The sequence below is a fragment of the Breznakibacter xylanolyticus genome (assembly GCF_003254275.1).
Taxonomy (GTDB): Bacteria; Bacteroidota; Bacteroidia; order Bacteroidales; family Marinilabiliaceae; genus Breznakibacter; species Breznakibacter xylanolyticus.
The window spans coordinates 132,686-190,356 of record NZ_QKZK01000005.1 but is presented as its reverse complement, the minus strand read 5'-3'; the positions used below and the strand labels follow the sequence as shown (position 1 = coordinate 190,356).

The following is a 57,671-nucleotide window of genomic DNA, read 5'->3' as shown; positions in this document are numbered from 1 at the left end:
ATGATGTCGTTTTTGCGGCGAATAGATGCCAGGTTGACACCAAAGGTTTGTCGGAACGACATTTCGGCCAGCGTTTTACCGGCCAGCGGCGAATGGTTGGGAACCTTGATGGCCACCACGTCGATGTTGGGCACATCGCGAATGAGCGACACCGTTTTGTAGTGGTTCTTATCCATGAAGATGCCGTAGTGGTGGTCGCGAATTTTGGCGATGGTGCTCACAATTTTGGAGTTGGGCACCAGGTATTTTTTCATAATGCGCTCAAACAAGTCGATGGAGGTCTCAAATTCCTCGGGGATGACCTGGTCGGCCCCCAGGGCGTAAAGGTTTTCGATGTCGTCGACCTTTTTGGCGCGGACAATGATGAATGCTTTCTTGTTCATGTGCCGCACTTTGTCGACCACAGCCATGGCAGTAATCAAGTCGCCGATGGAAACCACCACCACTTCGGCCGTATCGATGTGAGCTTTTTCGAGGATGGGCTCGTTTTGGGCATCGCCATAAATCACCATTTCGCCCTTGAGCTGGCGTTTGCGCACAATCTCGGGGTCGAAGATGATAGAGAGGTAAGGCAGTTTCATGTGCTTGGCCATCACCGACAGGTTGAGGGCGCGTGAATCTTTGCCGATGAGCACCAGGTGGCGCGACAGTTCGGGCACTTCCATCTCTTTGAGCGGGAACAAGCCGTTGACCAACGTGGGTGGCAGGTTGAGGCGAAGCAGACGGTTGGCCAGCGGCTTGGCTATTTTAATGGTAAAAGGCGACATGGCCATGGTGATAACCGCTACGGCCAAAAACAGTTGATAATGGTAGGTGTCAATCACCTTGTAGTCGATGCCCAGCTTGGCCAGGATGAATGAGAACTCGCCCACCTGCCCCAGGGCGATGCCCACCATCACTGTTCCCCGAAAAGTGTGCCCCAGCACAAATGCCGTGAATCCGGCCCACATGACTTTAATGACCCACACCAACACCACCGTGATGAGCACAATGCCTATGTGGTTGAGCACAAATGGCACATCGAGCAACATGCCAATGGAGACAAAGAAAAAGCTGGTGAAGGTGTCTTTAAACGGGATGATATTCCCAAAGGCGTTGTGACTGTAGGTGGAACCCGAAATCATCAGCCCCCCCAGAAAGGCGCCAAAGGCCAGCGACATGCCCATTTCGTGGGTGAGCATGGCCACCGCCAGACATATGAGTAGCACGCTCATAAAAAAGAGTTCCTGATTGCGCGTGAGGGCAATGACGTGCAGCAGCCACGGAACCAGCCATTTGTTGGCCGAGTAAACAAAGGCAATGATCACCACCGCTTTGATCAACAGCCAAATGAACTGTCCCGACACATCGGCCGGAGCATCGCCCAGCAACGGGGTAAAGAGCATGAGCGGAATGATGATGATGTCCTGAAAAATGAGGATGCCTACTACCGTGCGGCCATAGTTGGATGAGAGTTCCGACCGTTCCTGCAATATTTTGAGCACCACAGCCGTGCTGCTAAGTGCTGTCATGAAGCCGATAAAGAGCGAAGCTGTCCAGTTGAGTTCGTACCAATGAGCTACCAGCATGATAAATGCCGTGGTGAGCGCCAACTGCAAGAAACCGCCCAGAATGACCGTTCGCCTGATTTTGAGCAGGTGATTGAGCGAATATTCCATGCCGATGGAGAACATCAACAGCACCACGCCAATTTCGGCAATCAGCTCAATGTCGTGTGCCGAACCTAGCCATCCCAGCAGTTTGGGACCCACAATCACCCCGGTAAAGAGGTAACCGATGATGGTGGGAATCTTTAAACGGGTAAATATGAAGTTCACGAACGTGCTGAGCCCGAAGATGATGACAATGTCCCTGAGAATACCAACTTCCATATATATTTGTCGTTTTTAACACCGTGAACGCTTGATGCTGTTGAACATTCGCGTCTTTTGATTGTCAACCGTTACAAAGATGCAGTTTTTGGACGGTTGATGAGGAAATTTTTTTCAAATTTGAAGCCTATTGCCGAGACCATCATTGATTTTGGTTTTTGTTTGAGACCGTGAAAACGCAAACGCGCAAAGGCGCGGAGTTGATCATGATTTTCACTCATCTTTAAATAAATGAATGATGTTGATGATAAAATGAGAATATGTGAAGTCTGTAAGCATTGGATCATGATATCAATCTCTGTGTCTTTGCGTCTCAGTGTTAAAAAAGATTGAATTTAATAATATCATGACACACAAACATCTTACCCAATGGCTCACCGTCATGTTGCTGTTGGTGGCTACCCTGGGTGCTTATGCCCAAAATGACATTTTGAAGTGGGAACCCGACATCCGAGCCTTCGAGCAATTGGATGCCACGCGCACTTACGACCCCAATGCCATCCTTTTCGTGGGCAGCTCGAGCATCCGGCTTTGGAAGAGCATCGATGCCGACATGCAACCCTACCCCGTGATACAACGGGGGTACGGCGGTGCCAAATTCACCGACCTCAACCATTATTTGCATCGCATCATCACCCCCGAACATCGGTTCCGTGCCGTGGTGGTGTTTGTGGCCAACGACATCAACGGCGGCAACTCGGATCGTAAACCCAAAGAGGTGCATAAATCGTTTCAAAAGCTGGTGAAGCAGGTGCGTAAGCATCATAAAAGCGAACCCATTTTTTTTGTCGAGATCACCCCTACCCCATCGCGGTGGAAGGTGTGGTCGCAGACCAAGGATGCCAACCTGCGTGTGGCCAAGTTCTGCAATCGCAAGAAGGGTGTGGAGTTCATTGCCACCTCGCACCGCTATCTCGACAACTTTAAGCAGCCCCGCAAGGAACTGTTCATGGCCGATCAGTTGCACTTCAATGCCGAAGGATATGCCATCTGGACGGAGCTCATCAAAGCCGAACTGGATAAAAAACTGAAATAGTTGAATCAATGTTGTTTAGTTAGCATTGCTCGAATGAGTGATAAGAAGATGATTAGACTTAAGAGATGAAGAAGGGAGATCTAAATATCATCGCTCATCAACTGTCTCTTCGTCTCACGTCTTCTTTTCTTCAATACGCAACATTGATTTGTGAGTCAAAGTTATTATGAATGCTTCTTTCTCCTCCCCATGGGGAGGTCGGGAGGGGCTCAAAACCACCCCCATGCCATACTGCCAAAACCTCTTTGCTTATCATCGCCGCCCCACCACCGAGGTGCGGGTGGGCAACCTCGTCATCGGGGGTGAATACCCCATTCGCCTGCAATCGATGACCACCACCAACACCATGGACACCGAAGCCACCATTCATCAAGCCCTCAAAATTGTGAATGAAGGGGGCGAGCTGGTGCGCATCACCACGCCCAACCAGCGTGAAGCCGCCAACCTGGAGGAGATACGCGACGGATTGCGCCGCATGAGCTGCGACACGCCGCTGGTGGCCGACATCCACTTTAATCCCGCGGCCGCCCTCATCGCCGCTTCGCTCATCGAAAAGGTGCGCATCAACCCCGGCAACTTTGCCGATGGCGCCAAATTGCAGGAGACCATCGACACCTCCGACGAGGCCTGGCAGGAGGGCATCCGCGCCATTCGCGATAAGTTTATTCCCTTTCTCAACATCTGCAAGCAGCACGACACGGCCATTCGCATTGGCACCAACCACGGGTCGCTCTCCGACCGCATCATGAGCCGCTATGGCGACACGCCCGAGGGCATGGTGGAATCGTGCATGGAGTACCTGCGCATTTGCCGCGAACAGGATTTTCACCGCGTGGTGCTCAGCATCAAGTCGAGCAACACCCGCGTGATGGTGCACACCGTGCGGCTGCTGGTTCACACCATGGCACGCGAGCAGATGCATTACCCGCTGCACCTGGGTGTGACCGAGGCAGGCAACGGCGAGGACGGTCGCATCAAATCGGCCGTGGGCATTGGCGCGCTGCTGGCCGATGGCATTGGCGACACCATTCGCGTGAGCCTTACCGAAGACCCCGAGTTGGAGATTCCCGTGGCCCGTCAGTTGGTGGGCTACATCGAGCAGCGTGCTGCATCGCCTGCCATTCCCTTCGAGGGCGAGGTCGCGTTTACCCCCTATGCTTACCACCGTCGGCAGTCACACCCCGTGGCCGGCATGGGTGGCAACCATTTGCCGGTGGTGATGTTCAGGGGCAGTGGTGCCGATGTGGATGCGGCGCTGATGCCCGACGTGGTCATCTGCGACCACGCGGCCGACATCGACACCTGGCTCAGCAAGGGCGTGAAGGTGATGGCGCCCGCGCCGGTTGCCGCTCAGCATCCCGATGCGATGCCCATGTACGAGCCCGATGTTTTTGACCAAGCCGACCTGTCGCGTCCTCACGTGCTGCGCATCAGCTACCCGCAGCTCACCCCGGCCATCATAGAACGTCTCAAGGCATCGACCCAAACCATTGTGCTGGTACACACCTCGCACCCCAACGGCATGGCCGAGCAACGGGCGCTCATCCTGAAGTTGGTGCAACAGGGCATTGCCTTGCCCGTGATTGTGGAACGAAGCTACCCCGTTGCCACCGCCGAAGCCCTGCAACTGATGGCGGGTGCCGACACCGGCATCCTCTTTCTCGACGGCCTGGCCGACGGCATCGTGCTGCAAGCCCCTGCCCTGCCCCATCACACGGTGCTCTCAACGGCCTTTGGCATTTTGCAGGCTTCGCGCGTGCGCTTCTCTAAAACCGAATACATCTCGTGCCCCGGATGCGGTCGCACCCTCTTTGACCTGCAAACGGTGACGGCCAAAATAAAGGCGCGCACCTCCCACCTCAAGGAACTCAAAATTGGCATCATGGGCTGCATTGTCAATGGCATTGGCGAGATGGCTGATGCCGACTACGGCTACGTGGGTGCCGGCCCGGGCAAGGTGTCGCTGTTTAAGCAACAGCAACTCATCAAACGCAACGTGCCCGCCGAAAACGCCCTCGAGGAACTCATCGACCTCATCAAAGAAAACGGCGATTGGCACGAGGCGTGAGGAATGATGGTTTTTTATTAGACCTGATGCTTCTCTCAAGCATGGACATAAAAAAGACGCAAAGCCTTTGAATCATTGGCTTTGCGTCTTTGTAATGCCTAGAGCGTTTTTGTCCAATTCTCAATTTTAATCTCATTGATGCGTCCAAAATGTGACTCATTATTCGTCACAAGTATCAGGTCATTTGAAATGGCTGAGACTCCTATCAGCAAATCAAAATCGTCAATAATTTGGCCGCTTTTTCGCAATCTCGCCTTCTCTGTGGCATATAAATCTAAGGAGTTAAATATAGGGAGTATTTGAACTCCAGAAAGAAAATCCTCTAATGCAATTTGATTTTTATCAGGATTCTGGCTGTTTTTTACCCCATACTTCAATTCAGCTAAGGTAATTTCCGAAATAAATCTATTCGATTTTGGAATGGAGTTGAACTTCTCCTTTAAGTTGAATTTTCCTTTGATATAATAGATACAGATATTTGTATCTATAAGATAGCTTTTCAAAATGATTCAATTTCTCGGTTAAAATTCCTAGCGTTTCTAATTTCACTGATTATTTCTTCCGCGTCTTTCGAATCTTTCCATGCTCCAAATGACTTTTCAAATTTGTTCCTTCTTGCGGTTAAATCCTGATGTATTGACTTTGAAAGTCTTTCTATCAGTTTTAATTTCAAATCAGGATTTAGATTGCTTAATAATCCCCAATAACCGTCTATTATTTGTGTTTGCGCTTTCATATTCAATTGTTTTGCTCAAAGATACAAAAAGCATTTCTACACATTAAGTATTTCGTATGTTGTCAGCAATGGTTTTTTGTTGGGGTGGGAAGTTATTGTTTTTTATTGATAATCATCTGGATTTTAAAGCGCAAAAAAAGACGCAAAGCCTTTGTATCATTGGCTTTGCGTCTTTTTTATTGGTAGTCCCGGCGCGGGTTAATTCATTTTGGTATAGATAACTGTTTCAGTATAAACCGTGTCTTTGTTGCTGTCGTCTCTATTAAAAGTAATGGAGTTACCGCTGATTTGAAAGCTCTTTTTAATCGTTTCTCCTTCGTAAACGATGGTCACTGAAATGGTGCTTCCCGCTTGAGACCAGGTACCTAATTTTTCATTGTCGATGTAGAAATCCTTATTCGATTTAAATTCAATGATTTCGTATTCTCCTTCATTTTTTAATTCTGTAGGGGTTTTGTACTCATCAGTATCTTCATATTCTCCTTCTTTAGTATAGCTGTAAAAATAGGTGGTTTCCCATTTCGTTCCCGCTACATCAGCTGCATCATCATCATCATCCTTACTGCAAGAAGCAAATACAAGGGTTGCCATCAGCAACAAACCAAACATTTTAATTGTCTTCATCATTTGTTTTTTTTGAGGTTGTTATTAAACAGATGCAAAAATAGCTTTTCAGTCGTAACTCTTATCACCTTGTATGGGATTTATGTTACTCTGATGATGTCAAAAAATTAACAGATGGGACCTGACTTGGTTGGTTTGTGATATAACCTTATGTTTTATTGATGTTTATTGATGCGGGCGTTCGGTTTTAGCAACATCCATACAGGATGAATCAAAAAGCCCGCCGCCTTTTGGGTAAAAGGCGGCGGGCTTTTGTACAAAAGCTGCCCGGCTTTTGGTAAAAAGGCGGGCAGCTTTTAAAATTTGTAGTATCAGCTTTTTTAAAAAGGCGGCGGGCTTTTAAAATTTACAGTATCGCCTTTTACCATCGGGCCGAAAAGGGTTCATTCAGCTTACTTTATCTTCTCGTATTTAAGGTTGGCAAGCATCTCTTTTAAATCGACGCCCGGACGAAAGGTCACCTTGCCACCTTTAATGAGCGAGGCATTGAATTTCTCCTCGGTGTCGGCGCCTTCGCTGTTGAGCGTAATTTGAAAGGATCCAAAGTCACCAAAGCGAACAATTTCGCCGTTACTCAAATGACGTCTCAGCACCTTGGTCAGGTCGTTGAGCACGGCCATCACGTCGGTGTCACTCACCGTGGTGGAGCCTTCGGCAATTTCTTTGCTCAACTTGCGAAATGTGAGCTCATCGCGGCTCTTGGCCTGCGCATAAAATTTTTTGGGTGCCTCAGGTTTGAGGGGATTGCCTCTTTGGGCAATGACATAAGTAATAGCCATAATTCTTAAAATTTAGTTGTTAATAGTATGGGTTTATAAAAACGTGTTATTATGAATGTGATTGCCTCCCCGGGTTAAAGTGGGTGTAACCTGTTTATGAATCGTTTGCTTTTCATATAACCCTCGGTTGGCGTTTCGGAGGATGAAGTTATAAATATTTATTTTACAACAAAGGGTTTGTTTAAAAAAATTCCATAAACACTACCTCACTTTAATTAATAGAAGTACGATAGAGATATTGCGTGCGTGATTTAATGATGCTTGTATATTGGACAGAATCAAAAAAAGCTGCCTGAGTTCATCTCAGGCAGCTTTTTGGGGATGGATTTGTTTTCTTAAATCTTTGTGAATTTCACGGTACTCGCAATTATTGTTCCTTCAACAGTTGTAGAAACAGAATAAGTAAGCGTATTACCACTTAAAGAATATTCATACTCATCCTTATCCTCATCAATAAAAGTCACTTTACTTCCTGATTGTGTCCATTTGCCAATTTCTTCATTTGTATCAGAAACGACAGTTCCATCAGCCTTCAAAGTAAATTTTTGATATTCGTCTTCTTCTTTTATTTCAGCAACGTTTTTATATTCAGTTATCGCATTGCCATACTGAAATTTCACATAAGAACTTTCCCAGGTAGTACCAGCGATGCTAGCCGCATCATCATCATCATCTTTACTACAAGAAGCAAATACCAAAGTTGCCATCAGCAACAAACCAAACATTTTAATTGTCTTCATAAATCAATTTTTTTAGAGGTTTTTTTAATACCGCCACAAAAAAACGGAATTAACATTAATTAAGCAAATTGAAACAATCTAAATAGCAAAGCTCCCTCCTTCTTTTGCCACAAGGGAGGTGACCATAATTGAATACTAAAAATTTTCTGATGAAACCCTCTTCCCATTTATTTCACAACTTTGCCCTACACAATCCCTTTGTTCCTCTCTCCTCCCCTTTGGGGAGGCCGGGAGGGGCTCTTCAAACCCCAGATGCATGAACCGTTTTGACCGTGTTGCTTCTATCCTGATCGTATTGCAGTCGCGCCGGGTGACCACGGCGGGCGAGCTGGCGCAACGTTTTGGCGTAAGCCTGCGCACCATTTACCGCGACCTGGGCACGCTCGAGCAGGCCGGCATTCCCCTGTGCGCCGAACCGGGCAAAGGCTACTCTCTGGTCGAAGGGTATCACCTGCCCCCGGTGATGTTCACTCCCGACGAGGCTGCCACGCTGTTGCTGGCCGAGAAGATGGTGACACGTCTCTCCGATGTGTCGTCGGTGGCGGGCTTCGCCTCGGTGTTCGATAAAATCAGGGCTGTGCTCCCCGCTCCCACCCGCGACATGGTGGCGCATCTCGATGCCACCGTCGAGGTGTACCCTCGCCCGACCAATGGCCTGGAGACGCCGCCCTGTCACCTCACGCCCATCCGGCAAGCCCTGGCCCGGCACGAAACACTGATGCTTTCGTACGATGCTTTTTACAACCATCAGCCCCCGCAGCAGCGCGAGGTCGAGCCCATTGGCCTTTGTTATTACAGCATGCACTGGCATCTGATTGCCTGGTGCCAACTGCGCAACGACTATCGCGATTTTCGCCTCGACCGCATCGTCAGCCTTAACAATACCAATCGTCCCGCATTGTTGCAACGACAAATGTCGCTCAAGGACTACTTCCTTTCGCTCACTCAAAAGGGCGAACTGCGCCCCGTGCGTCTCACCGTCACCTCGCGCACAGCCATCGCCATGGAGAGTGCCGCCCAGTATTACGGTTTCATAGAGTCAGTGCCCGAGGGCGACCAGGTGTCGATGCTGTTCGTCACTGCCGATGAGGGTTGGATGGCTCGCTGGCTGATGATGTTCCTCGATGGCATCACCCACATCGACTCACAAACGGTGAAAGATGAGATGGATCGGTTGATGGCTTGCCGATGTTTTTGAATTTTTTTCAACCCCTGTTGACATACTGTTGTCACCATCGCCCCCTAGCTTTGCATCGAACTTAAATAATTAAACGATGCAAATCATTCACAACCATCCGTTTTCGGCGTTGGTGTTCGAAACCGACACCACGCTATCCGACCTTAATCAACACGTGGGTCATGTGGCGCGCGATTTGGCCGCCGATGCGCTGGCCTCGGGGCTCGATCTGGCCGGCCCTGTTTACTGGGTGTACGAGGGTGCCGACGGTCGCCCCGACACGCGCTTTCACCTCACCATTGCCCAACCGGTGCTTGGCACTGCCGATGCCCCCACCCGTTACACGCGCCGTGAGATGCCGCCCTTTGCATCTCTTCAGCAGTTGCATTACGGCCCCTGGCCCGATTTGTGCGCGGCTTACCAGTCGCTCATTGGCGCTGCCATGCAACAAAACCTAAAACTATCAGGCATCTCGCGCGAACTTTACATACAAATGGATTGGGAGCATCCCCAAAGGAATGTGACCCTGGTGCAGGTGGGTGTTGATGGAATGATTTAACTTTATGTCCGCCGGCAAAAGCTGGCGGCTATGCATTTTCCTTTTTATGATATCAACCATTTCCGCCAAACAAATAGTGGCCACGGTGAAGCAGGACGAGCGAAACCTGTTATCGCTCAACTACAACATGAATCTGTACCGGGGTTGCAGCCACAACTGCATTTACTGCGACACGCGCAGCGAATGCTATGGCATAGGCGATTTGTTGCACATTCGGGCTAAGGAAAATGCCATTGTCATGCTTGAGAAGGAGTTGAAATCGAAACGCAAAAAAGGATCCATCGGTTTTGGGAGCATGCACGATCCTTACATGCCCGTCGAGGCGCGCGAGCAGCTGACCCGTCGGGCACTCGAGGTCATTGTCCGGCAACGGTTTGGCGTACACATCATCACCAAAAGCGACCTGGTGGTGCGCGACATCGACCTGTTGGCCACCATTTCGAAGGTATATGCCACCGTGTCGGTCACCATCACCTGTGCCGACGATGCTTTGTCGCGCCTCGTTGAACCCGGCGCACCGCCGTCGTCAGCCCGCTTTGAGGCAGTGCAACAACTCTCACAGGCCGGCATCCGTGCCGGCATCACCCTCATGCCTATCCTGCCCTTTATCAACGACACCGAGCAGAACGTCACGGCCATCATCGACCGGGCGGCGCAGTGCGGAGCGGCGTACATCCTGCCTTACATGGGCGTCACCCTTCGCGATGTGCAGCGCGATTATTTTTTTCAGAAATTGGATACGCATTTCCCCGGCATTAGGGAACGGTACATACAGCTATTTGGAAACAGTTACCAGGCACTTTCACCCTCTCACGCTTCGTTAATGAAGGTGGCGAAGGAGCGATGCCGACATCATGGCTTAGGCATGCAGGTGCCGCCTTTTGAACAGCCCATGAATCCTCAACTGACACTTTTTTGAGGCAGATATGATGCCTGTCGCTCAACCCCAGCCTCAAGGCTGGGGCTCTACCAAACCCTTCCAAGCCTCCACGATTTCAGGTGTGAGATGGTCTCCCCCAAGTTGGTACGCCCCAAACTCGCGGCGTACGGGATAACTGCCCCGCAACTCCTCAAAACGGCTCGTGTCACCACGCAGGTCGGCATCGTCGCGGCGGAGGGGATAGGTTTTCAACACCAGTTCGGCCAATGCCTGTTGGGTGGTAGCATGTGCCCGACTCAGGGTTAGCAGGGGCGTTTCGGGCTGTGGCAATGATGACGGGTACCAGTCGGTGAGCGGTATGCCAAAGTATTTCGCCAAGGCTCTGATGGTCATGGCCGACCCCATGGCTTTGCCGTCTACCGAATAGCCGGCGATGTGCGGGGTGGCAATGAAACATCTGTTGAGCAACGGCAGGCTGATGTTGGGTTCGTTTTCCCACACATCAAGCACAGCCTCAGAGAGAATACCACGGTTCAGACCTTCGAGTACGGCATCGGTGGCTGTGACTTCGCCACGAGAGGTGTTGATAAGAATGGCGCCTGGTTTGATGACGTCGAGCGTTTGCGTGTTGAAGAGGTGAAAGGTTTGGTCGATACCCGTTTTGATGTATGGCACGTGAAAGGTGACGATGTCACTCTGCTTTAACAAATCGTTGAACGACACAAAACCGGACTCCCCGGCGCGTTCCCTTGGTGGGTCATTTTGAAGCACCTTCATGCCAAAGGCCGCCGCTACCCGCGCTACTTTGCGGCCTACATTGCCCACGCCAACAATGCCCAGCGTTTTCCCTTTCAGGTCAATGCCTTTCTCGGTGGTGAGTAGCGCCAGCAGAGCGGCTATATATTGTTTTACAGACCCGGAGTTGCAGCCCGGGGCATTGGTCCAGGTGATGCCCTGTTGTTGCACCCACTCGGTGTCGATGTGGTCGAACCCGATGGTGGCCGTGCCAATGAATTTCACCGACGAGCCTTGCAGCAATTGCGCGTTGCAGTTGGTGCGGGTGCGCACCAGCAAGGCGTGGGCATCTTTCACGTCTTGGGCGCTGATGCGACTACCGGGCAGGTAAGTCACCTCGGCAAAAGGTTCCAGTACGCCTTTGAGGTATTTCACTTTATCGTCGCACACAATTTTGAGACGGCCTGAGGGAGAAGTATGGAGCATGTGTTGATGTTTATTGTAATGAACACTTCGTCAAACCCGAAAGTTCAGGGTTTGGGTGTTTTCATAAGCAATTCGGCAATTTTCAGATCCAGAGGGGTGGTGATTTTGATGTTTTCGTGGTTACCTACCACCAGGTTGATGGCAAAGCCGGCATGTTCCACCACGCTGGCATCGTCGGTAAACAGGGCACTAAAGGGGACATCGTAAGCCGTGGTCAGTTGCTCGGAGCGGAATACCTGTGGCGTCTGCACCGACACAAAGGCGTTACGATCCTCGGCACTGTTTGTTTGCCCGTTGACGCGTCTAATGGATTCGGTGAGCGGCAGCGCCGGGATGGCATTGCCGTTTTCAAGAGCACCGCTGTAACAACGATCCAGGGTTTCGTGCGACACTAAGGGGCGCACCCCATCGTGAATGCCCACCACTGCATCGCCTTTTACCATTGCCAGACCATTCTTTACACTGTGAAATCGGGTTTCACCTCCGGCAGTCACCTGGTGTGGGATGGTAAACTTGTAGCTGTCGCACAATCCTTTCCAAAGCTCCATTTGCGAGGCCGGCAGCACCACAATTTGCAGCATCTCGGAGTTGTATTGATAAAAAGTCTCGATGGTGGCCATCAAAATGGGACGCCCACCCACATTGAGAAACTGTTTGGGAATTTGGCTGCCCATTCGGGAACCGCTTCCACCGGCCACGATGATGACAACTTGTTGCATAATGATTTATTTTGATACAATTGACCCTCAGAAGACGCTGTTGGTTCCACGTGTTGGGCATAAAGACGGTGAAAAATCAAGGCTAATATAAAGAGTTTGAAACAAAGATGCACCCCCATCAAAGGTTACCGATGGTAAAATGCTTGTATTAAACCGTTTCAATCAGATGCATTCGCCCATGAATTGGTGCTGCCTGTCAAATAATTGCTACCCCGGGTCAATGTGGGTGGAACAATCTGTAATCTTTTTCTATTTTTGCAAAATTATTAAAATCAAAAGACCACGGCATGCGATCGATACAGCTGGGCGATAAGACGTTTGAACTTTCTATTACTTCTACTGAGATTCAAAAAGCCATTTACCGCATGGCCGATGAAATGGATCGGGACTTGAAAGATAAAAATCCATTGATGATTTGCATTCTCAACGGTTCTTTTATGTTTGCTGCCGATGTGATGAAAAAGTTCACCACCCCTTGTCAGGTCAGCTTTGTGAAACTGGCTTCATACCAAGGGACTCAAACCACCGGACAGGTAAAGGAACTCATTGGTCTTACCGAAGACATCGTGGGACGCACCGTGGTTCTGCTCGAGGACATTGTGGATACCGGCGTCACCATCGATAACCTGGTGAAGCAACTCAATGGCATGGGGCCACGCGAGGTAAAAGTGGCCACACTGCTCTTTAAGCCTGATGCCTGCAAACGCGATGTCACCCTCGATTACGTCGGTTTGAGTATCCCCAACGAATTCATTGTCGGTTATGGCCTCGATTACAACGGTTATGGCCGTAATTTGCCCGACATTTATTCGCTGGTTAAATAAGTGCGGATTTTAGATAACTCCAAATATTAATCCGTCAATCGAAAACGGTTGACTCAATGAAATCAGAATATGTTCAACATTGTAATTTTTGGCCCTCCGGGTTCGGGAAAAGGTACTCAAAGTGAAAAAATGATTGCCCAATATGGTTTTGCCCATATCTCCACCGGCGATTTGTTGCGCTACGAAATCAGTCATCACACCCACCTGGGAGCCATTGCCAAAAGTTATATCGACAAGGGAGAACTGGTACCCGACGATTTGATCATCGACATGATTGACATGAAACTGGAGAAGATGCGCAACATTCCGGGTGTGATTTTCGACGGCTTTCCCCGCACGGCCGATCAGGCTGCTGCGCTTAAGGAGATGCTCAAAGGGCATGGCGAAAAGGTTGATTTGGTGATTAACCTCAACGTTGACCGTCAGGAGCTCATCACTCGTTTGCTCAAGCGTGGCGAAACATCGGGTCGTTCGGACGACAACCTCGAAACCATCGAGAAACGTCTGAAAGTGTACGAAGACCAAACGTCGCCCGTGTTGGCATTCTACCAAAAGGAAAAAAACCTGCTCGACATCAAAGGGATGGGCGAAATCGACGAGATTTTCAACACCATTTGCAACGCCATCGACAGCGCTCGCCAGTAATCGGTTGCACTGCCCCGACGGGCTCATCTGAAATAAAAGCATTGAAAACCACGGCATTTTATTATTTTTGCCGTGGTTTTTATTTATCAATACAGAGACAGAGGAAACAGAGCAATGGCCGGATCGAATTTTGTTGATTATGTGAAGATTTATTGCCGTTCGGGCAAAGGGGGCGCGGGATCGGCCCATTTCCGTCGTGAAAAGTTTGCACCCATGGGGGGCCCCGACGGAGGTGACGGTGGCCGGGGTGGCCACGTGATTGTGAAGGGGAATCGAAACTTGTGGACGTTAATTCACCTCAAATATCAGCGTCACGTGTTTGCTACCGATGGCAAATCGGGTAGCCGCTCGCGAAGCACCGGTGCCGATGGCATCGATAACATTATTGAAGTGCCGCTTGGAACTGTGGTGCGTGATGCCAATACGGGTGAGTTTCTTTTTGAAATTACCGCCGATGGTGAACAAGTGATTTTAGCCCCCGGTGGTCGCGGGGGATTGGGAAACTGGAATTTTAAGACGGCCACCATGCAGGCGCCCCGTTTTGCACAGCCCGGCGAACCTTGCACAGAGCTCGAAATCATTATGGAGCTGAAAATATTGGCCGATGTGGGTTTGGTGGGTTTCCCCAATGCCGGCAAATCGACCTTATTGTCAGTGGTGTCGGCCGCCAAGCCCGAAATTGCCGATTATGCTTTTACCACGCTGGTGCCAAATTTGGGCATTGTGCGATATCACGATAACCAGTCGTTTGTGATGGCCGATATCCCGGGAATCATTGAAGGTGCTCATCTGGGCAAAGGATTGGGGATTCGCTTTTTGCGCCACATCGAACGAAACTCTATTCTTCTGTTTATGATTCCGGCCGAAAGCAAGGACATTAAAAAAGATTATCAGATATTGCTTAACGAACTCAAAGAGTTTAATCCCGAGATGCTCGACAAACGCCGCATTTTGGCCATTACCAAGAGCGACATGCTCGATGAGGAGCTGATGCTAGAAATTGAGCCCACACTGCCCGATGTGCCGTGCGTGTTTATTTCGTCCATCAACGGTTATGGTATTTCCACGCTGAAGGACATGCTTTGGCGAGAGTTGCAGGCATCGAACCCTGTGGAACCACAGCAGGACATCGAATTATAAGAACAGAAGAGCCGGATCAATGAAATCCGGCTCTTTTGTATACCAATCACAAAGAATTACTGTGCAACAGGAGCATTGATGCATTGCGCAGAACGACCATTGCCGTCGCGCATTCCTTTGCCTTTCCCTTCGCCACGGTGCATGCCCATGCCTTTGTGCCCGCCTTTTTTACCGGCATGGGTGTCGAACCAAATCTTTTGCTCATCATTCAGCAAAGCCCTCACATCCTGACGGTGTTGCGCCTGTTTCTTCATCATTTGGTTCTTAAACTTGGTGATCTCGTCGATGTTGGCGTTGATGGCTTTTATGTCGGCCTTGTCAGTTGTCGTTAATGTGCGTTGTTTTGCTTTGAGTTCTCCCATTTGGTTTTTAAACACCAGCATTTCTTTTTGATGGGTCAACTTCAGTGCGTCGATTTTGGTTTGTTGGTCGGCGCTCAGGTTGGGAATACCCATGCATGTTGTTTCACCTTGTCTCCATCCTTTTTCTTGACCCATTTTTCCTTGGCCTTGTTGTGCAAAGGCAGATGTTCCGAGCATCAGCATTCCCGATACGAGAATGGCAGATAAATTTCGTGCTTTCATAATCAAATGTTTATATGTGTTATTGGTTTTGAGGTTGACGGTTGTGCTGACGACGGTTTTTACCATGTCTGCCACCTTCCCCTTCGTGTTTCATAAATCGGTGAAATTCGTTTTCGAGTGCCGGTAACTGGTCAGATGGACAACTGCTGCGCAGGTTGCTGAAATATTTCCAGGTCATTTGTTTAAGTCTGGCGTGATTGCGTCCGATCTGCTCCGACAGCTTGTTGAGCTGCACGGTATCGGGCGTTGGTGCCACCATTTCCTGCATCATTTGCTGTCGCAGGGTGTTCATTTCTTCGGCCAGTTGGCGGGCATTTTCCCTAAATTGGCGGCTGTGGTGTTGGAAAGAGGCTTGTTGTTCGTCGTTCAACTCCAGGGCGTTCATGAACCATCCACCACGTGGGGTGTTCTGATTGTACATGGGGCGTTCGTCGCGGGGTAAATCGGGTCGATAACGCATCCACACCAGCGTGCCGATGGTGGTAAGATTGGTGACAGCCAGCACAATGACTGCCCACAACAGAATTCTATATTTTCGTTCAGTAATCATGTTATTTGATGTTTTAAGGTTCAATAAGCCAACTATCAAGGCCCTCAAGGGTCACGTCGTCGAGATAGGCCATCTCGTTCATGGTTGTGGTCGTTTCAGAGCTATTGTTGTTGAGCAAAATCGGCAGAGAAGTCCCGATGGCGATGGCCACAGCAACCGAAGCTGCCACCATCAATTTGTAGCTCAGGTTACCCCAAGTTATGTTGCGGGGCGAGGGTTCGGCGTAGATGGCATTCATGATGCGTTGCGACATCATGGCGTCTGTGTTGATGTTTTTTTCTGAATCGATGAGTTGTTGCACTGCTTCTACCTGATGGGAAATAGCTTTACATTCGGCACAATGATTCAGGTGTTCGGTCAACGCTTTTTTTTCCGCGAAGCCGAGCTGCGAGGCATCGTTCCATATTTGTTGTTGAAAAGTTGAGCAGTTCATGGCAGCGTTGTTTATGAGTTTAGATACATCTGGATTAGAATTCCTTCGCCAGGGATGATAATTTTTTTTGAAGGTTTTTTTTGGCGCGTTGCAGCAACGATTCCACGGCTCCTTCGGTCATCATCATCACCCGGGCAATTTCGGCCTGAGGCAACTCGTCATATTTGCTCAGCACAAAGGCAATGCGTTGGTTTTCGGGCAATGAGTCGATGGCACTTTGCAATTGTTGTTGCAGTTCGTTCTGTTCAGCCTCATGTTGTGGTGTTTGCGTGTGTGACGGCTCCATGCGGTCGTTTCCCTGATCGAAGAGCCACAGGGTTTGCTTTTTCTTTTTTTTGCGAAGATGTTCCAGGCAGGTATTCACCGCGATGCGGTAAATCCAGGTTGCGAAGGAGGCTTTTCCCTGAAAGGTCGCCAGGGCACGATAGGCTTTCACAAACACCTCCTGGGTCAGATCCATGGCATCGTCGCGATGGTGCACAAACCCCATGCAAGTGGCCATGACCTGACGCTGGTAAGCATCTACCAAAAGCTCGTACTTCCGGTTGTTGCCCTTCAGGATATCGTTGATGATGTCGATGTCGTTCACCTTGCCAATGTTTGGTTTATGCGTTTAGACAGAAATGGGTGGTGATTCCTTCGCTTGTGGCTTTGTTTTTCAATCATTGGCGACATTTTACATTCCAACAAACAGATTCTCAGTACGAATGTTTTATGTCGGGGGTGCTTGTTTTATTGGAATCTTAGCGGTTAATGGCTTATTTTTGCCCCAAACAATAATTTACCAATCGAATGACACAATCATTATTAACGCGTGTGGTTCTTGCAGCTTTGTTAGGTTCGACACTGCCTGTATTTGCCCAAAACGACGATAAACCCAAGGTAACGTTTGGTGGCTTTATCAATCACGAAGTCATTTACGACAGTCGTCAATCGACCACTGCCCGCGAAGGCGAAGTAATGCTTTTTCCCAAACCGGAAGCTAAAGATACTGAAGGTAACGACGTGAACGACCGTTCGGAGTTGACCATGCTTAACTTTCATACCCGATTGTTGGCTTCGGTGGCCGGCCCCCAAATTGGTTCGTACAAGTCTTCGGCTTATGTTGAAGTCGATTTTTTAGGAACCAGTGATGCCGCTCCGAACATGATTCGCATGCGCCATGCATTTCTGAAACTGGCTAACGATAAAACCGAGTGGTTGGTTGGACAATATTGGCACCCCATGTTTGTGCCCGAATGTTTTCCTGATATCGTGGGGTGGAATGTGGCCTTGCCGGTGCACGTGCTGAGCCGGAATCCTCAGGTACGATTCACTTATAAGCCGAGCGATAAAATGAAGCTAACCTTGGCAGCCCTCGGTCAGCGCGACTTTGCTTCGCATGGCCCCGATGGCGGTTCGTCGGTTTACCTTCGCCGAAGTGGCATGCCCGATGTACAGGCTCAGTTGATGCTTCGCGCCACTGAAGGTTGGACTCTGGGTGGTACGGCCGGCTACAAAACCATTGTTCCACGTTTGCAAACAGCGGCCGGCTTGCAGGACAATGCTTCCTTGGGCAGTTACAACCTCAACCTTTTTTCAAGTTTCAAAAATGACAAACTGGCCTGGCTGGTTGAAGGGATATATGGTCAGAATCTCAGTCATTTCCTCATGCTGGGTGGTTATGCCGTGAAAAGTGAGGATGCATCAGGACGCCGAAAATATACCAACCTCAACACCCTGTCGGTGTGGACCGATTTTGGCTACAACCTCGATGCCAAATGGCGGGTGGGTGTTTTTGGCGGATACGTTAAAAACCTAGGTGCCGATAAAAAATCAACCCTTTCAGCCGCGACTGCTTATGGTGTTGGAACTAACATCGACCATCTCATCAGCATCTCGCCCCGTGTCAGTTACACCATCAAAAACCTGAAACTGGCTGTGGAGGTCAATCGTTTGACTGCGGCATACGGCAGCATCAACGCCGAAACCCTGAAGGTCGAGAACACAAAGGAGGTGACCAACAATCGCTTCGTGTTTAGCACCACGTACAAGTTTTAATTTTCCATCGTTTACTCATAAAAAGCGGGACGCGAGTTTTGACGTCCCGCTTTTTTTATCTTGGAATGAGAATGACATTTTTCAATATCTTAGTGATTTTATCATTGAAAATCTGATGACTATGAATAAATTGAATGCATTAGTGTTTTTTGGGATTTTGTTATTCGTGTCAGCTTGTCGCGTGTCACAACCCATCGACAACACTGTTCGTTTTTACATTGGTACCTATACCAGCTCAGGTTCCGAGGGCATTTACATGGCGCGTTTCGATACCCTCACCGGGATGGTTTCGGCTGACACCCTGTTGGCTCGTTTGCCCAACCCCAGTTATCTCAATCTGTCGGCCGATGGCCAATGGTTGATGGCGGTGAGCGAAAGCGGTGGTGTGGCGCCCAATGTTTTTAGTTATCGTGTTCAACCTAACGGGGAACTTGTTTTGGCCGACACATTGCGCTACAATGGGCAGGGCGCCTGTTATGTGAGTGAATATGCTGCCGGCGCATGGGTGGTGTCGAACTACGGGAGCGGAAGCGTCACCTTTATCAAGACGGACAGCTTGGGCAAATTCCGACCCGATGGGCAACAGGTGCAACACGTGGGCAGCGGGCCTAATGCCGATCGGCAGCAGCAACCTCACGCCCATTCGGCAATGGTTGATCCGGCCGGACGGTATGTGTATGTGGCCGATTTGGGCACTGACCGCATGATGGTTTACAATCCTCATGGCGATACGGTGCGATGTGTGGCGCAAATAGCCACAGCTTCCGGTTCCGGGCCTCGTCATTTTGCCTTTCATCCATCAAGCAAGGTAATGGCCACGCTCAACGAGCTGCATCAAACCGTCGATGTGTGGATGCCCGACAGCACTGGTGTGTATGCCGACTTGTGCCATACAGTGTTACTGTTGCCCGATACGCTTCGCGATGGCGGCACGGCTGCCGACATTCATTTTTCACCCGATGGCCGTTTTCTGTATGCCTCTAACCGGGGAAACCACGCTGTGGTCGCTTTCGCGGTCGATGCCAACAGTTTTGAGTTAACACCAGTGCAACACTATTTGGAAGGAATTTCCCGTCCTCGCAATTTCGTCATCGATCCATCAGGTCGTTTCCTGTTGGTGGCCAATCAGGATGGTGATAACATTGTTGTGTTGCAACGCGACCTTCACACCGGATTATTGTCTCCCACAGGTCATCAGCTTGAGGTAAAGAGCCCTGTTTGCTTGAAGTTTGACTAACAGTGTTCATTATAACATCAAAGGCTGACCCTCACAGGTCAGCCTTTGATGTTTAATTGAAGATGTGATTATGAAATGGCAATCATGCGAGCCGGTTGGGGTTTGGCTTCTTCGCGTTTGGCTATCATTAGTGTAAGGACGCCGTTTTCGTATGAGGCATCAATTTTGCTTTCATCCACGGTTTTTTCAGAAAGCGTGAAGGTTTTTGAAAAGCTTTGTGCCTGAAACTCCCGGCGATGCACTTTGCGAGTGTCGCCTTCGGGTTGGGCAGCTTCGGCCGAAATGGTCAGGCGGTGGTTGTCCACTTCAATCTTAAAGTTTTCTTTTTTGAATCCGGGAACGGCCATTTCAATGGTAAACCCGTTTTCGTCTTCGTAAATGTTTGATGCCGGAATGCTGTGGCAGTTTAGCAAAGGCGAACGGTCAAAAGCATTGTTCATGATGTTGAACAAATCGGGCATCGCGGGGGTGAATTTTACAAATGTCATGGTTATGTCCTCCAATTAATGTTGTGAATTTTTGATTGTTTGGACATTCTTTATCAAGCCATGTGCCAGTCGAATTTTTGTGACAAAATTGCCGATTTGGGAGATTTCTCATTGACAAAATGACATTATTGCCCGGTTTTTAGTGCCAATCAGAAGCTATTTTTGGTATCGCCGTCGGTTTGTATCGCGGTTGAGCTTCTTGTTTTTATGGGTTTTATATTTTGTCATTTTAAAGTTTTGATCATAAAGCCCCATGTCACGTGCTTTTTTGGTGCCCAGGTACCAGCAGATGTCCAGCATGGGGGCAATGCCAATGGGGTTGGGGGTGTTGTAAGCTGCTTCTGAAAATTGAATTCCAAAAGTAAACGAGAGGTTGTCGGACACAAATCCCTCGGCGGCCAGGTGTTGTTCAAAGGCATTGTGTCCGGTGAAGTTGCCCCTGAAGTATTTGAGGCTCCCGCTGAAAACCCAGGCCGGTGAATATTGGTAATCGGCTCGCACAAACAGGTGAGCCAGGTAGTCGTTACCGGTCAGGGCGATGCTACGGTTGGCCAAAAAGTGTTTGTTGGTTTCTTGCAAATCGTTATCACCCAATGGTACGCCAAAGTCAACTCCGATGCCACCCGAGATGATGAGGTAAGGTTGGCGCCCCCTGCATCCCAGGTAATCGCGATACACCCGGCTTACGATGAGCTGGTTTTTGGTAGAAAGTATCATGGGAATGGCGTCATCGGGTTGGGCATACACGGTGTTGCCTTCTGATTGATAATACCGATATCCCGGCGTGGCCGAGTAAATGCCATGCCGACTGGCCACGTACCATCGCCCCTGCCGCCATCGTTTTTTCACAAACAGGTTGGGTACCCATCTGGCTAAGCCCAAATACGACTCGGCTTCCAAACCATCGAGGATGCCATATCGGGCAGGCGCCATCACGCTGAGGTTGCCCGCGTGTTGATACACTGTGTTGCCCGATTCGGCTGGCCACCGCAAGTCGTCGCGCACCTGAGCCGTTTCACGCCCGCTTTGCTCCGATGGTGCAAAAGGGGTCTGTTCGGCTTCTTTTTGATCTGCTTCCTGCTGGCGTTTTTGAATCTCCCGCTTGCTGCTGCGTTTGCCCTTCAGCCCTGAGCCCGACTGGGCAAAGGCCGTGCCGGTAAGCATCAGGCAAACAACAACAAATGTGTGTAAACGCAGAAGTTTCATGAGGATCGGAGAATAGTTAAGTTCCTAAATTACACAAAAATAGTTGTGGATGGGCACGATGGTTTCATAAATGTGGATTTTGTCAGAATGTGCGGCCGTTTTTGCCCATTTGTGAATTGTTGTGAAATCGGGCAGATATGTTTTTAAACCATCTTTTTTAATCGGTCAGACTGATTAAAAAGTTATACTTTTGCGACGCAAAACAAACAAATTGCGTACAATCAAAATATTAAAACTATGCGGTATAAGTTGATGACAGCCCAGGAGGCCGCCACGTTTATTAATCACGGAGACATTGTTGGATTTAGTGGATTCACCCCTGCCGGTGCGCCCAAAGTGGTACCGGGTGCCATCGCGGCCAAAGCACGCGAGGAGCATGCAAAAGGGCATGCCTTTAAAATTGGGGTGGTAACCGGTGCTTCAACCGGCGACTCACTCGATGGTGAGTTGGCTCGTGCCAATGCCATTTCGTTCCGGACTCCTTATCAGTCAAACAACGATTTGAAAGAATCTCTCAACTGTGGTGAGACGCAATATTTTGATATGCACTTGTCGCAAATTGCTCAGGAATTGCGTTATGGCTTTTTGGGTAAAGTGAAAATTGCGGTCATCGAAGCGGCCGATGTGACCGACGAAGGCGAAATTCTGCTGACATCGGGCGTGGGCATTACCCCCACCATTGCCAAGCTGGCCGATCAAATTATCATCGAGCTTAACAGCCGTCACCCTAAAGCACTCAAGGGACTTCACGATATTTACGAGCCGTTGGATCCTCCTTACCGTCGCGAAATTCCCGTTTATACCGTGCGTGACCGTGCAGGAAGCCCATTGTTGAAGGTCGATCCTAAGAAAATTGTGGGTATTGTTGAAACCAACGCTCCTGACCAGGTGGGTGGCTTCGCTCCCGTTGACGAAACCACAGCCAAAATTGGCGACAACGTGGCCAACTTCCTCGTGGAACAAATTAAAAACGGCACCCTTCCTAAAGAATTCCTGCCCATTCAGTCGGGCGTGGGCAACATTGCCAATGCCGTGTTGGGTTCATTGGGCGCCAACAAAGACATTCCTGCCTTTACCATGTACACCGAGGTGATTCAGGATGCCGTGATCAAGTTGATGAAAGAAAACCGCGTGAGCTTTGTGAGCGGTTGCTCGTTGACCGTATCAACCCCTGTGTTGGACGACATTTATGCCAACATGGATTTCTTTAAAGATAAAATTGTGTTGCGTCCACAGGAGCTCTCAAATAACCCCGAGTTGGTGCGCCGTTTGGGATTGATTACCATCAACACAGCTCTCGAAGCTGACATCTTTGGTAACATCAACAGCACACACGTGTTGGGAACCAAAATGATGAACGGATTGGGCGGATCGGGCGATTTCACCCGCAACGCTTTCTTCTCCATCTTTACTTGTCCTTCGACAGCCAAAGGCGGCAAAATCTCCACCATCGTGCCGTTGGTGAGCCACCACGACCACAGCGAACACTCAGTAAAGGTGATCATCACCGAGCAGGGTGTGGCCGACTTGCGTGGCAAATCACCCCGCCAACGTGCCGAGGCCATCATCGAAAACTGTGTGCATCCCGACTACAAACAGCTCATGTACGATTACGTGAAGTTGGCCGGTAAATGCCACACGCCGCACACCCTGGCGTCGTCGTTCAACATGCACACCGAGTTTGCCAATTCGGGCGACATGCGCAATACCAAGTGGTAATTCAAATGAACTGATACCATATAAAACGCTGCTCTCACGGGGCAGCGTTTTTCATTTCAGCCGCCGTGTGGGGTGGGCGGGTTTGAACATTTTTTATAATTTCACGTTTCAATCATTCCCTATCAATTTCTATGAACCAACAACACACCGATGAACGCTTTATGGCGCGATGCCTGCAGCTGGCCGCAATGGGTCAGGGGCATACCTATCCCAATCCCATGGTGGGTGCCGTGGTGGTGCACCGGGGTAAAATTATTGGCGAAGGTTATCACTGCAAGGCCGGTGAGGCACATGCCGAAGTCAATGCCATCAACAGTGTTAAAGATGCTGCCCTGCTGCGTGAATCGACCATTTATGTGAGCCTTGAACCCTGTGCCCATTTTGGCAAAACGCCGCCCTGCTCGCTCCTCATCATCGAAAAAAAAATACCCCGCGTGGTGGTGGGTTGCATCGACAGCTTTTCGGAGGTGGCCGGGCGTGGTGTGGCCATGTTGCAACAGGCCGGCGTGAGCGTTACCGTGGGGGTGCTCGAAGATGAATGCCGCTACATCAATCGCCGCTTTTTCACCTTTTTTGAGAAGAAGCGTCCCTTTGTGATGCTCAAGTGGGCGCAAACACTCGACGGGTTGATGGACATCGAGCGAACCTCCACCCACTGGGGCGAACCCACCTGGATCACCAATTCGCAAGCCCTGCGCGAGGTGCATCGCATGCGTGCCCGCGAACAGGCCATTCTGGTGGGCTACCGAACGGCACTCAAAGACAATCCCTCACTCACCGTGCGCCATTGGGTCGGGAATCAGCCCCTGCGTGTGGTCATCGACCGTGAAGCCTCCCTGCCGCCATCGCTCAACCTGTTCGACCATCGGCATCCCACCCTGCTGGTGACTGCCAAAAAAGTCGCCTCTTCCGAAAACATCAGAGTCCTGACCATCGATTTCAACCAGCATTTTCTCACCACACTGCTGCGCCAGCTGGCCGCCATGGGTATTCAGTCGCTCATTGTGGAGGGTGGGGCAGCCACCCTGCAACGCTTTATTGATGCCGGCTTGTGGGACGAAGCCCATGTGTATGTTGGCGATAAGTGGTTTGGACGCGGCGTGAAAGCTCCCGTGCTCAATGCCATTCAGCTTTCGTCGCAAACATGGGGCGACAGTCGTTTGTTTATCTTCAAACCCCAAGGATAATTCTCACCCTTCAGCCTCTAAAACATCTCATGATCGATTTTTTAAACCAACTGCACAGCTACGTCACCCCATTTATGTTAACGGTATATGCCATCATCATTTTGGTGGTGGTGATTGTGATTGTGCTCGAAAACCGCAGCCCGCTCAAAACCTTGTCGTGGATCATGGTGTTGCTGCTGTTGCCGGGATTGGGGTTTGTGTTTTATGTTTTTTTTGGACAAAATTTCCGCAAAGAAAAAATCATTGCCCGCAAAGGACTCAAAAACCACGAGCGCCTGTTGTCACTGGCCAATGCCCAAATCAATAAAATGAGCGAGGGCAACCTGCTCGACAACACGGCTGCCAACCACAAGCGCAACATTGTGCAACTGTTGCTCAACAACAGCTACTCGCTCATCACCATTGGCAACAAGGTCACCGTGTTTCATAATGGTGCCGATAAGTTTGAGGCATTGCTCAATGCCATGGGCAACGCCAAAAAGTTCATCCACCTGGAGTATTATATTTTTGAAGAAGATGAGGTGGGCAATCGCATCAAACGCCTGCTCATTCAAAAAGTGGCTCAAGGGGTCGAAGTGCGCTTGATTGTTGACGATGTGGGCAGCTGGGAGCTGAAGGACAAGTTTTTTAAAGAGATGGAAGATGCGGGCATCGAAGCCGGCAGCTTCCTCAAGGTGCGCTTCCCCTGGCTCACCAGCAAGGTCAACTACCGTAATCACCGCAAAATTGTGGTCATCGATGGCGAAGTGGGTTTCATGGGCGGCATCAATGTGGCCGACCGTTACCTCGACGGGCACGAGAGCTACGGCATTTGGCGCGACACCCACATGATGATTGAGGGCGATGCCGTCAATTCACTTCAAACCACCTTTCTCATCGACTGGTATTTTGTGAAGCAGGTGGAGCTGGCGCATCCTCATTATTTCCCATCTAAAACTCCCGTGGGCGACAAAATTGTGCAAATCGTTTCCAGCGGCCCCGATTCCGATTGGCCGGCCATCATGATGGGCATCTTTCAGGCCATCGCCACCGCCCGCGATTACGTGTACATCTCCACGCCCTATTTCATGCCCAACGACCACGTGCTCATGGCCATCAAAACAGCCGCACTGGGCGGGGTCGATGTGCATTTGCTCATCCCCTCAAAGAGCGATGCCTACGTGACGCTGCTGTCGTCGCGATCCTATTTGCGCGACTTGATGGAGTCGGGCGTCAAAGTCTCCTTTTACGACAAAGGCTTTTTGCACTGCAAAACCATTGTGGTCGATGATGTGCTGTCGCTCATCGGGTCGGCCAACATGGACTTCCGCAGCTTCGAGCAAAACTTTGAGGTGACCTCGTTTATTTACGATGAGGAGGTGGCCATCGAAATGCGCAACGTATTCCTCAACGACCTTAACGACAGCACCCGCATCTATCCCGAAGTGTGGGTGCGTCGTCCCTTGAACGAGAAAGCCAAAGAATCGTTCGCCCGCTTGCTCAGCCCTCTGTTGTGATTTTTTTGATGATGTTTTATTGCATTACAACACATTCCTTAATCCTGAGTTCTTGAATCTTTTCTGTGGTGCGACTGAATAATCGGTAGCGATGAAAAAGATTCATTTACACTGAGTCACACGGAGGAGACTCACAGAGCCACAGAGAAAGAGGTCAGTTTTCTCTGTGAAACTCTGTGCAATCATTTTTGATGATGGGTTTCACCGGGCGAAATTGAGCGCCACGCGTCGGGGAGACTTTCGCCCCGGGGCGAAAGTTCAAACCAGCCTTCGGGCAAGGTTTCGCCCTGGGGCGACCATCCCAACCACGCATCCGGCAAAGTTTCGCCCCGGGGCGAAAGTCCCAACCATGCGTGGTTCATACTTTCGCCCCGGGGCGACGATTTTTAGTGCCATCGTCAAAAACTTTCGCTCCGGAGCGAATATCCCAACCACGCGTGTCGCTCAATTTCGCTTCAATGTGACCGTTTTTGGGCCACAAAAAAAGCGCACCCGTCAATGGATGCGCTTTTGCAGATGATTGATGAAACTGCTTAACTGGCTTTGAGCATGGCAATGTTGGCCTTGTCAATTTTTTCGGTGGCATAAGCCAGGTCGATGCGCAGTTCTTTCTCTTTTTTCGATGGCATTTCAAACATGGCATCGATGATGATGGTTTCGCAAATGGAACGCAACCCGCGTGCCCCTAGCTTAAACTCAACGGCCTTGTCGACAATGTATTCGAACACCGCTTCGTCGAACACCAGTTTGATGCCATCCATCTCAAACAGTTTTTCGTACTGACGGATGATGGAGTTTTTGGGCTCGGTGAGAATGAGGCGCAAGGTGCTGCGATTGAGCGGCTCCAGGTAGGTGAGAATGGGCAAACGGCCAATGATTTCGGGAATGAGGCCAAACGACTTCAAATCCTGTGGTGTGATGTATTGCAGCAGGTTACTTTGGTCGATGTTGTCCTTGTTGCGGCTGGCGGTGTAACCCACCATTTTGGTGTTGAGACGCTGCCCGATTTTGCGATCGATGCCGTCAAAGGCACCCCCGCAAATGAAGAGGATATTTTTGGTGTTGACGGGAATCATCTTTTGGTCGGGGTGCTTACGGCCTCCCTGGGGCGGTACATTCACGATCGATCCTTCGAGCAGCTTCAGCAGCCCTTGTTGTACCCCTTCACCCGACACGTCGCGGGTGATGGAGGGATTGTCGCCTTTGCGGGCGATTTTGTCGATTTCGTCAATGAAAACGATGCCTTTTTCGGCGGCCTCCACGTTGTAATCGGCCGCTTGCAGCAATCGAGTGAGGATGCTTTCGATGTCCTCGCCCACGTAGCCGGCCTCGGTGAGCACCGTGGCATCGACAATGGTAAAGGGCACGTGCAGCATGCGGGCAATGGTGCGAGCCAGAAGGGTTTTGCCTGTGCCGGTTTCGCCCACCAGAATGATGTTCGATTTTTCAATTTCCACATCGTCGCCCTTGTCGGACTGCATCAGGCGCTTGTAATGGTTGTAAACAGCCACCGACAGGTATTTTTTGGCGCTGTCCTGCCCAATAACGTATTGATCAAGGAAAGTCTTGATTTCAGAAGGTTTCAGCAGCTTCACCCCCTTCATATCGAAGGAGCCTTTCTTTTTAAATTCCTCTTCGAGGATGCTGTTTGCTTGTTCAATACAGTTGTCGCAGATGTGGCCCGAGATGCCGGCTATCAGCAGGTTGGTGTCCTTTCGGGGACGTCCGCAAAATGAACATTTATCCATGGGTTGATTTGATACGTGATGAAACAGCAATGCAGAATTACCATGACTGATAATTCTGCACCGCAAAATGTTATCGAATTATTCTCTTGTCTGTCATTACTTCTGACGAACCAAAACCTCGTCAATCATGCCATATTCTTTGGCTTCTTCGGCGGTCATCCAGTAATCGCGATCCGAATCTTTTTCAACCCGCTTAAAGGGTTGTCCGGAGTGATCAGCGATGATGTTGTAAAGTTCCTTTTTCAATTTAAGGATCTCACGGGTGGTGATTTCGATGTCCGAAGCCTGCCCCTGAGCGCCGCCCATGGGCTGGTGAATCATGATGCGTGAGTGACGCAGGGCTGTTCGCTTGCCCTTGGCACCGGCTGTGAGCAACACGGCTCCCATGGATGCGGCCATTCCGGTACAAATGGTGGCCACGTCGGAAGAGATGTATTGCATGGTGTCGTAAATGCCCAAACCGGCATGCACCGACCCACCGGGGGTATTAAAATAGATGGAGATGTCTTTGTTGGGCGCCGTTGACTCAAGATACAGCAGCTGTGCCTGAATCACGTTGGCCACATAATCGTCGATGGGCATGCCCAAAAAGATGATGCGATCCATCATCAGGCGGGAAAAAACGTCCATGCTGGCCACGTTTAACTGGCGCTCTTCGATGATCGTGGGTGAAATCCAGTTGTTGGTGATGGATGTGTACTGATCGAACACCAAACTGTTGATACCCATGTGACGGGTAGCGAATTTGCGGAAATCGCGGGGATCTATCATAGTGAACCTGTTTTTAAAAGTGAGCCTCTAAATTAACACTTTTTCCCAGCCTGTGGGTGTAAATTTATATTAATTGTTCTCAAACAATTTGTTGAACTCATCGCGGCTCAGCTCTTTCTCATCCAGTTTCACTGCTTCTTTAATGAAGTTGAGCACTTTGGTGTTGATGGCGCCTTGGGCGAACTGACGACGTTGCTCTTCTTTGTTGAGCATGTCCATGGCATAGTTCTCGAGGTAATCTTCGGGAATGTTGCTCAGGCCATATTGCATAAACTGGATGCGAGCAGCTTGTTTGGCGGCAGCCAACACATCCTGGTGGTCTATTTCGAGCTTGTTGGCTTCAATCACTTTGTTTTTGATCAATTGCCATTTCAGGTCTTCGATGAATTTAGGCATCTCAGCGTTGATTTGCTCGTCGGTGAGTTTATCGTTGCCATGGTTGGTGGCTTTGATCCAACGAATCAGGAATGCCTCGGGCAATTTAATGTCGAACTTGGCAACCAGTTTCTCACGGGCATCCAATTGGAAACGATAATCCGATTCAAAGGCCAGATTGTTGGCCAGTTCTTCTTTCACTTTGTTTTTGAACTCTTCTTCGTTGTTCACCACGCCTTCGCCATACAGCTGTGTAAACAGATCCTGGTTGAGTTCGGCATATTTAAATTCGGTGATTTCGTTTACCGTTACTTTAAAGTCGCTTGTTAATCCTTCAGCTTGTTCTTTGCTGATTTTAAGCATGTACGACAGTTCGTTGGCGTTGGGATAAGCCTTGGCAAGGTTCATTACCACTGCATCACCCACTTTCGAACCTACCAGTTTATTACGCTCGGCATCGTCTTTAGCCACCATCATCGAAATCACGGTTTCGTCAACCTGAATGCCGTCCTGTTTGGCATTGCCATTGGCATCCAGTTCTACCAATGAAGCTTTAATCATCGATTGGTCGCTGATCACGTCTACCACTTCGTTTTTACCAAAGCGGCCGGTCACCGATTTAATTTGCTGATCAATCATCTCGTCGGTGATGGCGATGGTGTAGTAGGGGAGTTTATCTTTTTTCGACAGGTCGGCCTCAAATTCGGGTGCCGTGGCAATGTCAAAAATAAATTCAAATGATTCGTTGGCATCAAAATCAACCAATTGCTGTTTTTCGCTTGGAAGGGGTTCGCCCAACAGGTTGAGTTTGTTATCGGTGATATAGTTCGACAGGTTTTCTGATACTAATTTGTTAATCTCATCAGCCAAAATCGATTTTCCGTACATTTTTTTCACCATTCCGGCGGGTACTTTACCGGGACGGAAACCGGGCATTTGAACTTTTTTGCGGTAATTGTTCAAGGCATCGTTTACTCTCGTTTCATAGTCGGCTTTTTCAACGGTCAACGTCAAAACGGCATTCAAATCATCAATGGTTTGCTTTGAGATGTTCATCTGCGTAAAAATATTAGTATAAATTATCCGAACCAGTACTCTCCGGCTGACGGAGTGAAAAATTATTAGACAAGTGTGATTTGCCACATGCAAAAAACGCCTCCTTACCGGTTTTTAACAGGGTAAAAAGGCGATTTAGGTGCGATGGTGCGGATGAAGGGACTCGAACCCCCACGCCTCTCGGCACCAGATCCTAAGTCTGGCGCGGCTACCAATTACGCCACATCCGCAATTTGTTTTTTCAGCGGTGCAAAGATAGAATCTTTTTTTGGGATTCTGCAACTATTGACTGAAAATAATGTGGCTAGTTGATGTTATTGATTGATAGAACTAAAGTCGCGTCGCTTGAGCTCAAAATCGGCACCGAGATATAAGCGTCGCACTTCCGGATCCTCGGCCAGTTCTTCGGCCGTGCCGGCTTTGAGAATGTCACCCGAGAACAGCAGGTAGGCCCGGTCGGTGATCGAAAGCGTTTCGTCCACATTGTGGTCGGTGATGAGGATGCCGATGTTTTTGTCCTTTAGCTTGTATACAATTTCCTGAATGTCGCGCACCGCAATGGGATCGACCCCGGCAAAGGGCTCGTCGAGCAGGATAAACTTGGGGTTGATGGCCAAAGCTCGGGCTATTTCGGTACGACGGCGTTCTCCCCCCGAGAGCTGAATACCCAAACTTTTGCGAATGTGTTGCAGGCTAAATTCGTTGAGCAGCTCCTCTAAGCGATGTTTTTGATAATCTTTGTCGTAATCGGTCATCTCCAACACTGCGCGTATGTTGTCTTCAACACTCAGTTTGCGGAACACACTGGCTTCTTGTGCCAAATAACCGATGCCTTTTTGAGCCCGCTTGTACACGGGGGCGTCGGTGATATCATCGTCGTTGAGGTAGATGTGACCCTCGTTGGGTTTAATCAATCCCACAATCATGTAAAAGGTCGTGGTTTTGCCGGCACCGTTGGGACCCAAAAGTCCTACTATTTCGCCCTGACGTACTTCTACCGAAACACCTTTAACAACCGTGCGTTTCTTGTATCGTTTCACCAATTGTTTGGTGTGCAGTAACAATGATTCGTTTTCCATGCCACAAAAATAGTGAAACCCTCCATGAATCAATCCGCTTGGCGTGTCAATTTTTTGGGGTTGATCCCTTTTTTTATTGATTGCTAATAATCACACTGTCAGTGGTTATAAGCTATGATCTCTTGCGTTCGACACCAGAGGCGATGTGAATCCCGGCTTCAAATAACAGGATCATGGGTACGCTCACCAATATTTGGCTCACCACATCGGGGGGTGTGATGATGGCTGCAAAAACAACGATGACCACCATGGCATGTCGACGGTATTTCTTGAGTCCCTTGACATCAACCACCCCCAGCCGTGCCAGGAGCCAGATAACCACCGGCAGCTCAAATGCAATGCCTGACGATAATACAATGCCCGATACAGTTGAAATATAGGATGTGAGGGTGATTTGGTTACTGATGTCGGCCGTAATTTGATAGTGCCCGAGGAACTCGATGGACATGGGGGCGATGATGTAGTACCCAAACAGGATTCCCACCATAAACAGCAATGAAGTCATCAGGATGAATGAGGAGCTCTGTTTAATTGCATTGGTTCCCAATGCAGGTTTTATAAACCGCCAAAGTTCCATGCAAATAAATGGAAATGCTAAGATGAATCCTGCAATTACCGACACCCATATATGTGTGGTAAATTGACCCGACATTGAGATGTTTGTCAATGGCAACGGATTTTGGTTGATACAAAGCTGTGGTGTGTGCATAAAACCGGCCAAAGTGCAAAGCCAGCGATTGGTGAAGAAATCGGGTTCTTTGGGAGCCAGAATCACATCGTTAAAAATGACATCGCTGAATATAAATGCTGCGATGGCAAGAATGCCAATTGCCAAGACACTCCTTATCAAATGTTTGCGCAAGGTTTCGACATGTTCCCAAAAACTCATTTCACGATCGTTTGACATTCTATTTTTTTTGTCTAAGATATTAATTAAGATGCTTTGTGGTGCAATGTTCTCTTCGCCGATTTCTTACTGTTTTAAAACGTGATGAATTTACACACGACCGTTATTTTGAACATTTATAATTGCTCCCTCCGGCTGCATGGCGTAATATTTTGACGATGAAGGTTTTTGCCTGTCGTTAAAGGTTTTTATTATTTTTCTTCATCCGTGTGCTTTTGAGGTTGGTTTGTTTGTTGTAATTTTATCACGCTCTCAAGGGCTTGCGTGTTGACCTAAACACCATGCCTGTTAAACCTAACTAAAGCTACTTCCTCTGATGTTTTCTCTCTGAAAACATGTTTGTTATTGTATTCCGTTTTGGATGCTGGCGACAATTGTTTTTGAAAAAAATTATTTGTGAAGCAATTTTTAATTGCTACCTTCAATGATGTTTTGCCCCACCGGGGTTAAAATGATTGCTCTTGTGAAACCACATAATTTGGTGGCTTTTTTCACATAATGGCACTTTGAGAGGTTATTAATAGTTGCCGGATTGGATAATGGATTCGGTGTTTGGCTGGTTTGATAATTAATTGCAGATATGTTTAAACAGGTGGATTTAGGCGAGAGTTTAAAGCAACATTTTGGTTTTGATACGTTTAAGGGGAATCAGGAGACAATTATCCGGAATCTTCTTGATGGAAACGATACCTTTGTGTTGATGCCAACGGGGGGGGGGAAGTCATTGTGTTATCAGTTGCCGGCTTTAATTATGCCGGGTACTGCCATTATTATATCACCGCTCATTGCGTTGATGAAAAATCAGGTAGATGCCATGCGCAACTTTAGCGAGGAAGACGGCGTGGCTCACTTTCTTAACAGTTCGCTCACCAAGTCTGCCATCGTTCAGGTGAAGGAAGATGTCTTAGCCGGAAAAACGAAGTTGCTTTATGTCGCTCCCGAATCGCTCACCAAGGACGAGAATATTGCTTTTTTAAAACAAATCACCATCTCGTTTTATGCCGTTGACGAAGCGCACTGTATTTCCGAGTGGGGTCACGATTTTCGACCCGAGTACCGACGCATCCGTCCCATTATCAGTGAAATAGGTGAAGCTCCTGTAATTGCGCTCACCGCAACGGCTACGCCCAAGGTTCAGCACGACATTCAAAAGAACTTGGGTATGCTCAACGCGAAGGTGTTTAAATCGTCATTTAATCGAAGCAACCTTTATTACGAAGTCCGTCCCAAAACGGATGCGACAAAGGAAATCATCAAAATCATTAAGGCCAATACGGGCAAGTCGGCTATTATATATTGTCTAAGTCGCAAAAAGGTCGAAGAGTTGGCCGAAATGTTGGTGGTTAACGGCATTAAAGCGGTTCCCTATCATGCAGGGATGGATGCTTCGTCTCGTGCTGCCAACCAAGATAAGTTCCTGATGGAACAGGTGGATGTGGTGGTGGCCACCATTGCTTTTGGTATGGGAATCGACAAGCCCGATGTGCGCCTGGTGATTCATTACGACATTCCCAAAAGTCTCGAAGGTTATTACCAGGAAACCGGTCGTGCCGGACGCGATGGGGGAGAAGGGCGCTGCATTACCTTTTACAGTTACAAGGATATTGTCAAGCTCGAGAAATTTATGCAAGGCAAGCCTTTGGCCGAGCAGGAAATTGGTAAACAGCTGTTGCTCGAAACAGTAGGATATGCTGAAACTTCGGTTTGCCGTCGCAAGGTGTTGTTGCACTATTTCGGTGAAAAGTTTGAGATGGAAAATTGCGAGTGTTGTGACAACTGCATGCACCCCAAAGAGCAATTTGACGGTCAGGAAGCCATTCAGAAGGTGCTGAAAGTGGTCAACGAAGTAAAGGAAAAATTCAAGTCCGATCACATCATTCATATTTTGTGCGGAACCCTCAACAATGCCACCAAGTCATACAAACACGATGAATTGTCGCTGTTTGGCTGTGGAGACGAAGAGGACGATAAATATTGGAACGCGGTGGTGCGTCAATCACTCGTTGAAGGTTTTCTGTCGAAGGATATCGAAAATTACGGTTTGTTAAAGCTAACCGATAAAGGCTTGCAATACATGCAGAAGCCTTATACTGTGATGTTAACCAAAGATCACGATTTTGATAATGATGACGATGAAGCACCCGTTGGCGGAACTGCTGCATTAGATAATGCGTTGTTCAATATGCTCAAGGAGTTGCGCAAACAAATGGCCAAGAAAAAGGAGTTACCGCCATTTGTGATCTTCCAGGATCCATCGCTCGAGGCTATGGCTACCTATTATCCCGTATCTCTCGAAGAGCTGCAAAATATTCCCGGGGTAGGTGCCGGTAAAGCCAAACGTTTTGGGAAAGAGTTTGTCGATTTGATTAAGAAACATGTTGAGGTGAACGAAATTGACCGCCCCATGGACATGGTTGTCAAGAGTGTGGCCAACAAATCGAAAAACAAAATTGCCATCATTCAGGGCATCGACCGCAAAGTGTTGCTCAACGACATTGCCGAGTCAAAAGGCCTTTCGATGGACGAGCTACTCAAGGAGATAGAGTCCATTGTTTATTCTGGAACTCGTGTTAACATTGATTATCATATTGACGAAGTGATGGATCCCGAACACCGTGACGAGATTTTTTACTTCTTCAAAGAAGAAGCTGAGACCGATGATATTCAGGCAGCTCTTGAAGAGTTGGGTGAGAATGAGTATTCCGAAGAAGAGGTTCGGATGGTGAGGATTAAGTTTATTTCGGAAGTCGGGAACTAATTCGATTTTGTTGTGATATTAAAAAAGGCTGTTCGTAATGAACAGCCTTTTTTATTGCATTATCTACCTGATAATTATTTATGCGCCTCAATTAATATATCGAGGATGTCGCTGGCAGCTTTGGCAACCGATGTTCCGGGACCAAAGATGGCTACAGCACCTGCATCGTAGAGGTATTGGTAATCCTGTGCCGGGATCACACCACCGCAAATCACCATGATATCTTCGCGACCCAGTTTTTTCAACTCTTCGATCACCTGAGGTACCAAAGTTTTGTGACCTGCTGCCAATGAAGACACACCCAACACGTGAACGTCGTTTTCAACAGCTTGTTTGGCCGCTTCGGCAGGCGTTTGGAACAATGGTCCCATGTCCACGTCGAAACCGATATCGGCATAACCGGTAGCCACTACTTTGGCACCGCGATCGTGTCCGTCCTGACCCATTTTGGCAATCATGATACGAGGCTGACGACCTTCTTTTTCAGCAAATTGCTGGCACAGTGCACGGGCATGATCAAATTCCTTGTCATCACCTGCTTCGGAGCTGTACACCCCGCTGATGCTACGAATCACTGCTTTGTATCGTCCTACAATTGTTTCACATGCATAAGAAATTTCACCCAGTGAGGCACGCAATTTGGCGGCTTCAACGGCCAATTCAAGCAGGTTACCTTCACCGGTTTCAACCGCTTTGGTAATGGCAGCAAGCGCAGCTTGTACCTTAGCTTCGTCACGGTTGGCACGCAATACTTTCAAGCGCTCAATCTGGCTCAAACGCACGGCAGTGTTGTCGATTTCGAGAATGTCAATAGGATCTTCTTTCTCCAAACGGAAACGGTTTACACCTACAATTACTTGTTTGCCACTGTCGATTTTAGCTTGAGTACGGGCAGCAGCCTCTTCGATGCGCATTTTTGGTACGCCCGATTCGATCGCTTTAGCCATACCACCCAAGCTTTCAACCTCTTCGATCAAAGCCCAGGCTTTGTCAACCAATTCTTTGGTCAACGACTCAACATAGTAAGAACCAGCCCATGGGTCGATGGCTTTACAAATTTGAGTTTCGTCTTGTATGAAGATCTGTGTGTTACGTGCAATACGTGCCGAGAAGTCGGTTGGCAATGCAATCGCTTCGTCGAGCGCGTTGGTGTGCAATGACTGGGTGTGACCCAAAGCTGCACCCATTGCCTCGATACAGGTACGTCCAACGTTGTTGAATGGATCCTGTTCGGTCAATGACCAACCTGAAGTTTGCGAGTGTGTACGCAATGCCAATGATTTTGGGTTTTTAGGATTGAATTGTTTTACAATCTTAGCCCACAACATACGAGCAGCACGCATTTTGGCAATCTCCATAAAGTGGTTCATACCAATAGCCCAGAAGAAAGACAAGCGTGGCGCGAACGAGTCGATGTCCATACCTGCGTTCACACCGGCGCGGAGGTACTCCAAGCCGTCAGCAAGAGTGTATGCCAACTCGATATCAGCTGTAGCACCTGCCTCTTGCATGTGGTATCCCGAAATAGAGATACTGTTGAACTTAGGCATGTTTTTCGAAGTGTATTCGAAAATGTCAGCGATTACTTTCATTGAGAAAGTAGGAGGATAGATATAGGTGTTACGCACCATGAACTCCTTCAAGATATCGTTCTGGATGGTACCAGCCATATCTTCCAACTTAGCGCCTTGCTCCAAACCTGCCACAATGTAGAATGCCAATACCGGCAATACCGCACCGTTCATGGTCATAGACACTGACATCTTGTTCAAGGGGATACCATCGAACAAAATTTTCATGTCGAGGATAGAGTCGATGGCAACACCGGCTTTACCTACGTCACCAACAACGCGCTCATGATCTGAGTCATAACCGCGGTGTGTAGCCAAGTCGAATGCTACCGACAAACCTTTCTGTCCCGAAGCCAGGTTACGACGGTAGAATGCATTTGATTCCTCAGCAGTCGAGAAACCTGCATACTGACGAATCGTCCAAGGCTGAGTAGCATACATACCCGAGTAAGGACCACGAAGGAATGGTGCCAAACCGGCTGCATAGTTCAAATGCTCCATGCCGGCAAGGTCTTCCTTGGTATAAACTTTTTTCACGGGAATCATCTCGGGTGTTACCCAATCCTTTTTAATCCCGTTTTTCTGCTCCCATGCAGCCGCATCGGTCTGGCTGGGGGCTCCTTTGTAATTTATTTTTGAAAAATCTGGTTTCATGTAATAAGATTTTTAGACTTTTAGACGAGAGACAGATAGATTAGATGAAGAAAGATTTTTAGACCAATTGATTTTGAAAGGAGATGATCATCTTTTCAAGTTCCTGACTTTGGTTGGTTAATGAATTGTGTACTTCTACACTCAAATAACCTAAGTCACAACCCAGAATGATGAGGGTTTCAAGCTCAAACAACGAACCTTTGGCAATATTCAAGAAGTTGCTAAAGTCTTTGTTAGTCCCTTTGCCCGATCCTTCGGCAATGTTTGCTGCAATTGAAACAACTGCTCTGCGTGATTGCCCCTGAAGTCCATAAACTTCAGATTGAGGATAGGATTTGGTTGCTTCGTAAACTGTTTTTACCAGCTCACGTGCTTTTTGCCAAATCTTTAACTCTCTGAAATTATGTCCTCGCATCTCAATAATCTCTTAAGTCTTGTCTATCTGTCTAATATCTAAAACTCTTCTTGTCTGTAATTATTTAATCCCCAACAAGCCATTGAAAGCCTTCAGCGTTTCAAGCACATTGCTACGCACGTTGATGAAGTGCTCGATGCCTTTGGCTTTGAGGTCGTCCATGCAGGCGGGAGCACCGGCAACCACAAACTGAGCGGCATTGCCAAGAGCAGCGAATGCAGCAGGAGCAGCTTCAGCATATTCATCGTCAGATGAACAAAGTACCACGATGTCGGCTTTGGCAGCTTTGGCAGCAGCTACGCCTTCTTCAACGGTGGCAAAGCCCATGTTGTCGATCAATTCGTAACCTGCACATCCGAAGAAGTTACATGAGAATTGAGAACGAGCCAGACGCATGGCCAGGTTACCGTAGGTCAACATGAATACTTTAGGACGTTTAGCCGCTTTTTCTGTTGATAGACGCAATGCCTCAAACTCCTCAGAACCGCGGAACAACACAATAGGCTCGACGATGGCACCCGTGGTGTCAATCTTTTTGTGTTCCATGCACTTGGCATCGATTTGAGCCTGCATCTGTTCGTTGAAGTTAGGATACTGGTTGGTACCCAGCAGGTTCTCGCGACGTGAGGCAACCGCTTTTTTGCGATCGTCAGCGCTTTTCTTCACCAATTGTTGGATGTAACCAGCCTGCAAAGCAGCAACATAACCGCCTTTGCCCTGAATATCGAGGAACAAAGTCCATGCTTCACGGGCGATATTGTCAGTCAGATTTTCGATATAATATGAACCAGCTGATGGATCAACGATTTTATCGAAGTGCGACTCTTCTTTCAACAGCAATTGTTGGTTGCGTGCAATACGCTCAGAAATCGCATCTGATTTACGGAAGATTTTGTCGAAAGGCATCACCGTCAACGAATCGCAACCGCCCAACGTGGCCGACATGGCTTCGGTTTGCGTGCGAAGCATGTTCACGTTTGGATCGAAAATGGTTTTGTTGAATTGTGAAGTTTCGCAGTGAATGTTCATCTTACAAACTTCTTTGCTCGCAGGTTTGTATTGTTCCACAATCATGGCCCACAACATGCGTGCAGCACGCAATTTGGCAATTTCCATGAAGTAGTTACCACCAACACCAAAGTTGAATTTAAGAGCACCGGCCACTTCATCAACCGACAAACCACTTTCAGTTAACTGAGTGATGTATTCGGCACCCATGGCCAACGAAAATGCCAGCTCCTGTACGATAGAAGAACCGGCATTATTGAAATATTTACCGTTTACGGCAAGCGTTTTGAATTTTGGAAGGGCTTTACCCGCTTTCACCACTTCGCCTGCATATTCGAACATGCGCTCAACAGTGGTGCAGGTTTTGCCGGTGATGGTGAATTTACCGATTGGGTCGAAATTCACAGAACCTTGAGCAAGGTTGACTTTTTTAGATACTTCCACCAATGCTTCCACCAACTTCTTGTTTCCATGAGTGGTTTCGAAGTTCAGTTCAACATCGGCAGCAATGTTTTTGAGCAGTGCAGACAGGTGATTCACGTTGGCTTCATCTTCGCCATGAAGTTTAAAGCCCAATGATGTCACGCCCTTGGTCAGAACATCCAGCGCTTTGGCATTGGATTCGGCAGCGTTACTGCCGCACATATCCTGACGGATAAACCATTTATTGTCGGTCTTGGTTCCACGCACGTAGGGGAACTCGCCCGGCAGGGTGTTGAGATACTGTAAGTTCTCAAGGTCTTCGGCACGGTAAAAAGGACGCACATTGAAACCTTCAGATGTTTTCCACACCATCTTTTTTTCAAAGTCGGCACCTTTCAAGTCCGCCGTGATTTTGTCCATCCATTCCTGAGTCGAAATAGGCGGAAATTCACTAAATAACGGTTGTTTGTTTGTATCTGCCATAATTTGTTTGTTTTTAAAGCCGCAAAAATAACCCTTTTGCGGTAGAAATGATAGTTTATAAGCCCTTTATATATCTGTTTTAGAGCAGGGTTATTGGTGATTTATTTCTCTATTGTTTGTTTTTTTACTTGAATATCAGCGTGATGTGTTTATGGTCTGTTTGTGCTAATTTTCACATTTATTGGTTCTTTTGCGTCGATGGGCGGTGAACAATACTGGCATTCGCTTGTTTAAATTCGTAACTTTGCAACAGTGTTGCAATTTATAATTATGACTGTCGCTGAAATATTAAAGCACTATCAGTTGCATCAAACGCCCATTCGCGTTCAACTGTTGGAGGTATTTTTGAGAGCTGATCGCCCCTTGTCGGTGAGGGAAATTGAGCCCCTGTTGGAACAAAATCCCGACCGGGTCACGCTTTATCGCACCTTAAAACTGTTTGTCGAAAAATCCATCGTCAATCGCATTGATGTGTCGGAAGCATTGGTTGCGTATCGGATGAACGAAAGCAGTCAACACATGCATTTTCATTGTACCAGTTGCAATGCGGTGTATTGCTTGCCTGAGGTTCCCATTCAGCCGGTGTATGTGCCCAATGGGTTTGTGGTGACCGATAACCGTTTTGTAGTCAATGGGGTGTGCTGTCGTTGTAGTGATAAAAAAGGACAAAATGATGATAAATAAACTTCTAATTGCCATTATTCCGCTAGTATTGGGCGGATGTGTGCCGAAAAAGACCACTGAAGTCGCATCGATTATTAATGTGAGCATTGTGCCCCAAAAGTTTTTTATCGAACAGATGGTTGGCGATCGCTATCAGGTGAATGTGGTTTTGGAAAAAGGCGCAAACCACGAGACTTACGAGCCATCGCCGCGTCAGATGATGTTGCTCGAAGAGGCACCATTGTATCTCATGCTTTGCCACAATGGTTTTGATCAGCCGTGGGTGGATAAATTGATGGCGCGACATCCTGATTTGAAAGTTGTGGATTTATCTGCGGGCATTCAGTTGCTCGCCGGAGATGCCTGCGATCATGGTGACAACCACCATCATGACCATCATCACGCGGTGGATCCCCACATTTGGATTGCGCCATCGACGGCCAAACGCTTGGTTGAAAATTTAAAGGATGCACTTCTGCAAAATTTCCCTCACGACAGTGTTCTCATCGTTGACGGTTATCAGCGGTTGCGATCAAAGATGGACAGCGTGGATGCCCGTTATGCCCGTGAATTGAAACCTCATGCAGGGAAGTCATTTATGGTGTATCATCCGGCAACCTCCTATTTGGCGCGCGACTATGCGTTGAACGAAATTTCCATCGAGAGTGATGGTAAGGAACCTTCGGTGGCACGCTTGAAGGAATTGATTGAACAAGCTCGCATTGAGGACGTGAATATGATATTGATGCAAAAGGAGTTTGACGAACGTCATGTGCAAGTGCTTGCCCAGGAAACCGGTGCAAGTGTGGTTGCGTTTGACCCCATGAGTGAGAATTGGTTCGATTTTGCAGATTCGCTTCTTCGTCAATTCACCGAAAATCTGTCGCATCCATGAAACCATTGCTCAAACTGTCCGGCGTGAGTGCCGGCTACAATGGTGACGATGTCATCAGGGATGTGAATTTGGAAGTGCATGCCCATGATTTTTTGGCCATCATAGGGCCCAACGGTGGGGGTAAAACCACGTTGCTGAAAGTGATTTTAGGATTGTTGCCCATCCGTACCGGGGCGATTGAATTTCCCGGTTTGCCCGCTGGGCTTAAGTCCATTGGTTATCTGCCACAGGGTGGGGCGTTTGATGCGTCCTTTCCCATTTCGGTGCTCGATGTGGTGTTGTCGGGATTGATGGGACAAATGAAACTGTGGCAGCGGGTGACCAAAGCCCAGCGTCAGTCGGCTCTGGCGTTGCTCGAACGTACCGGCCTGTTGCCATTTGCCGCAAATCCCATTGGTGAACTGTCGGGTGGCCAAAAACAGCGGGTATTTTTATGTCGTGCCTTGATTCATCAACCCGGTTTGCTGATTTTGGATGAACCCAACACTTACGTCGATAAAGGTTTTGAAGGTGAACTCTATCGCATTTTGCAGGAATTGAATCGTTCGGTGGCCATCATGCTGGTGTCGCACGATGTGGGAACCATTTCATCGGTGGTCAAAACCATCGCTTGTGTCAATGGTCGCTTGCATTACCATCCATCCAATAAAATTTCAAGCGAAATGCTGACCTATTACAATTGTCCGGTCGAATTGATTGCCCATGGGACGATTCCTCATCGGGTGTTGAAAAATCATAGCTGACTGTAATTATCGATTGATTATGTTTGAATTGTTCCAATATCAATTTTTTATCAATGCCGTTTTGGGCGCATTGCTCACGTCGTTGGCAGCCGGTTTTATAGGCACGTACATTGTGGCGCGAAAAATCGTGTTTTTAACCGATGGCATCACCCATTCCTCGTTTGGAGGCATTGGGTTGGCTTATTATTTTGGACTGAACCCGTTTTTGGGAGCAGTATTGTTTGGCATCGCGTCGGCTTTGGGCATTGAGTGGGCTCATAGCAAAGGCAATGTGCGCGAAGATAGTGCCATTGCCATTTTGTTGGCCATGGGCATGGCGGTGGGCATTTTGTTCGTGTATCTGACACCCGGTTACAGCCCCAATTTGATGAGTTTTTTGTTTGGGAATATTCTCAACATCACCACATTCGATTTGTGGGTGATGGGGGCATTGGCGCTACTGGTGGCAACGGTGTTTGTCATTTTTTATCGTCCGTTGCTTTATTCGGCGTTCGACCCCGACTTTGCCAAGGCGGCCGGCTTACCCGTTCAGGCCATTCGCTATGTGATGATGGCATTGATTGCGTTGACGGTGGTGATGAGCATCAAATTGGCGGGTATCATACTGGTATTGTCGCTTTTTACCATTCCACAGGTTATTTCGGGGCTGATGACCCGTCAGTTTGGACGCATCATTCCCTTGTCGGTATTGTTCGCGTTGGTGGGATCTATGGGGGGACTGATGTTCTCGTACTATGCCAATATTCCGTCGGGGGTGGCCATCATCATTGTGCTGGTGGGCATCTGGCTGTTTTTTAAGTCAGGCAAGTTACTCATGCGTTTTGCTTTTGGAAGATGAGTGGTGGGTTACGATGCCTTCTTAGCCCTCCTGGCCCAATGCACCAGGTAAATACCGCCAATCACAATCACGCCTCCGGCAAAATGCCACCATGTATGACGTTCGTCGAGCACCAGCCAGGCAACAATGACGGTCACAATGGGCTGTCCCAACAAGGTGGGAGCCACCACGGTTGCGCGTAAGTAACCTTGAGCAAAGTTGATGAGCCACCATCCCACCACATGCACCACCACGCCGTTGAATATAAATACCCACCAGGTATGTGCCGGATATCCGGTGAGAGCGTTGCCGGTGATGAAGGTGGCGGCCAGCAACACGATGGAGGATGTAAAAGTACTGATAAACAGGAATGGGAGCGTTTCCATTTTGGTGCGCCCTTCTTGCGCGGTGAGGTAATAAATGCCATACAGCATGCCGGCCATCAAACCAAATAAAATACTGCGCAACACAATGGTGTTGCCGTGCAAATCGGGCGCAATCATCACCACAATGCCCACGAGCGAAATCACCAAACCCATCCAAAATCCGCGGCGGGGATGTTCCTTAAAGAGCCACATGGCACCCAGTCCCGTCCATACCGGTGCCAAATTGGCGGCCAGCGTGGGCAGGGTGGTGTCGGTGTCCATAATGGCGGTGGACCACAAGGCCAAATCGATGCCAAAGCAGATGCCCGACAACACCGCGAAGAGGATGCCCCGGGGTGCCAGTGATCGATTTTTTCGCCAGTACAACATGAACGGAATCAACAGCACCAACGCCCCAATGCCCATGCGGTAAAAAGTGGTCACTACCCCCGGCGCGTTGGCCATTTTAATCACCACCGCCGAAACGCCAGTGAACAATACGCCGGCTCCAAGAGCCAAATACGATCGGAAAAGCATTTTTGACGAGGTGCTCATATATCCCATTTTGTGGCGCAAAGATAGAGATTAATCAAAGGCAGCGAGTCTTGGTTATATGAAGCCAACCCGCTAAAGAATATTAATTAAAGGATGTTGCAGCAGGGTCGGACATCCTTTTATGCCATTAATGGTTTTGAGCTTAAAAAACCATCTTACTTAAATGTGTCGTTGTTGATTTGTATCAAATAAATGCCACCCTATTTTTCAGCAATAACCACATTTGGGGGGTTAGGAGTAATGATTGTTTTATTATCTCAATTTATTCAGATGATGATAATTGGCATGCATTCATTGTTACAACCTGTTAGTGCAGGGCATGCCGTTTGAGGTGAATCAATTTTACCGGAACCTAAACGGCGGCCGTTTGAGGTGAATCATTTTTACTTGGGTCTAAACGGCGGCCGTTTGGGGAGAATCACATTTACTTGGGTCTAAACGGCGGCCGTTTGTTGTGAATCATGTTTTCTTGGGCTTAAACGGCGGCCGTTTGGGGAGAATCTTTTTTACTTGGGCCTAAACAGCGGCCGTTTGAGAAGAATCATTTTTACTTGGGCCTAAACTGCGGCCGTTTGGCTTGAATCGGATTTTGGTTGCGCTGAAACCATTTTATATGGTTGAACTTCTCATGGGGATTGCTGCCATAACTATTGGATGGAATAACCTTTGCTATTTGTTGATTAAAAAACACCTATTCTTTGCTGTGGCCCTGATAAAAAACCCATCGGTCTGCCGTTCTATCGTTTGAAGCGTTATTTTTGTTGAGATTTTTGAAAATTGTGCAAGAGTGCATGAGTAAAAAAAGTACAAGCGTAATAAAGTGCAGAAGTACAAAAGTGCTTTACCTACATATTTAACGAAACTAACCCTTAGTCCCCCTTTGGGGGATTAGGGGGTCAATCACACACCCATGAATTTACCACTTTACATCGCCAATCGCATCCGCAAGGGAGGCATCAGCGGCAAGCGCATTGCCGGGCCGGTCATCAAAGTGGCGACCCTGGGCGTGATGCTGGGCATGGTGGTGATGATTTTATCCATTGCCATTGGATTTGGATTTAAAAAGGAGGTGCGCGAAAAGGTGATCGGTTTCGGAAGTCACATTCAGGTGATGAGTTACGATTACAACTTTTCGTACGAGGTGAATCCCATTCGTGTCGATCATCAGTTGGAAACCCTCATGGCTTCAATCCCGTCAGTGTCGCAAGTGCAACGTTTTGTCACCAAGCCCGGCATCATCAAAACGGCCAACCAGGTTCACGGATTGGTGTTGAAAGGAGTGGGGGAGGAGTTCGACTGGCATTTTATCCGTTCGGTGATGGTCGATGGCCACATCCTCACCCTTTCGCCCGATTCGGTCTCCAACGGAATTTTAATCTCGCGCACGGTGGCCGACATGTTGCACCTGAGCGTGGGCGACGGGGTGCCCATGTACTTTATTCAGCAACAAATCAGGGCTCGTAAATTTACCGTCACCGGCATTTTCGACTCGGGCATGCCCGAAATGGACGGCCTCTTTGCCTTGGTGGATATGCGTCAGGTGCAAAAACTCAACGGTTGGGAGCGCAACCAGATTGCCGGTTACGAGTTGTTCATCCATCGGTTCGACGACCTGGATGATGTGACTCAGGATGTGATGACGGCCGTGAGTTCGTACATCGACCCCGATGGAATGATGTTGCGCACCCGCTCGGTACGTCAGGTGCAGCCCCAGATATTTGGCTGGCTCGATTATCTCGACACCAACACGGTGGTCATTTTGGTGTTGATTACCTTGGTGGCCGGGTTCAACATGATATCCGGCCTGTTGATTCTCATTCTCGAGCGCACCAACATGATTGGCATCCTCAAGGCCGTGGGGGCCGATAACCTCATGTTGCGCAAGGTGTTTCTTTATGTGGCCGTTTTTATTGTGGGACGGGGCATTTTGTGGGGAAACATCATTGGCATCGGGCTTTGCCTGTTGCAAAAATACACGGGCATTGTGGCTTTAGATCCTGCCAATTATTATCTCGACCGTGTTCCCATTCATCTCCATTGGCTTCATTTGTTGTGGCTTAACCTGGGGGCAGTAGCGGTCACCACGCTCATGATGGTGGGGCCCACCTACCTGGTGTCGAAAATTACACCCGCCAAGGCCATTCGTTTCGATTGATACTTTGGTCATCAATACTGCTTAGTTTGGTTGTTCGATTGCGAGACAAGAAGATTGATCTAAATATCTTTCTCATCTCATCATCTGTCTCAACGTCTCACGTCTTCTTCTCTCAACTAAACGATATTGTTTTGGAAATAGGTTTTTTTTGTAACTTACAAAACAGCGTCATCGTTCATTTGTGATGGGGTTGGTACGTTTTGAAATTTCGCCTGCCACAACTTATCGAGGAGGAAGAACTTATGTGTGAGATTGCAGCATTACGACGGGCTTTGCAAGAGCCCCTTCCCGGCGAACCGGCTCACAGCCGCATGTCGCCTGATATTCGTTATCCTTATTCCGACACTTGGCCCGATCCCACGCACTCGCGTAACAGCAGCGTGATGATTATGCTTTACCCCAAAGCGGGTCAATGGTATTTGCCCCTCATCAAGCGTCCATCGTACGACGGGGTGCACAGCGGACAGGTGTGCCTGCCCGGAGGTAAGTGGGAGCCCCAGGATGCCGGAGCGTGGGATGCTGCATTGCGCGAAACGGCCGAGGAAGCCGGCGTGGCCGATGGCATTGAGCGACTTGGCGGATTAACGCCCATCTTTATTCCGCATAGCAATTTTATGGTTTATCCCCAGGTGGGATGGTATGCCAACATTCCGGTGTTTCAGCCCGATGTGTACGAGGTGGAAACCCTCATTGAAGCGCCCTTGCGTGCCTTTTTCCAACCCGAAAATATCAAGTCGTTTACTTATCAGGTGGGTAACCGCATAATCAATGCCCCCTTTTACGACATCGACGGGTATCGCGTTTGGGGTGCTACGGCAATGATTATCTGCGAATTTTTAGATGTGCTGGAGTCGAGTAAGGCTTTTATCGAATCAGAATCTTGTAATGTTCATAACGCTCAAGCACTTCTATGACATATTTATAAGGTTCGGCACCACGGCAATAGCCAAATTTCACCACCGGATCATTAAAATACTCGGGGTTTGATTTGTTGAGCAAATAAAAATCGACGTTATTCTCCCAAATCTTGGGATTCTTTCCATTTTTTTCGGCCAAACTCATGGCATCCAGTACGTGACCAATGCCCACATTGTAGGCTGCAAGCACAAACTTGAGGCGTTCCTTGGGGTTTTCAATGCGGGTGGCCATGCGTTTATCCAGCCATTCGAGCAGTTTTAATCCACCGCGTATGTTTTCACTGGGGGAGTTAACGTCGTGCACCCCAAATGTCTCGGCCGTTTGCGGCATTAACTGCATCAAGCCCTGAGCGCCTGCCCAACTGACCGAAGTGGAGGAAAAACGCGATTCCTGATAAATGAGTGAGGCAATGAGTCGCCAGTCCCAATTCATTTTTTTGCTCTCGGCTTTAATAATCTCGTCGTAAACCGACACCTGTCCGTTGCGCAGCAACAGGGTCCCGTTTTCGACCATCTGCATGGAGCGACGGTTGAGGAAGTATTTTTGAAAAATCTTTTCGTAACGGGCGGTCTTTTTAAAGCCCACCATCCATTGGTTGATGGCCTTGAGCAATTCGGGCGATGAGGTGCGCACGGCCCAGGCGATTTTTTGGGGAAAACTGATGGCCGTTTCGATGTCAATGTTGGGGTAGTAATTTTTGTTGACTCGAGCCAGATTCTCGTCGCACACCGTGTAATCGATTTCCCCGGCAGCAACCAGTCCGATGAGCTGTTCGGCCTCGTAATCGGGTATTTCAACCACGTTGATGCTGTCGGCAATTTCGTTCGACAGGCTTCGCAAACGATGCGCGTACGATGAGTTTCGTTGCACGTAAATGGTTTTCCCGGCCAAATCAAGTTGGTTGCGAATGATGGCGTTGAAGGTCTTTACGCGGTTGGCTTCTTCTTCGCGATTGTACTTTCGCTGCACCAAAACCTGCCTGGTATAGCTGTGCGGTTCGGTGAAGCTGATGTCGGGTTTCATCTCTTTGGTGACGGCAATGTTGGTGGCAATTACGTCAACGTTGCCTTGTTCGAGGCTCTCGAAGTTTTGACCCATGTCGTTGCAAACTGTCACATCGAGTTTTAACGACAAATAATTACCCAGCTCCTGCAACAGTTCAAGCTGGTAACCCATGGGTTGTCCCTTGTATATAAAATAATTGGTAGAGTTGTAGTCAATTACCACCCTCAGGGTGCCTTTTAGCTTCATCTCGGGGAGGTCGATCAGCCCCGATGTGTTGTTTTCGTTGCCGGTTGAACCGGAGTGGCAGGCCTGTATCAAAAATGTCAATAAACATATTGCCGCCCATCCGTAGAATCGTGCATTCATCATTTTTGTGTCATGGTGAAGCCGCAAAAATAGGTCAAAAAAACATCCGGTGCAACCTTTTTTGTTTTATCAACAAGTCAATCAGTGTGTTGTGATTTTGATGAATGGTGTTTTTTCCCTGATGAACGGAGGGGGCGAAAGCAGATGTTTGCCCAATGTTGTTTGTCTGACAGACTGATGGTGTAACGGTTGAATGAGTTTCCAGGGTCATTCACGACCCGGTGATGCATGGTTCCAATTTTTGAGCGGTTTGATGTTCAAAAAGTGCATTTACACAACTTAAATCAATCATAGAAGTTCCACGAAACCTGAATTTTGAATGCCCGCGGGTTGTTGGGATAACCGGGCAACAAAAAGCTGTTGTAAATTCCCATTAATCCATCGTTCACATGTTCCCATTTCACCCCGATGCGTGCTCGCTTGAGGTGGAAATTGGCAAAGGCATCTGCAAAGGGGTATTCACCAATTTTTTCAAGTCGTTGTGCGTAAAACTGCCCCGTGGCCGGCATATAGGCCGGTGCATAGTATTGGGTGAAGTATCGCACATCAAATCCTATCTGGAATCGCAATACTTTAAAGGCCAGATGTTCAATGTAGTTGGCCGAGTACGCCGAAAGCATGGGCAATGGGCGAATGCGGTCGTTGCTGGTCACCTGGTAACTTACCTTGTTGACGCTGTTGAGGATGCCCCACCTGAAATGTTGTGAAAGGGCAATTTCGACCATTTGCAGCACCTCCGACGACTGATCGGGCAGGGCTTGTTCGTTCCAATAAAAGCAATCGTTAATCAGCCTTGCCTCGCCGGTGATTTCGAAACGTTGCGTGGGAATGCGAATACCGCCTTTCACGCGCAGGGTTTTCTCTTTTCTGAAATCGTTGTTCCAAAAGAAATGATTTGAATAATAGGTTTCAAACAGGTAACCGGGCGAACGCAGCGTAAGATCTCCCAGTGCAAAAATGCCAGCGGTGTCCTTGCCCACACGAAACGATGAATTGGCCATCCCGCTCAGCTCCATGTCGCCAATTTTGTTGCCGGTGATGTAGGTTTTGGCACCCGCGTTCCACCAAAAATTATTGCCGGTATTTTTAAATATTTGTCCGCCAACGGCTGTGTTGATGAAGGTTTTTTTGCGGGGGATTGAAGATGTTGTAAGCTGACCTGTTTCAATGAGCACGACTCCGGGTTCGTCGCGTTGATAAGTTTGAATCTCGTTTTCGAGATAGGCGCGCAGTCCGAATTTGAGCAACGAGTTGGCTTCTTCGTTAAAGCGCAGCTGCACCGTGTTTTTAACCTCAGTGTAACGCAAAGTGTCACGTGTCACCAATGAATCGGCGTAGATGTTGGTAAAATACTGGTCAGCCTTGCCGGTTCGGTTGTCTGTCGGGAGGTTGTCGATGTTGAACCGGCGTTGTGTCGCGTTCACTTCCAGCGTGTGGAAGAGTGTCCCCACGGGCAGGGTTTGCATCTGTAGTGAATCGCCCCGGCTGATTTTTCCAATGTTGAGTGATTGGTTGAGTAGGTAACGCTGCGTGCGCAAATAGTGCTTGGTGTTTTGTAGCCACACCGGGATGTTTTCGGGCTCTATTTCGCTGTATTCCGGGTTGTTGCCATTTACGATGTAGTTGTTGTCTTCGATTCCCCCATTCTCCAATTGGTCGAATTTATACAGGCTCAAGGCCGCATGTAGTTGATAAGCTTTGCTGTTGAAACTGGTGAAGAAACGGAACAGCCGGTTTTCGGTGTTTTGTCCCGAGTAGCGCCCAATGTTGGAGTGCATGTTATAATTGATGCCGGCGTTCCACGCTTTGTTGATGTTTTGTGTAAAGAGGATGCCTATGTTTTCCTCCGAACGACGCTTGGGACCACTGTTTTGGTAATAGAGATTGGTATAGGGCAGTGTGGTGTTATAAAACAGCCATTGGTCGGCCTTGGGTTGATAAAACAACAGGGCATTGTTGAAGATAAAGTCCTGATCGTCGTGCTGATCACCAATGGACATTGATTGTGCCGGGCTACCAATGTTGCCCAGGTGGAGCGTGAATGGGTTGTGGCGCAAAATGGGGTTGTGCTGCTGAAAACCAATGAGCATGGTATCGGGTTGCAGCGTGTCGGCCAGCGTATAGCCTTCGCTCAGTCGCCATGTTTTGATGTGCTTCACCACCTCGGTTTTACCGGGTTGTGATTCGGAGGGTCGGCCTGTTTCCGGGTCGAACTGTGCCAGCGCCACTTGGGCAGTCAGGGCCACATATATAAGGAGGGAGATTTTCAGTTTCATCAATCGCAAAATTATAAAAAGATAAACATTAACATCCGACTATGATACCGATTTCAATGGTTTTCATCCCTTTTCGTTTGTGACGTGTTGTATGGTTCATTTGTATTTCAATGGTATACCTTTCTACTTTGTTAGCGTTTCACCCTATATTGTTTGAATTTTTCTCCTTAGTCCCATATAATCTATAGCGATTGATGAAGCAGTCATTCAAATTATTTCATCTGTTTTTTCGATGTTTGACTGAACCCCAACAAAAAAGGCTCCCCGTCAACCAACGACGGAGAGCCTTTCCAAAATGTTCTTGATGCGAAATGCAGTTATCGGTACTGAGCCGCCAACCCGTTTAATAAATACGCCAACGGCGCATTCCAGTTGATGGCGATTTCGTTGGTCGAATAGCTGCATGTTTCATCTACAAACGATTTTGCAGGGAAGGTATCTCTGACCACGCCTTCGCCGCAGTCGTTGAGCACCACTGTGTTGGGACCTCCCGATAAAAATCCGGGTACCGGCTCTTCAATGCCATCGGCCGCAGAAGGGCGATGATGGATGTTCATCACCCGTTTGCTGCCAAAGCCGGTCACAAAGCTGAAGCCGGTGGCGTTACGTCCCAAAAGGTAATCGGCATCGTTGATGGCCGAGTGAAGGTACTTTGCATCATTGGTCAATTGATAGGCAATGAGTTTGAGCATCCCGTGGTTGGCCACGTCAGAGTTGCTGCCCCACTCAAAGTGGGTGAGGCTGATGCGATAGGGTGCATTTTGTTCGTTGGCCAACAGCGAGTCAACCATTTGAAGGTAGTTTCCTTTTACATTCAACTGTTCAAGCGCTTCGGGCAGAGGATTGCTGCTTTTCATCAGCGATAGTGTGCCCAGGGTTCCGGAGTTGCCCCACGTGGGAACGCCCCAGTTTTTGTAATTTTTTGTGATATAGGGAATAAACTGTTCGTTGCCTGTGGTAAGCCACATTTCGCAGGCCGCCCAGTAAAATTCATCGTCCATGCGGTTGTCGCCATAACCGCCGGTGGTGATGTCTTTGGGTTGCTCGTACAATACTGCCGGGTTTTTCACCGCCCATTGCCATGCGGCTTGGGCACGGGTCAGGCAACTGTCGGCCAAGCCGGGTAGTTGGTCTTTGAATGGCGCCAGTACACGGGCACTCATGGCCATCAGGGCTGCATAATTGAGCGTGGCTGCAGTGCCTTTCATCACCACAAATCGGTCGGCATTGCATTCGTGGGGCATGATGAATCCTGAAAAGTTTTTCTCCGTCAGTTTGTGGTACACGCCGCCATCTTCGGGATCCTGCATTTGGATGAACCATCTAAGGTTAAAGAGTGTTTCGTCCAACACATCCGGTAGGGCATTGCCCGATTCGGGAATGTTAAGGTTTTGCGATGCAAAATGCTCGGGATAGTCTTCCAATACCTTCAGCATCGTATAGGTGCTGATGCCGCTGTTTACCACGTATTTGTTGTAATCGCCCGCATCATACCAACCGTAAGGCATCGACAGGATGGTGCCTGTCGGGCGTATGCGGGTGGCGGCTGATTCGTGCACGTACACCAGCGTATCGGGGTGTCCGCCCGGACGTGCCCATTGCCCGCCATGTGTTGAATCGATGGCCACGAAGGTTCGATTGTAGTAGAAGGCACGGATGGATGCTTGGGCAATGGTCGGGTAGGGGTTGTCGATGATGTTGACCGGGTGCGACACAACGCTGTCTCCAATGGTCAGATAATAACGTCCCGGTTGGGTTTGTGCGCTAAAATCGACCACCGCTACCTTGTCGCCCGATTGTGACCAATAAGCCGGATCGGTGCTTTGTATCGATAACACGGTTTTTCCAATGCTGTCGACCAGCGTCACGGTTACCGGTGCTTCGGTTCTCACCAGGGCGGTTTTAGGCGCCTGGCTCACATAACCGTGTTGGTTGATGAGGATGTACTCTGTTTTCAAGGGCTGCAGGTTGCTTTGCCGCGGGGTGCTGCACGCCATTGCCACCATCATTGCCGACGCCACGAGGGTGCCACGCTGCATGAGGCGATTGAAAGGTGTTTGTCTTTTCATGTTTTTTTGTTTTCAATTGGACAAAAAAGGGACAGAGCCCGTTGGCCTGTCCCTGATAATTGGTCGTTCGTTTATCCCAGTTGCACCACAATCTGGTGGTTTCCGACAGGCAGAAGCGGAATGATGTTCCCGTCTTGCGGTTTCCCATTCACCAGCAAGGTCTTTACGCCTTTGCTCACTTTGTTGGGGTTCTCAACGCGGATATGGTAGGTGGCTCCGCGGAATTGACGCGTCACCGTGTACCCTTCCCAGCTTGATGGGATGCATGGGTCAATAATGAGCCCATTGTAATCGGGGCGTATGCCCAGAATGTATTGCGAAATGGTGTAGAAGTTCCACGATGCTGTGCCCGTGAGCCACGAGTTTTTGGCCTCGCCAGGTTTAAAGGCGTCTTTCCCTGCAATCATTTGCGAATACACGTATGGTTCGGTTTTGTGCAGGTCGCTGATTTCTTCTAAATAGGCAGGACATATTTTTCGGAAATACTCCCAAGCCTGTTCCCCGCGACCGATTTTGGTTTCGCCAATAATTACCCAGGGATTGTTGTGGCAGAAGATGCCGGCGTTTTCTTTATAGCCGGGAGGGTAGCTCGAGATTTCGCCGTATTCGATGTAATATTTGCTAAAGGCCGGGTTGTTGAGCACAATACCGTACTCGCAGTCCAAGCGTTCTTTCACCGAGTCGAGGGCTTTTTTCACCATGCCATTTTCGATGCCGATTTCAGCCATGGTGCACCATCCTTGTGATTCAATGAAGATTTTGCCTTCTTCGTTTTCGTTGCTGCCAATTTTGTGACCGTAATAGTCGTAGGCGCGCAGGAACCATTCGCCGTCCCAGCCATGTTGTTTCACGGCTTCCACCATGTTGTCAACGTGCTTTTGTGCGCGGGCGGCTTCTTCGGTTTTACCCAATACGTTGCACAGTTGCACGTAGTCGCGTCCGTACACCACAAACAATCCGGCAATCATCAGCGATTCGGCTTTGGTGCCTTCGGTTTTGTTTTCGGTGGTTTGGAACGATTCGTTGGGGTCGTTCGAGAAGCAGTTCAGGTTCAGGCAGTCGTTCCAGTCGGCGCGGCCAATGAGCGGCAATCCGTGGGGACCCAGATTGTTCACCACATGGTCAAACGATACCGTCAAGTGATCGAACAGGGTGCGTGCCACGCTCATGTCGTTGTCAAAAGGCACCATCTCGTTGAGAATCGAGAAGTCGCCCGACTCCTTGATGTAGCTGGTGGTTCCCAAAATCAACCACATGGGGTCGTCGTTAAAGCCGCCGCCAATGTCGTTGTTGCCTCGCTTGGTCAGAGGCTGATATTGGTGGTAGCAGCCACCGTCGGGGAATTGTGTCGAAGCAATGTCGATGATGCGCTCGCGGGCACGCTCGGGTATCTGATGCACAAAGCCGATCAAATCCTGGTTGGAGTCGCGGAAGCCCATGCCCCGACCAATGCCGCTCTCGAAGAACGATGCTGACCGTGAGAAACAGAAGGTAATCATGCACTGGTATTGGTTCCATATGTTCACCATCCGATCCAACTTTTCGTCGCCCGACGTTACCGAATAAACGCTCAACAAGTTGTTCCAGTATGCTTTGAGTTCGGCCAGTGCCGCATCTACCTTGGTTGCCGTGTCAAACCGTGCAATGACGGCTTTGGCTTTGGTTTTGTTGATGATGTTTTTCGACTCCCATTTCTCTTCTTCTTTGTTTTCGACGTAACCGAGCACAAACACGAAATCTTTCGACTCGCCCGCTTTCAGTTCCACTTCGATGTAGTGCGATGCCACCGGCGACCAGCCATGGGCTTCGGTCATTCGGGGCTTGCCTTCAACCACCACCTGAGGCGCTTCAAAGCCATTGTACAGGCCAATGAACGATTCGCGGTCGGTGTCGTAACCCTGAATGGGCGTATTTACCGAATAGTATGCGTAGTGGTCGCGACGCTCTTTGTACTCGGTTTTATGGTATATGACTGAGCCTTCAATTTCTACTTCGCCGGTCGAAAAGTTACGCTGAAAGTTCTCCATGTCTGTGGCTGCATTCCACAAGCACCACTCCTGAAACGAGAACAATTTAATTTTCTTCACGCCATCGGTATGGTTGGTGAGGGTAACTTTTTGCACCTCGGCCCACGTTTTCAGCGGAACAAAAAACAACACTTTTGCGGATACTCCGTTTTTTTTGCCTTCAATGGTGGTATAGTTCATTCCGTGACGGCACTCATAGCTGTCGAGCGGTGTTTTGCAGGGTTTCCATCCTGGCGACCACACGGTATCTTCATCTTTAATGTAGAAGTAACGACCGCCATTGTCCATCGGCACGTTGTTGTAGCGATAGCGTGTGATGCGGCGGAACTTTGCATCTTTATAAAAAGAATAACCACCGGCCGTGTTCGATATCAACGAGAAAAAGTCTTCGTTGCCCAAATAGTTGATCCAGGGCCAGGGTGTTTGTGGATTGGTGATGACATATTCGCGATTGGAGTCATCGAAATAACCGAATTTCATAATCGTTGAATGTTAAGAGTGTTGTGTTGTATATTGTTTGTGTGCTTTTTTTAATCTTTAACTGAAGTGGCTTCTTTCAATCGACGCTGGTAAAGTTCTTCAGTAATGTTGTCCATTTTGGGTTGATTTAATGGATACAGCGTCATAATGCCTGCGGCAATAAAAGCAATCACTGCCGGTATCCAACTCATTAACATGATAACTGCGGGGATTGCACCTTCAATGGTGGTTGAATCCATGCCGTTGTAATGAAAGGCAGCCAAAACAGCTCCAATAAATGCTGCGGCCACACCTCCTCCAAATTTTGTGACGAACGAACCTGCCGAGTATACCAATCCGGTTGCGCGGCGGTTATTTTTGAATTCAGAATAATCAGCTGTGTCGCCCAACATGGCAAAGAAAAGTGTGGGGAAAATGGCCGCCCCAAATTCAGATATAATACCAATGGTAAAAATGGCACCGATATCTTTGGGGCCACAAAAAACAAATAAGGCATTGACAGCACCAGAAAACAGCAAGGCATAGATAAACAGGTTTTTCTTACCCAGTTTTTTGCCTAATGGGGCAGTCGCCATGGCTCCTGCTATTGATGCCAACATCAACGCAACCAGGTATGAAGCTGACAGTAGTTGGTTGTTTAAATACAAGGTGAAGTAATACAATGTCATCCCTTGCTTAATTGAATTGTAAATGGTCCAAAACAAACCCACGACCAATAACACCAACCACGGTTTGTTGCTAAACAGGTCTTTTAAATCTTGTATTAGATTGGATTTTTGTGCTTTGGGTGGGTAAACTCGTTCCTTGGTGCTCATGAAGGTGATAATCATGAAGATTGCCAGGAACACCGAAAGCACGTAAATAGAATTGCTGTAGCCTTTTTTCTGATTTATCAGTGAAATTTTTTCGGTAGTTAAACCTGATTCGCCATCCACAATAAACGAGTATTTTTCATTGGCACTCATTGTAAAACTTACATAGGGCGACGGGGTATTTGTTGTGCCTTCTTTTGCTTCTGCCCAATAGATTTTTGCAATGCCATCTTTGGTTTTGATATTGGCATTGGGTACATCTTGGCTTGACGAAACAACGACATTGTATTTTGTATTTTCAAGTTTTGTAATGTTGATGCTTGGGTTGACATTGCCAAAATGGGCAACCAGAAACAGCAAGGCTCCCTGTACAATCATTCCACCTGCAAAGGCGCCTACCATTCGGTATGAACCGATACTGGTGCGTTCTTTGTTGTCGCCGGTCATCACCGCCATCAATGCACCATAGGGAATGTTGTTTGCTGTGTAAATGAGTGTAAACAGGATGTAGGTGATGTAAGCATAAACAATTTTTCCTGTCATACCCAGGTCTGGTGTGGTAAACAACAGTGATAATATAACCGCCAATGGAATGGCAGTCCATAAAATCCAGGGACGAAACTTTCCGAATTTTGAATTGGTTCTGTCTCCGATGATGCCCATTGCCACATCGCTGACGCCATCGCTAAGTCTGGCGATGAATAGCAAGACACCGGCAGCAGCAGCGGTAATCCCAAACACGTCGGTATAAAAAAACAATAAAAATGTCGAAACACCCCGCCAGGCAATGTTCGCAGCTCCGTCACCCAGGGCGTAGCCGATTTTTTCTCTGATTTTGATTTTTTCCACGTTTCTCTGATTTTGGTTAACTCGCAAAATTTTATTTAGTGTCAATATAACACACTCAGGAAAAAGGACAAAAAAAATGCGCTCAGAAGCGTGCATTTTTTTTGGGGAGCTGTTTAGATTGAAAAATCAAACATCTCGGTTTTACTCTTTTCGTAAATATCCCGGTCAAACACATACAGTTGTGCGGGTTTGTGAGCCACACCTTTCTGTTTCTCGTTAAGCGGAATCAGGTATTTCATTCGTGCAATTTTCTTGCGGAAGTTTCGCTTGTCCAACTCGGTTCCCAAAATGATTTCGTAAATCTTTTGGAGTTGGCTTAACGTAAATTTCTCGGGCAGCAGGGCAAAACCGATGGGTGCCGAACGGAGTTTGTTGCGCAATGCTGCAAGGGCTTTACTAAGTATTTGGTTGTGGTCAAATGCTAGTGTGCCCACGCTGTTAACGGGATACCATTTTACGTTCCGTCCTTTCCATTCCAGGGTAATCTCTTTGGTTGCTATCAGCGAAAAGTAAGCTACCGAAACAATGCGACTGTCAGGGTTACGCCCATTGGCCAGTAACCATTGACGGTCGTTGGGATGGTTTAAGCGTTCGGGGCTGGCAAATACGCCAAATTGTTCCAGGTAAATGTCTTTGACCCCGGTTAAGTCAAACAAGATGCGTGCTGCAGCATTGTCCAGCTCCTCATCTTCGTAAATGTGGTTCCCTGTCAGGGTCAGGTCGCTAAATATTTCTTGTCCCTCTTTGGTTAAGGTCCGATCGACCAGTAAGACATTTAGCTGTTCTCCGTCGAAACCAAAAATCACGCAGTCGACCGAGATGGTTTGATTAAATTGAGCCATCGAAACAATTAATTAATGATGCAAATATAGTGTTTTTTTGACACTAAGGTTTGCTGTGGTGAAATTATTTTATACGGGTTAACGGGTCGATGGTTATCATTATAAGGCTTTTGGTAAAAAAAAAAGCCGGTATAAAACCGGCTTAAAGATATTGTTTTGCGATGAAAATTAGATAATGGCATCCAGTTTCGATGCCAAAATGGTTTTGGGTACTGCCCCAACTTGCTTGTCAACAATCTCTCCATTTTTGAAGAACAGGATGGTGGGAATGTTGCGAATGCCAAATTTGGCGGCTGTTTGCGGGTTGTTATCCACGTCCATTTTGCCAATCACGGCGCGTCCTTCGTATTCGTTGGCCAAATCGGCAACAATGGGTGCCACCATGCGGCAGGGACCGCACCATTCTGCCCAAAAATCAACCAATACGGGTTTGTCGGATTTCAATACAACTTCGTCAAAGTTGCTGTCGGTAAATTCTAAAGCCATAGCTTAATATTTTAATAATTATACTTTAAATATTTATTAGCCGGTTAATTTCTTCGGGTTTCATCTATCAAAAGTTCCAACTGTGTTCCGGCTGAAAGGTCATTCAGCAGGGTCTGTTGTTCTTTTTTTGAAAATCCTCCC

Annotated in this window: 52 protein-coding genes and 1 tRNA gene (2 of these 53 running past the window's edge); 20 read left to right on the top strand and 33 right to left on the bottom strand. The window is 48.3% G+C overall.

Annotated features, from left to right (window positions below; genetic code table 11):
- Positions 1–1,871, bottom strand: the 5' portion of a protein-coding gene (locus LX69_RS04710) for a cation:proton antiporter domain-containing protein (RefSeq protein ID WP_111444671.1). It extends 154 nt beyond the left edge of the window; only the first 1,871 of its 2,025 coding nucleotides appear in the window; it begins with the start codon at positions 1,869–1,871; the stop codon falls past the left edge of the window.
- A gap of 346 nt (positions 1,872–2,217) precedes the next feature.
- Between LX69_RS04710 and LX69_RS04705 the strand changes: the two genes are divergently transcribed.
- Positions 2,218–2,907 (top strand): GDSL-type esterase/lipase family protein, encoded by a 690-nt coding sequence (locus tag LX69_RS04705; protein ID WP_111444670.1) that lies wholly within the window; start codon positions 2,218–2,220, stop codon positions 2,905–2,907.
- Between the two features lie 223 nt (positions 2,908–3,130).
- The gene (gene ispG / locus LX69_RS04700) at positions 3,131–4,975 is read left to right on the top strand and encodes a (E)-4-hydroxy-3-methylbut-2-enyl-diphosphate synthase (RefSeq protein ID WP_111444669.1); all 1,845 of its coding nucleotides are present in this window, start codon (positions 3,131–3,133) and stop codon (positions 4,973–4,975) included.
- Between the two features lie 98 nt (positions 4,976–5,073).
- Here ispG and vapC read toward each other — a convergent pair whose 3' ends face one another.
- The 5 genes from vapC to LX69_RS04675 form a co-directional block, all read right to left on the bottom strand.
- Positions 5,074–5,478 (bottom strand): type II toxin-antitoxin system tRNA(fMet)-specific endonuclease VapC, encoded by a 405-nt coding sequence (vapC, locus tag LX69_RS04695; protein WP_111444668.1) that lies wholly within the window; start codon positions 5,476–5,478, stop codon positions 5,074–5,076.
- Positions 5,475–5,711 carry a hypothetical protein gene (locus LX69_RS04690; RefSeq protein ID WP_111444667.1) on the bottom strand — a complete coding sequence of 79 codons (237 nt, stop codon included), beginning with the start codon at positions 5,709–5,711 and terminating at the stop codon, positions 5,475–5,477. The genes vapC and LX69_RS04690 overlap by 4 nt, the downstream gene beginning before the upstream one ends.
- 198 nt (positions 5,712–5,909) lie before the next feature.
- Positions 5,910–6,335 carry a hypothetical protein gene (locus tag LX69_RS04685; protein ID WP_111444666.1) on the bottom strand — a complete coding sequence of 142 codons (426 nt, stop codon included), beginning with the start codon at positions 6,333–6,335 and terminating at the stop codon, positions 5,910–5,912.
- A 392-nt stretch (positions 6,336–6,727) separates the two neighbouring features.
- A complete protein-coding gene (locus LX69_RS04680) occupies positions 6,728–7,114 on the bottom strand; it encodes an HU family DNA-binding protein (RefSeq protein WP_111444665.1) in 387 nt (128 codons plus the stop codon).
- A 335-nt stretch (positions 7,115–7,449) separates the two neighbouring features.
- Positions 7,450–7,854, bottom strand: a complete 405-nt coding sequence (locus LX69_RS04675) for a hypothetical protein (RefSeq protein WP_111444664.1) — start codon at positions 7,852–7,854, stop codon at positions 7,450–7,452.
- Between the two features lie 256 nt (positions 7,855–8,110).
- On the opposite strand from LX69_RS04675, the gene LX69_RS04670 reads away from it, so the two are divergent.
- From LX69_RS04670 to LX69_RS04660, 3 genes are all read left to right on the top strand, one after another.
- Complete coding sequence (locus tag LX69_RS04670) at positions 8,111–9,052, top strand: helix-turn-helix transcriptional regulator (protein ID WP_111444663.1); 942 nt, start codon at positions 8,111–8,113, stop codon at positions 9,050–9,052.
- A 76-nt stretch (positions 9,053–9,128) separates the two neighbouring features.
- Positions 9,129–9,590 (top strand): hypothetical protein, encoded by a 462-nt coding sequence (locus LX69_RS04665; protein WP_111444662.1) that lies wholly within the window; start codon positions 9,129–9,131, stop codon positions 9,588–9,590.
- 46 nt (positions 9,591–9,636) lie between these two features.
- Positions 9,637–10,509 (top strand): SPL family radical SAM protein, encoded by an 873-nt coding sequence (locus tag LX69_RS04660; protein WP_221621274.1) that lies wholly within the window; start codon positions 9,637–9,639, stop codon positions 10,507–10,509.
- 33 nt (positions 10,510–10,542) lie between these two features.
- Here the strand turns inward: LX69_RS04660 and LX69_RS04655 are convergent, their stop codons facing one another.
- A complete protein-coding gene (locus LX69_RS04655; protein WP_111444660.1) occupies positions 10,543–11,691 on the bottom strand; it encodes a 4-phosphoerythronate dehydrogenase in 1,149 nt (382 codons plus the stop codon).
- Between the two features lie 44 nt (positions 11,692–11,735).
- On the bottom strand, positions 11,736–12,410 hold the full coding sequence (locus tag LX69_RS04650) for a 2-C-methyl-D-erythritol 4-phosphate cytidylyltransferase (protein WP_111444659.1): 675 nt from the start codon (positions 12,408–12,410) through the stop codon (positions 11,736–11,738).
- 287 nt (positions 12,411–12,697) lie between these two features.
- Between LX69_RS04650 and hpt the strand changes: the two genes are divergently transcribed.
- The 3 genes from hpt to obgE all read left to right on the top strand — a co-directional run bounded on the left by hpt (position 12,698) and on the right by obgE (position 15,019).
- Positions 12,698–13,234, top strand: coding sequence for a hypoxanthine phosphoribosyltransferase (gene hpt, locus LX69_RS04645; protein ID WP_111444658.1), 537 nt, complete (start codon positions 12,698–12,700; stop codon positions 13,232–13,234).
- 69 nt (positions 13,235–13,303) lie between these two features.
- Positions 13,304–13,879: an adenylate kinase gene (locus LX69_RS04640; protein WP_111444657.1), complete on the top strand. Its 576-nt coding sequence runs from the start codon at positions 13,304–13,306 to the stop codon at positions 13,877–13,879.
- 114 nt (positions 13,880–13,993) lie between these two features.
- Entirely contained in the window at positions 13,994–15,019 is a 1,026-nt protein-coding gene (gene obgE, locus LX69_RS04635) for a GTPase ObgE (protein WP_111444656.1), read from the top strand.
- Positions 15,020–15,075: 56 nt separating this feature from the next.
- Here the strand turns inward: obgE and LX69_RS04630 are convergent, their stop codons facing one another.
- Genes LX69_RS04630 through LX69_RS04615 form a run of 4 tightly spaced genes read right to left on the bottom strand, consistent with a single transcriptional unit; the run spans position 15,076 to position 17,175 of the window.
- Positions 15,076–15,603 (bottom strand): Spy/CpxP family protein refolding chaperone, encoded by a 528-nt coding sequence (locus LX69_RS04630; protein WP_170124239.1) that lies wholly within the window; start codon positions 15,601–15,603, stop codon positions 15,076–15,078.
- Between the two features lie 19 nt (positions 15,604–15,622).
- Positions 15,623–16,153 (bottom strand): periplasmic heavy metal sensor, encoded by a 531-nt coding sequence (locus LX69_RS04625; protein WP_111444654.1) that lies wholly within the window; start codon positions 16,151–16,153, stop codon positions 15,623–15,625.
- Positions 16,154–16,166: 13 nt separating this feature from the next.
- The gene (locus tag LX69_RS04620; RefSeq protein ID WP_111444653.1) at positions 16,167–16,586 is read right to left on the bottom strand and encodes a hypothetical protein; all 420 of its coding nucleotides are present in this window, start codon (positions 16,584–16,586) and stop codon (positions 16,167–16,169) included.
- 34 nt (positions 16,587–16,620) lie between these two features.
- A complete protein-coding gene (locus tag LX69_RS04615; protein ID WP_111444652.1) occupies positions 16,621–17,175 on the bottom strand; it encodes an RNA polymerase sigma factor in 555 nt (184 codons plus the stop codon).
- Between the two features lie 203 nt (positions 17,176–17,378).
- On the opposite strand from LX69_RS04615, the gene LX69_RS04610 reads away from it, so the two are divergent.
- Both LX69_RS04610 and LX69_RS04605 read left to right on the top strand, forming a co-directional pair.
- Positions 17,379–18,626, top strand: coding sequence for a hypothetical protein (locus tag LX69_RS04610; RefSeq protein ID WP_111444651.1), 1,248 nt, complete (start codon positions 17,379–17,381; stop codon positions 18,624–18,626).
- 121 nt (positions 18,627–18,747) lie between these two features.
- The gene (locus LX69_RS04605; RefSeq protein WP_170124238.1) at positions 18,748–19,863 is read left to right on the top strand and encodes a lactonase family protein; all 1,116 of its coding nucleotides are present in this window, start codon (positions 18,748–18,750) and stop codon (positions 19,861–19,863) included.
- 68 nt (positions 19,864–19,931) lie between these two features.
- On the opposite strand, the gene LX69_RS04600 is transcribed toward LX69_RS04605, so the two are convergent.
- Positions 19,932–20,351: an Hsp20/alpha crystallin family protein gene (locus tag LX69_RS04600; RefSeq protein WP_111444649.1), complete on the bottom strand. Its 420-nt coding sequence runs from the start codon at positions 20,349–20,351 to the stop codon at positions 19,932–19,934.
- A gap of 156 nt (positions 20,352–20,507) precedes the next feature.
- On the bottom strand, positions 20,508–21,557 hold the full coding sequence (locus tag LX69_RS04595) for a hypothetical protein (protein ID WP_111444648.1): 1,050 nt from the start codon (positions 21,555–21,557) through the stop codon (positions 20,508–20,510).
- 237 nt (positions 21,558–21,794) lie between these two features.
- On the opposite strand from LX69_RS04595, the gene LX69_RS04590 reads away from it, so the two are divergent.
- From LX69_RS04590 to cls, 3 genes are all read left to right on the top strand, one after another.
- On the top strand, positions 21,795–23,276 hold the full coding sequence (locus LX69_RS04590) for an acetyl-CoA hydrolase/transferase family protein (protein WP_111444647.1): 1,482 nt from the start codon (positions 21,795–21,797) through the stop codon (positions 23,274–23,276).
- A gap of 131 nt (positions 23,277–23,407) precedes the next feature.
- Positions 23,408–24,463, top strand: a complete 1,056-nt coding sequence (ribD, locus tag LX69_RS04585) for a bifunctional diaminohydroxyphosphoribosylaminopyrimidine deaminase/5-amino-6-(5-phosphoribosylamino)uracil reductase RibD (RefSeq protein ID WP_111444646.1) — start codon at positions 23,408–23,410, stop codon at positions 24,461–24,463.
- Between the two features lie 29 nt (positions 24,464–24,492).
- Entirely contained in the window at positions 24,493–25,959 is a 1,467-nt protein-coding gene (gene cls, locus LX69_RS04580) for a cardiolipin synthase (RefSeq protein ID WP_111444645.1), read from the top strand.
- Positions 25,960–26,141: 182 nt separating this feature from the next.
- On the opposite strand, the gene LX69_RS04575 is transcribed toward cls, so the two are convergent.
- From LX69_RS04575 to tatC, 7 genes are all read right to left on the bottom strand, one after another.
- A complete protein-coding gene (locus tag LX69_RS04575) occupies positions 26,142–26,321 on the bottom strand; it encodes a hypothetical protein (RefSeq protein WP_111444644.1) in 180 nt (59 codons plus the stop codon).
- Positions 26,322–26,492: 171 nt separating this feature from the next.
- On the bottom strand, positions 26,493–27,707 hold the full coding sequence (gene clpX / locus LX69_RS04570; RefSeq protein WP_111444643.1) for an ATP-dependent Clp protease ATP-binding subunit ClpX: 1,215 nt from the start codon (positions 27,705–27,707) through the stop codon (positions 26,493–26,495).
- A gap of 96 nt (positions 27,708–27,803) precedes the next feature.
- Positions 27,804–28,478 (bottom strand): ATP-dependent Clp endopeptidase proteolytic subunit ClpP, encoded by a 675-nt coding sequence (gene clpP / locus LX69_RS04565; protein WP_111444642.1) that lies wholly within the window; start codon positions 28,476–28,478, stop codon positions 27,804–27,806.
- A gap of 69 nt (positions 28,479–28,547) precedes the next feature.
- Positions 28,548–29,909 (bottom strand): trigger factor, encoded by a 1,362-nt coding sequence (gene tig, locus LX69_RS04560; RefSeq protein ID WP_111444641.1) that lies wholly within the window; start codon positions 29,907–29,909, stop codon positions 28,548–28,550.
- A 145-nt stretch (positions 29,910–30,054) separates the two neighbouring features.
- Positions 30,055–30,139 (bottom strand) — tRNA-Leu (locus LX69_RS04555).
- An 84-nt stretch (positions 30,140–30,223) separates the two neighbouring features.
- A complete protein-coding gene (gene lptB / locus LX69_RS04550; RefSeq protein ID WP_111444682.1) occupies positions 30,224–30,988 on the bottom strand; it encodes an LPS export ABC transporter ATP-binding protein in 765 nt (254 codons plus the stop codon).
- 112 nt (positions 30,989–31,100) lie between these two features.
- Positions 31,101–31,895 carry a twin-arginine translocase subunit TatC gene (tatC, locus tag LX69_RS04545; RefSeq protein WP_111444640.1) on the bottom strand — a complete coding sequence of 265 codons (795 nt, stop codon included), beginning with the start codon at positions 31,893–31,895 and terminating at the stop codon, positions 31,101–31,103.
- Positions 31,896–32,475: 580 nt separating this feature from the next.
- Here tatC and recQ point away from each other — a divergent pair.
- A complete protein-coding gene (gene recQ / locus LX69_RS04540) occupies positions 32,476–34,653 on the top strand; it encodes a DNA helicase RecQ (RefSeq protein ID WP_111444639.1) in 2,178 nt (725 codons plus the stop codon).
- 74 nt (positions 34,654–34,727) lie between these two features.
- Here recQ and scpA read toward each other — a convergent pair whose 3' ends face one another.
- Genes scpA through mutA form a run of 3 tightly spaced genes read right to left on the bottom strand, consistent with a single transcriptional unit; the run spans position 34,728 to position 39,207 of the window.
- Positions 34,728–36,878 carry a methylmalonyl-CoA mutase gene (scpA, locus tag LX69_RS04535; protein WP_111444638.1) on the bottom strand — a complete coding sequence of 717 codons (2,151 nt, stop codon included), beginning with the start codon at positions 36,876–36,878 and terminating at the stop codon, positions 34,728–34,730.
- 58 nt (positions 36,879–36,936) lie between these two features.
- The gene (locus LX69_RS04530; protein WP_111444637.1) at positions 36,937–37,293 is read right to left on the bottom strand and encodes a four helix bundle protein; all 357 of its coding nucleotides are present in this window, start codon (positions 37,291–37,293) and stop codon (positions 36,937–36,939) included.
- Between the two features lie 60 nt (positions 37,294–37,353).
- Entirely contained in the window at positions 37,354–39,207 is a 1,854-nt protein-coding gene (mutA, locus tag LX69_RS04525) for a methylmalonyl-CoA mutase small subunit (RefSeq protein ID WP_111444636.1), read from the bottom strand.
- A 270-nt stretch (positions 39,208–39,477) separates the two neighbouring features.
- On the opposite strand from mutA, the gene LX69_RS04520 reads away from it, so the two are divergent.
- Genes LX69_RS04520 through LX69_RS04505 form a run of 4 tightly spaced genes read left to right on the top strand, consistent with a single transcriptional unit; the run spans position 39,478 to position 42,346 of the window.
- The gene (locus LX69_RS04520) at positions 39,478–39,891 is read left to right on the top strand and encodes a Fur family transcriptional regulator (protein ID WP_111444635.1); all 414 of its coding nucleotides are present in this window, start codon (positions 39,478–39,480) and stop codon (positions 39,889–39,891) included.
- Entirely contained in the window at positions 39,878–40,765 is an 888-nt protein-coding gene (locus LX69_RS04515; RefSeq protein ID WP_170124237.1) for a metal ABC transporter solute-binding protein, Zn/Mn family, read from the top strand. The genes LX69_RS04520 and LX69_RS04515 overlap by 14 nt, the downstream gene beginning before the upstream one ends.
- The gene (locus LX69_RS04510) at positions 40,762–41,508 is read left to right on the top strand and encodes a metal ABC transporter ATP-binding protein (protein ID WP_111444633.1); all 747 of its coding nucleotides are present in this window, start codon (positions 40,762–40,764) and stop codon (positions 41,506–41,508) included. Before LX69_RS04515 ends, LX69_RS04510 begins: the two co-directional genes overlap by 4 nt.
- Positions 41,509–41,527: 19 nt before the next feature.
- Positions 41,528–42,346 (top strand): metal ABC transporter permease, encoded by an 819-nt coding sequence (locus LX69_RS04505; RefSeq protein WP_111444632.1) that lies wholly within the window; start codon positions 41,528–41,530, stop codon positions 42,344–42,346.
- Positions 42,347–42,354: 8 nt separating this feature from the next.
- Here the strand turns inward: LX69_RS04505 and LX69_RS04500 are convergent, their stop codons facing one another.
- The gene (locus LX69_RS04500) at positions 42,355–43,245 is read right to left on the bottom strand and encodes a DMT family transporter (protein ID WP_170124236.1); all 891 of its coding nucleotides are present in this window, start codon (positions 43,243–43,245) and stop codon (positions 42,355–42,357) included.
- A gap of 910 nt (positions 43,246–44,155) precedes the next feature.
- On the opposite strand from LX69_RS04500, the gene LX69_RS04495 reads away from it, so the two are divergent.
- Together LX69_RS04495 and LX69_RS04490 are read left to right on the top strand one after the other, a co-directional pair.
- Positions 44,156–45,400 carry an ABC transporter permease gene (locus LX69_RS04495; RefSeq protein WP_111444630.1) on the top strand — a complete coding sequence of 415 codons (1,245 nt, stop codon included), beginning with the start codon at positions 44,156–44,158 and terminating at the stop codon, positions 45,398–45,400.
- 242 nt (positions 45,401–45,642) lie between these two features.
- Entirely contained in the window at positions 45,643–46,314 is a 672-nt protein-coding gene (locus LX69_RS04490) for an NUDIX hydrolase (protein ID WP_111444629.1), read from the top strand.
- Here the strand turns inward: LX69_RS04490 and LX69_RS04485 are convergent.
- The 8 genes from LX69_RS04485 to LX69_RS04450 all read right to left on the bottom strand — a co-directional run.
- Positions 46,265–47,689 (bottom strand): MltF family protein, encoded by a 1,425-nt coding sequence (locus LX69_RS04485; protein ID WP_245934937.1) that lies wholly within the window; start codon positions 47,687–47,689, stop codon positions 46,265–46,267. The two genes, LX69_RS04490 and LX69_RS04485, sit on opposite strands and share 50 nt — an antisense overlap.
- Positions 47,690–47,973: 284 nt before the next feature.
- Positions 47,974–49,965 (bottom strand): putative porin, encoded by a 1,992-nt coding sequence (locus LX69_RS04480; protein WP_111444627.1) that lies wholly within the window; start codon positions 49,963–49,965, stop codon positions 47,974–47,976.
- Positions 49,966–50,282: 317 nt separating this feature from the next.
- Positions 50,283–52,034, bottom strand: a complete 1,752-nt coding sequence (locus tag LX69_RS04475; protein WP_111444626.1) for a glycoside hydrolase family 9 protein — start codon at positions 52,032–52,034, stop codon at positions 50,283–50,285.
- Between the two features lie 71 nt (positions 52,035–52,105).
- A complete protein-coding gene (locus tag LX69_RS04470; protein ID WP_111444625.1) occupies positions 52,106–54,541 on the bottom strand; it encodes a GH36-type glycosyl hydrolase domain-containing protein in 2,436 nt (811 codons plus the stop codon).
- Positions 54,542–54,591: 50 nt separating this feature from the next.
- Positions 54,592–56,202 carry an MFS transporter gene (locus LX69_RS04465; protein WP_245934936.1) on the bottom strand — a complete coding sequence of 537 codons (1,611 nt, stop codon included), beginning with the start codon at positions 56,200–56,202 and terminating at the stop codon, positions 54,592–54,594.
- A 113-nt stretch (positions 56,203–56,315) separates the two neighbouring features.
- On the bottom strand, positions 56,316–57,044 hold the full coding sequence (locus LX69_RS04460; protein WP_111444623.1) for an NUDIX hydrolase: 729 nt from the start codon (positions 57,042–57,044) through the stop codon (positions 56,316–56,318).
- Between the two features lie 168 nt (positions 57,045–57,212).
- Positions 57,213–57,530: a thioredoxin gene (trxA, locus tag LX69_RS04455; RefSeq protein WP_111444622.1), complete on the bottom strand. Its 318-nt coding sequence runs from the start codon at positions 57,528–57,530 to the stop codon at positions 57,213–57,215.
- Between the two features lie 44 nt (positions 57,531–57,574).
- Positions 57,575–57,671: the 3' end of a hypothetical protein gene (locus tag LX69_RS04450; protein ID WP_111444621.1), read on the bottom strand. The gene runs 179 nt beyond the window's last position; only the last 97 of its 276 coding nucleotides appear in the window; its start codon lies beyond the right edge, outside the window; its stop codon occupies positions 57,575–57,577.

Excerpts from the sequence above, each read along its gene's own strand:
- cls (WP_111444645.1), top strand. The coding sequence starts at position 24,493 with ATGATCGATTTTTTAAACCAACTGCACAGCTACGTCACCCCATTTATG.
- LX69_RS04520 (WP_111444635.1), top strand. The coding sequence starts at position 39,478 with ATGACTGTCGCTGAAATATTAAAGCACTATCAGTTGCATCAAACGCCC.
- tig (WP_111444641.1), bottom strand. The coding sequence starts at position 29,909 with ATGAACATCTCAAAGCAAACCATTGATGATTTGAATGCCGTTTTGACG.
- scpA (WP_111444638.1), bottom strand. The coding sequence starts at position 36,878 with ATGAAACCAGATTTTTCAAAAATAAATTACAAAGGAGCCCCCAGCCAG.
- LX69_RS04685 (WP_111444666.1), bottom strand. The coding sequence starts at position 6,335 with ATGAAGACAATTAAAATGTTTGGTTTGTTGCTGATGGCAACCCTTGTA.
- LX69_RS04600 (WP_111444649.1), bottom strand. The coding sequence starts at position 20,351 with ATGACATTTGTAAAATTCACCCCCGCGATGCCCGATTTGTTCAACATC.
- LX69_RS04690 (WP_111444667.1), bottom strand. The coding sequence starts at position 5,711 with ATGAAAGCGCAAACACAAATAATAGACGGTTATTGGGGATTATTAAGC.
- LX69_RS04475 (WP_111444626.1), bottom strand. The coding sequence starts at position 52,034 with ATGAAAAGACAAACACCTTTCAATCGCCTCATGCAGCGTGGCACCCTC.
- LX69_RS04605 (WP_170124238.1), top strand. The coding sequence starts at position 18,748 with ATGAATAAATTGAATGCATTAGTGTTTTTTGGGATTTTGTTATTCGTG.
- clpX (WP_111444643.1), bottom strand. The coding sequence starts at position 27,707 with ATGGATAAATGTTCATTTTGCGGACGTCCCCGAAAGGACACCAACCTG.
- ispG (WP_111444669.1), top strand. The coding sequence starts at position 3,131 with ATGCCATACTGCCAAAACCTCTTTGCTTATCATCGCCGCCCCACCACC.
- trxA (WP_111444622.1), bottom strand. The coding sequence starts at position 57,530 with ATGGCTTTAGAATTTACCGACAGCAACTTTGACGAAGTTGTATTGAAA.
- LX69_RS04625 (WP_111444654.1), bottom strand. The coding sequence starts at position 16,153 with ATGATTACTGAACGAAAATATAGAATTCTGTTGTGGGCAGTCATTGTG.
- LX69_RS04530 (WP_111444637.1), bottom strand. The coding sequence starts at position 37,293 with ATGCGAGGACATAATTTCAGAGAGTTAAAGATTTGGCAAAAAGCACGT.
- LX69_RS04590 (WP_111444647.1), top strand. The coding sequence starts at position 21,795 with ATGCGGTATAAGTTGATGACAGCCCAGGAGGCCGCCACGTTTATTAAT.
- ribD (WP_111444646.1), top strand. The coding sequence starts at position 23,408 with ATGAACCAACAACACACCGATGAACGCTTTATGGCGCGATGCCTGCAG.
- LX69_RS04620 (WP_111444653.1), bottom strand. The coding sequence starts at position 16,586 with ATGAACTGCTCAACTTTTCAACAACAAATATGGAACGATGCCTCGCAG.
- LX69_RS04665 (WP_111444662.1), top strand. The coding sequence starts at position 9,129 with ATGCAAATCATTCACAACCATCCGTTTTCGGCGTTGGTGTTCGAAACC.
- LX69_RS04675 (WP_111444664.1), bottom strand. The coding sequence starts at position 7,854 with ATGAAGACAATTAAAATGTTTGGTTTGTTGCTGATGGCAACTTTGGTA.
- LX69_RS04655 (WP_111444660.1), bottom strand. The coding sequence starts at position 11,691 with ATGCTCCATACTTCTCCCTCAGGCCGTCTCAAAATTGTGTGCGACGAT.
- LX69_RS04480 (WP_111444627.1), bottom strand. The coding sequence starts at position 49,965 with ATGAAACTGAAAATCTCCCTCCTTATATATGTGGCCCTGACTGCCCAA.
- LX69_RS04670 (WP_111444663.1), top strand. The coding sequence starts at position 8,111 with ATGAACCGTTTTGACCGTGTTGCTTCTATCCTGATCGTATTGCAGTCG.
- LX69_RS04705 (WP_111444670.1), top strand. The coding sequence starts at position 2,218 with ATGACACACAAACATCTTACCCAATGGCTCACCGTCATGTTGCTGTTG.
- LX69_RS04660 (WP_221621274.1), top strand. The coding sequence starts at position 9,637 with ATGATATCAACCATTTCCGCCAAACAAATAGTGGCCACGGTGAAGCAG.
- LX69_RS04510 (WP_111444633.1), top strand. The coding sequence starts at position 40,762 with ATGAAACCATTGCTCAAACTGTCCGGCGTGAGTGCCGGCTACAATGGT.
- LX69_RS04575 (WP_111444644.1), bottom strand. The coding sequence starts at position 26,321 with ATGAACCACGCATGGTTGGGACTTTCGCCCCGGGGCGAAACTTTGCCG.
- LX69_RS04485 (WP_245934937.1), bottom strand. The coding sequence starts at position 47,689 with ATGAATGCACGATTCTACGGATGGGCGGCAATATGTTTATTGACATTT.
- LX69_RS04680 (WP_111444665.1), bottom strand. The coding sequence starts at position 7,114 with ATGGCTATTACTTATGTCATTGCCCAAAGAGGCAATCCCCTCAAACCT.
- LX69_RS04515 (WP_170124237.1), top strand. The coding sequence starts at position 39,878 with ATGATGATAAATAAACTTCTAATTGCCATTATTCCGCTAGTATTGGGC.
- LX69_RS04460 (WP_111444623.1), bottom strand. The coding sequence starts at position 57,044 with ATGGCTCAATTTAATCAAACCATCTCGGTCGACTGCGTGATTTTTGGT.
- hpt (WP_111444658.1), top strand. The coding sequence starts at position 12,698 with ATGCGATCGATACAGCTGGGCGATAAGACGTTTGAACTTTCTATTACT.
- lptB (WP_111444682.1), bottom strand. The coding sequence starts at position 30,988 with ATGGAAAACGAATCATTGTTACTGCACACCAAACAATTGGTGAAACGA.
- LX69_RS04650 (WP_111444659.1), bottom strand. The coding sequence starts at position 12,410 with ATGCAACAAGTTGTCATCATCGTGGCCGGTGGAAGCGGTTCCCGAATG.
- recQ (WP_111444639.1), top strand. The coding sequence starts at position 32,476 with ATGTTTAAACAGGTGGATTTAGGCGAGAGTTTAAAGCAACATTTTGGT.
- LX69_RS04595 (WP_111444648.1), bottom strand. The coding sequence starts at position 21,557 with ATGAAACTTCTGCGTTTACACACATTTGTTGTTGTTTGCCTGATGCTT.
- clpP (WP_111444642.1), bottom strand. The coding sequence starts at position 28,478 with ATGATAGATCCCCGCGATTTCCGCAAATTCGCTACCCGTCACATGGGT.
- LX69_RS04500 (WP_170124236.1), bottom strand. The coding sequence starts at position 43,245 with ATGAGCACCTCGTCAAAAATGCTTTTCCGATCGTATTTGGCTCTTGGA.
- mutA (WP_111444636.1), bottom strand. The coding sequence starts at position 39,207 with ATGGCAGATACAAACAAACAACCGTTATTTAGTGAATTTCCGCCTATT.
- LX69_RS04640 (WP_111444657.1), top strand. The coding sequence starts at position 13,304 with ATGTTCAACATTGTAATTTTTGGCCCTCCGGGTTCGGGAAAAGGTACT.
- LX69_RS04490 (WP_111444629.1), top strand. The coding sequence starts at position 45,643 with ATGTGTGAGATTGCAGCATTACGACGGGCTTTGCAAGAGCCCCTTCCC.
- LX69_RS04505 (WP_111444632.1), top strand. The coding sequence starts at position 41,528 with ATGTTTGAATTGTTCCAATATCAATTTTTTATCAATGCCGTTTTGGGC.
- LX69_RS04495 (WP_111444630.1), top strand. The coding sequence starts at position 44,156 with ATGAATTTACCACTTTACATCGCCAATCGCATCCGCAAGGGAGGCATC.
- tatC (WP_111444640.1), bottom strand. The coding sequence starts at position 31,895 with ATGTCAAACGATCGTGAAATGAGTTTTTGGGAACATGTCGAAACCTTG.
- obgE (WP_111444656.1), top strand. The coding sequence starts at position 13,994 with ATGGCCGGATCGAATTTTGTTGATTATGTGAAGATTTATTGCCGTTCG.
- LX69_RS04610 (WP_111444651.1), top strand. The coding sequence starts at position 17,379 with ATGACACAATCATTATTAACGCGTGTGGTTCTTGCAGCTTTGTTAGGT.
- LX69_RS04470 (WP_111444625.1), bottom strand. The coding sequence starts at position 54,541 with ATGAAATTCGGTTATTTCGATGACTCCAATCGCGAATATGTCATCACC.
- LX69_RS04630 (WP_170124239.1), bottom strand. The coding sequence starts at position 15,603 with ATGAAAGCACGAAATTTATCTGCCATTCTCGTATCGGGAATGCTGATG.